General features: G+C 58.1%; 57 protein-coding genes, 3 tRNA genes and 1 pseudogene (1 of these 61 only partly in view). 17 read left to right on the forward strand and 44 right to left on the reverse strand.

All coding sequences use genetic code 11. The annotated features are described in order from the left end of the window. Positions 1 to 27: 27 nt before the first annotated feature. The 16 genes from BN1129_RS09830 to ruvA all read right to left on the reverse strand — a co-directional run bounded on the left by BN1129_RS09830 (position 28) and on the right by ruvA (position 11,853). Positions 28 to 103 (reverse strand) — tRNA-Lys (locus BN1129_RS09830). Between the two features lie 23 nt (positions 104 to 126). Beyond that, positions 127 to 202, reverse strand: a tRNA-Val gene (locus BN1129_RS09835). A 29-nt stretch (positions 203 to 231) separates the two neighbouring features. Continuing rightward, positions 232 to 307, reverse strand: a tRNA-Lys gene (locus tag BN1129_RS09840). 174 nt (positions 308 to 481) lie between these two features. After that, positions 482 to 1,270, reverse strand: coding sequence for a tol-pal system protein YbgF (ybgF, locus tag BN1129_RS09845; RefSeq protein WP_042036128.1), 789 nt, complete (start codon positions 1,268 to 1,270; stop codon positions 482 to 484). A gap of 86 nt (positions 1,271 to 1,356) precedes the next feature. Beyond that, the gene (pal, locus tag BN1129_RS09850; RefSeq protein WP_042036130.1) at positions 1,357 to 1,881 is read right to left on the reverse strand and encodes a peptidoglycan-associated lipoprotein Pal; all 525 of its coding nucleotides are present in this window, start codon (positions 1,879 to 1,881) and stop codon (positions 1,357 to 1,359) included. A 49-nt stretch (positions 1,882 to 1,930) separates the two neighbouring features. Beyond that, positions 1,931 to 3,256, reverse strand: coding sequence for a Tol-Pal system beta propeller repeat protein TolB (tolB, locus tag BN1129_RS09855; RefSeq protein ID WP_042036131.1), 1,326 nt, complete (start codon positions 3,254 to 3,256; stop codon positions 1,931 to 1,933). Positions 3,257 to 3,338: 82 nt separating this feature from the next. Beyond that, complete coding sequence (tolA, locus tag BN1129_RS09860; RefSeq protein WP_042036133.1) at positions 3,339 to 4,511, reverse strand: cell envelope integrity protein TolA; 1,173 nt, start codon at positions 4,509 to 4,511, stop codon at positions 3,339 to 3,341. A 5-nt stretch (positions 4,512 to 4,516) separates the two neighbouring features. Further along, positions 4,517 to 4,963 carry a protein TolR gene (gene tolR, locus BN1129_RS09865; RefSeq protein WP_042036135.1) on the reverse strand — a complete coding sequence of 149 codons (447 nt, stop codon included), beginning with the start codon at positions 4,961 to 4,963 and terminating at the stop codon, positions 4,517 to 4,519. Next, positions 4,963 to 5,652 (reverse strand): protein TolQ, encoded by a 690-nt coding sequence (gene tolQ / locus BN1129_RS09870; protein WP_042036136.1) that lies wholly within the window; start codon positions 5,650 to 5,652, stop codon positions 4,963 to 4,965. The genes tolR and tolQ overlap by 1 nt, the downstream gene beginning before the upstream one ends. Beyond that, positions 5,642 to 6,049 (reverse strand): tol-pal system-associated acyl-CoA thioesterase, encoded by a 408-nt coding sequence (ybgC, locus tag BN1129_RS09875; protein WP_042036138.1) that lies wholly within the window; start codon positions 6,047 to 6,049, stop codon positions 5,642 to 5,644. The genes tolQ and ybgC overlap by 11 nt, the downstream gene beginning before the upstream one ends. Before the next feature lie 105 nt (positions 6,050 to 6,154). Beyond that, positions 6,155 to 6,466, reverse strand: a complete 312-nt coding sequence (locus tag BN1129_RS09880) for a cyd operon YbgE family protein (protein ID WP_042036139.1) — start codon at positions 6,464 to 6,466, stop codon at positions 6,155 to 6,157. Next, the gene (gene cydX, locus BN1129_RS22430) at positions 6,453 to 6,569 is read right to left on the reverse strand and encodes a cytochrome bd-I oxidase subunit CydX (RefSeq protein ID WP_042036140.1); all 117 of its coding nucleotides are present in this window, start codon (positions 6,567 to 6,569) and stop codon (positions 6,453 to 6,455) included. Before cydX ends, BN1129_RS09880 begins: the two co-directional genes overlap by 14 nt. Positions 6,570 to 6,583: 14 nt before the next feature. Next, positions 6,584 to 7,720 (reverse strand): cytochrome d ubiquinol oxidase subunit II, encoded by a 1,137-nt coding sequence (cydB, locus tag BN1129_RS09890; protein WP_042036141.1) that lies wholly within the window; start codon positions 7,718 to 7,720, stop codon positions 6,584 to 6,586. Positions 7,721 to 7,731: 11 nt separating this feature from the next. Further along, positions 7,732 to 9,288, reverse strand: coding sequence for a cytochrome ubiquinol oxidase subunit I (locus BN1129_RS09895; protein WP_042036142.1), 1,557 nt, complete (start codon positions 9,286 to 9,288; stop codon positions 7,732 to 7,734). Positions 9,289 to 10,219: 931 nt separating this feature from the next. Further along, positions 10,220 to 11,230, reverse strand: a complete 1,011-nt coding sequence (gene ruvB / locus BN1129_RS09900) for a Holliday junction branch migration DNA helicase RuvB (RefSeq protein ID WP_042036143.1) — start codon at positions 11,228 to 11,230, stop codon at positions 10,220 to 10,222. 8 nt (positions 11,231 to 11,238) lie between these two features. Further along, the gene (gene ruvA, locus BN1129_RS09905; RefSeq protein ID WP_042036144.1) at positions 11,239 to 11,853 is read right to left on the reverse strand and encodes a Holliday junction branch migration protein RuvA; all 615 of its coding nucleotides are present in this window, start codon (positions 11,851 to 11,853) and stop codon (positions 11,239 to 11,241) included. A gap of 239 nt (positions 11,854 to 12,092) precedes the next feature. Between ruvA and BN1129_RS09910 the strand changes: the two genes are divergently transcribed. Further along, positions 12,093 to 14,102 carry a methyl-accepting chemotaxis protein gene (locus tag BN1129_RS09910; RefSeq protein WP_042036145.1) on the forward strand — a complete coding sequence of 670 codons (2,010 nt, stop codon included), beginning with the start codon at positions 12,093 to 12,095 and terminating at the stop codon, positions 14,100 to 14,102. Between the two features lie 136 nt (positions 14,103 to 14,238). Further along, positions 14,239 to 15,963: a proline--tRNA ligase gene (locus tag BN1129_RS09915; protein WP_042036146.1), complete on the forward strand. Its 1,725-nt coding sequence runs from the start codon at positions 14,239 to 14,241 to the stop codon at positions 15,961 to 15,963. A 95-nt stretch (positions 15,964 to 16,058) separates the two neighbouring features. Here BN1129_RS09915 and BN1129_RS09920 read toward each other — a convergent pair whose 3' ends face one another. From BN1129_RS09920 to BN1129_RS09930, 3 genes are all read right to left on the reverse strand, one after another. Then, positions 16,059 to 16,739, reverse strand: a complete 681-nt coding sequence (locus BN1129_RS09920) for an SDR family oxidoreductase (RefSeq protein ID WP_042036147.1) — start codon at positions 16,737 to 16,739, stop codon at positions 16,059 to 16,061. 31 nt (positions 16,740 to 16,770) lie between these two features. Continuing rightward, the gene (locus tag BN1129_RS09925; protein WP_042036216.1) at positions 16,771 to 17,400 is read right to left on the reverse strand and encodes a TIGR04219 family outer membrane beta-barrel protein; all 630 of its coding nucleotides are present in this window, start codon (positions 17,398 to 17,400) and stop codon (positions 16,771 to 16,773) included. A 92-nt stretch (positions 17,401 to 17,492) separates the two neighbouring features. Further along, on the reverse strand, positions 17,493 to 17,933 hold the full coding sequence (locus BN1129_RS09930) for a copper chaperone PCu(A)C (RefSeq protein WP_042036148.1): 441 nt from the start codon (positions 17,931 to 17,933) through the stop codon (positions 17,493 to 17,495). 89 nt (positions 17,934 to 18,022) lie between these two features. On the opposite strand from BN1129_RS09930, the gene BN1129_RS09935 reads away from it, so the two are divergent. Together BN1129_RS09935 and BN1129_RS22435 are read left to right on the forward strand one after the other, a co-directional pair. Beyond that, on the forward strand, positions 18,023 to 18,772 hold the full coding sequence (locus tag BN1129_RS09935) for an enoyl-CoA hydratase-related protein (RefSeq protein WP_042036150.1): 750 nt from the start codon (positions 18,023 to 18,025) through the stop codon (positions 18,770 to 18,772). A gap of 93 nt (positions 18,773 to 18,865) precedes the next feature. Continuing rightward, a pseudogene (locus BN1129_RS22435) lies at positions 18,866 to 19,218 on the forward strand (LbetaH domain-containing protein); the annotation flags it as partial. Positions 19,219 to 19,300: 82 nt separating this feature from the next. On the opposite strand, the gene BN1129_RS09940 reads toward BN1129_RS22435, so the two are convergent. Beyond that, on the reverse strand, positions 19,301 to 20,008 hold the full coding sequence (locus tag BN1129_RS09940) for a ParB-like protein (protein WP_042036152.1): 708 nt from the start codon (positions 20,006 to 20,008) through the stop codon (positions 19,301 to 19,303). Positions 20,009 to 20,181: 173 nt separating this feature from the next. Between BN1129_RS09940 and BN1129_RS09945 the strand changes: the two genes are divergently transcribed. Together BN1129_RS09945 and BN1129_RS09950 are read left to right on the forward strand one after the other, a co-directional pair. Further along, positions 20,182 to 21,786, forward strand: a complete 1,605-nt coding sequence (locus BN1129_RS09945; RefSeq protein WP_042036154.1) for a peptide ABC transporter substrate-binding protein — start codon at positions 20,182 to 20,184, stop codon at positions 21,784 to 21,786. Between the two features lie 113 nt (positions 21,787 to 21,899). Further along, positions 21,900 to 22,199 (forward strand): hypothetical protein, encoded by a 300-nt coding sequence (locus tag BN1129_RS09950; RefSeq protein ID WP_042036155.1) that lies wholly within the window; start codon positions 21,900 to 21,902, stop codon positions 22,197 to 22,199. 70 nt (positions 22,200 to 22,269) lie between these two features. Here BN1129_RS09950 and BN1129_RS09955 read toward each other — a convergent pair whose 3' ends face one another. The 5 genes from BN1129_RS09955 to BN1129_RS09975 all read right to left on the reverse strand — a co-directional run bounded on the left by BN1129_RS09955 (position 22,270) and on the right by BN1129_RS09975 (position 25,203). Then, positions 22,270 to 22,689 (reverse strand): DUF4426 domain-containing protein, encoded by a 420-nt coding sequence (locus tag BN1129_RS09955; RefSeq protein WP_042036157.1) that lies wholly within the window; start codon positions 22,687 to 22,689, stop codon positions 22,270 to 22,272. 18 nt (positions 22,690 to 22,707) lie between these two features. Next, on the reverse strand, positions 22,708 to 23,007 hold the full coding sequence (gene yggU, locus BN1129_RS09960; protein WP_042036158.1) for a DUF167 family protein YggU: 300 nt from the start codon (positions 23,005 to 23,007) through the stop codon (positions 22,708 to 22,710). Next, positions 23,007 to 23,558, reverse strand: a complete 552-nt coding sequence (locus tag BN1129_RS09965) for a YggT family protein (RefSeq protein ID WP_042036160.1) — start codon at positions 23,556 to 23,558, stop codon at positions 23,007 to 23,009. Before BN1129_RS09965 ends, yggU begins: the two co-directional genes overlap by 1 nt. Before the next feature lie 28 nt (positions 23,559 to 23,586). Further along, a complete protein-coding gene (gene proC / locus BN1129_RS09970; protein ID WP_042036162.1) occupies positions 23,587 to 24,411 on the reverse strand; it encodes a pyrroline-5-carboxylate reductase in 825 nt (274 codons plus the stop codon). Positions 24,412 to 24,501: 90 nt separating this feature from the next. Beyond that, positions 24,502 to 25,203 carry a YggS family pyridoxal phosphate-dependent enzyme gene (locus tag BN1129_RS09975; RefSeq protein WP_042036164.1) on the reverse strand — a complete coding sequence of 234 codons (702 nt, stop codon included), beginning with the start codon at positions 25,201 to 25,203 and terminating at the stop codon, positions 24,502 to 24,504. 39 nt (positions 25,204 to 25,242) lie between these two features. Here BN1129_RS09975 and tapT point away from each other — a divergent pair, with 39 nt between their 5' ends. From tapT to yaaA, 3 genes are read left to right on the forward strand one after another with little or no spacing between them, the layout of a single operon-like run. Next, positions 25,243 to 26,277: a type IVa pilus ATPase TapT gene (gene tapT / locus BN1129_RS09980; protein ID WP_005320466.1), complete on the forward strand. Its 1,035-nt coding sequence runs from the start codon at positions 25,243 to 25,245 to the stop codon at positions 26,275 to 26,277. Between the two features lie 28 nt (positions 26,278 to 26,305). Next, positions 26,306 to 27,415, forward strand: coding sequence for a type IVa pilus ATPase TapU (tapU, locus tag BN1129_RS09985; protein WP_042036218.1), 1,110 nt, complete (start codon positions 26,306 to 26,308; stop codon positions 27,413 to 27,415). A 31-nt stretch (positions 27,416 to 27,446) separates the two neighbouring features. Next, complete coding sequence (gene yaaA, locus BN1129_RS09990) at positions 27,447 to 28,220, forward strand: peroxide stress protein YaaA (protein WP_042036165.1); 774 nt, start codon at positions 27,447 to 27,449, stop codon at positions 28,218 to 28,220. Between the two features lie 189 nt (positions 28,221 to 28,409). On the opposite strand, the gene srmB is transcribed toward yaaA, so the two are convergent. Continuing rightward, positions 28,410 to 29,633: an ATP-dependent RNA helicase SrmB gene (gene srmB / locus BN1129_RS09995; protein WP_042036167.1), complete on the reverse strand. Its 1,224-nt coding sequence runs from the start codon at positions 29,631 to 29,633 to the stop codon at positions 28,410 to 28,412. A 128-nt stretch (positions 29,634 to 29,761) separates the two neighbouring features. On the opposite strand from srmB, the gene BN1129_RS10000 reads away from it, so the two are divergent. Then, entirely contained in the window at positions 29,762 to 30,472 is a 711-nt protein-coding gene (locus BN1129_RS10000; RefSeq protein WP_042036169.1) for a tRNA1(Val) (adenine(37)-N6)-methyltransferase, read from the forward strand. Positions 30,473 to 30,707: 235 nt separating this feature from the next. After that, a complete protein-coding gene (gene brnQ / locus BN1129_RS10005; protein WP_042036170.1) occupies positions 30,708 to 31,970 on the forward strand; it encodes a branched-chain amino acid transport system II carrier protein in 1,263 nt (420 codons plus the stop codon). A gap of 74 nt (positions 31,971 to 32,044) precedes the next feature. Here the strand turns inward: brnQ and BN1129_RS10010 are convergent, their stop codons facing one another. From BN1129_RS10010 to zur, 3 genes are read right to left on the reverse strand one after another with little or no spacing between them, the layout of a single operon-like run. Next, positions 32,045 to 32,275: a hypothetical protein gene (locus BN1129_RS10010; protein WP_042036171.1), complete on the reverse strand. Its 231-nt coding sequence runs from the start codon at positions 32,273 to 32,275 to the stop codon at positions 32,045 to 32,047. Positions 32,276 to 32,279: 4 nt separating this feature from the next. Next, a complete protein-coding gene (locus BN1129_RS10015; RefSeq protein WP_016351979.1) occupies positions 32,280 to 32,741 on the reverse strand; it encodes a chemotaxis protein CheX in 462 nt (153 codons plus the stop codon). Continuing rightward, positions 32,731 to 33,189, reverse strand: coding sequence for a zinc uptake transcriptional repressor Zur (gene zur, locus BN1129_RS22440; protein WP_084204620.1), 459 nt, complete (start codon positions 33,187 to 33,189; stop codon positions 32,731 to 32,733). The genes BN1129_RS10015 and zur overlap by 11 nt, the downstream gene beginning before the upstream one ends. A gap of 140 nt (positions 33,190 to 33,329) precedes the next feature. Here zur and dusA point away from each other — a divergent pair, with 140 nt between their 5' ends. Beyond that, positions 33,330 to 34,316, forward strand: a complete 987-nt coding sequence (dusA, locus tag BN1129_RS10025; RefSeq protein ID WP_042036176.1) for a tRNA dihydrouridine(20/20a) synthase DusA — start codon at positions 33,330 to 33,332, stop codon at positions 34,314 to 34,316. A gap of 138 nt (positions 34,317 to 34,454) precedes the next feature. Here dusA and BN1129_RS10030 read toward each other — a convergent pair whose 3' ends face one another. Further along, positions 34,455 to 34,880 (reverse strand): hypothetical protein, encoded by a 426-nt coding sequence (locus tag BN1129_RS10030; RefSeq protein WP_042036178.1) that lies wholly within the window; start codon positions 34,878 to 34,880, stop codon positions 34,455 to 34,457. A gap of 101 nt (positions 34,881 to 34,981) precedes the next feature. Then, complete coding sequence (hupA, locus tag BN1129_RS10035) at positions 34,982 to 35,254, reverse strand: nucleoid-associated protein HU-alpha (protein ID WP_005305063.1); 273 nt, start codon at positions 35,252 to 35,254, stop codon at positions 34,982 to 34,984. A 341-nt stretch (positions 35,255 to 35,595) separates the two neighbouring features. Here hupA and BN1129_RS10040 point away from each other — a divergent pair, with 341 nt between their 5' ends. Both BN1129_RS10040 and BN1129_RS10045 read left to right on the forward strand, forming a co-directional pair. Then, positions 35,596 to 36,078 (forward strand): Rsd/AlgQ family anti-sigma factor, encoded by a 483-nt coding sequence (locus BN1129_RS10040; RefSeq protein ID WP_042036180.1) that lies wholly within the window; start codon positions 35,596 to 35,598, stop codon positions 36,076 to 36,078. Between the two features lie 99 nt (positions 36,079 to 36,177). Next, entirely contained in the window at positions 36,178 to 36,558 is a 381-nt protein-coding gene (locus BN1129_RS10045) for a PilZ domain-containing protein (RefSeq protein ID WP_042036182.1), read from the forward strand. 326 nt (positions 36,559 to 36,884) lie between these two features. On the opposite strand, the gene radA is transcribed toward BN1129_RS10045, so the two are convergent. Then, the gene (gene radA, locus BN1129_RS10050; protein WP_042036184.1) at positions 36,885 to 38,249 is read right to left on the reverse strand and encodes a DNA repair protein RadA; all 1,365 of its coding nucleotides are present in this window, start codon (positions 38,247 to 38,249) and stop codon (positions 36,885 to 36,887) included. A gap of 100 nt (positions 38,250 to 38,349) precedes the next feature. On the opposite strand from radA, the gene BN1129_RS10055 reads away from it, so the two are divergent. Further along, on the forward strand, positions 38,350 to 40,728 hold the full coding sequence (locus tag BN1129_RS10055) for a PilZ domain-containing protein (RefSeq protein WP_042036185.1): 2,379 nt from the start codon (positions 38,350 to 38,352) through the stop codon (positions 40,726 to 40,728). Positions 40,729 to 40,797: 69 nt separating this feature from the next. Here BN1129_RS10055 and BN1129_RS10060 read toward each other — a convergent pair whose 3' ends face one another. Together BN1129_RS10060 and serB are read right to left on the reverse strand one after the other, a co-directional pair. After that, positions 40,798 to 41,703, reverse strand: a complete 906-nt coding sequence (locus tag BN1129_RS10060) for an alpha/beta fold hydrolase (RefSeq protein ID WP_042036187.1) — start codon at positions 41,701 to 41,703, stop codon at positions 40,798 to 40,800. Positions 41,704 to 41,740: 37 nt separating this feature from the next. Beyond that, the gene (gene serB / locus BN1129_RS10065) at positions 41,741 to 42,757 is read right to left on the reverse strand and encodes a phosphoserine phosphatase SerB (RefSeq protein ID WP_042036188.1); all 1,017 of its coding nucleotides are present in this window, start codon (positions 42,755 to 42,757) and stop codon (positions 41,741 to 41,743) included. 120 nt (positions 42,758 to 42,877) lie between these two features. On the opposite strand from serB, the gene BN1129_RS10070 reads away from it, so the two are divergent. Next, positions 42,878 to 43,489 (forward strand): AhpA/YtjB family protein, encoded by a 612-nt coding sequence (locus tag BN1129_RS10070; protein ID WP_042036189.1) that lies wholly within the window; start codon positions 42,878 to 42,880, stop codon positions 43,487 to 43,489. Positions 43,490 to 43,571: 82 nt separating this feature from the next. Here the strand turns inward: BN1129_RS10070 and deoD are convergent, their stop codons facing one another. The 7 genes from deoD to BN1129_RS10105 all read right to left on the reverse strand — a co-directional run bounded on the left by deoD (position 43,572) and on the right by BN1129_RS10105 (position 50,764). Then, the gene (gene deoD / locus BN1129_RS10075) at positions 43,572 to 44,285 is read right to left on the reverse strand and encodes a purine-nucleoside phosphorylase (protein ID WP_042036191.1); all 714 of its coding nucleotides are present in this window, start codon (positions 44,283 to 44,285) and stop codon (positions 43,572 to 43,574) included. Positions 44,286 to 44,362: 77 nt separating this feature from the next. Beyond that, a complete protein-coding gene (locus BN1129_RS10080) occupies positions 44,363 to 45,571 on the reverse strand; it encodes a phosphopentomutase (protein WP_042036193.1) in 1,209 nt (402 codons plus the stop codon). 14 nt (positions 45,572 to 45,585) lie between these two features. Further along, positions 45,586 to 46,917, reverse strand: coding sequence for a thymidine phosphorylase (gene deoA, locus BN1129_RS10085; protein ID WP_042036195.1), 1,332 nt, complete (start codon positions 46,915 to 46,917; stop codon positions 45,586 to 45,588). A gap of 109 nt (positions 46,918 to 47,026) precedes the next feature. After that, positions 47,027 to 47,800, reverse strand: coding sequence for a deoxyribose-phosphate aldolase (gene deoC / locus BN1129_RS10090; RefSeq protein WP_042036196.1), 774 nt, complete (start codon positions 47,798 to 47,800; stop codon positions 47,027 to 47,029). 391 nt (positions 47,801 to 48,191) lie between these two features. Beyond that, the gene (locus BN1129_RS10095; protein WP_042036197.1) at positions 48,192 to 48,362 is read right to left on the reverse strand and encodes a XapX domain-containing protein; all 171 of its coding nucleotides are present in this window, start codon (positions 48,360 to 48,362) and stop codon (positions 48,192 to 48,194) included. Positions 48,363 to 48,487: 125 nt separating this feature from the next. Continuing rightward, entirely contained in the window at positions 48,488 to 49,762 is a 1,275-nt protein-coding gene (locus BN1129_RS10100; RefSeq protein WP_042036199.1) for a NupC/NupG family nucleoside CNT transporter, read from the reverse strand. A gap of 225 nt (positions 49,763 to 49,987) precedes the next feature. Next, a complete protein-coding gene (locus BN1129_RS10105) occupies positions 49,988 to 50,764 on the reverse strand; it encodes a TatD family hydrolase (protein ID WP_042036201.1) in 777 nt (258 codons plus the stop codon). A 40-nt stretch (positions 50,765 to 50,804) separates the two neighbouring features. Between BN1129_RS10105 and tppF the strand changes: the two genes are divergently transcribed. Further along, positions 50,805 to 51,422, forward strand: a complete 618-nt coding sequence (gene tppF, locus BN1129_RS10110) for a type IVa pilus pseudopilin TppF (protein ID WP_084204616.1) — start codon at positions 50,805 to 50,807, stop codon at positions 51,420 to 51,422. 227 nt (positions 51,423 to 51,649) lie between these two features. On the opposite strand, the gene BN1129_RS10115 is transcribed toward tppF, so the two are convergent. The 3 genes from BN1129_RS10115 to amt all read right to left on the reverse strand — a co-directional run. Beyond that, a complete protein-coding gene (locus BN1129_RS10115) occupies positions 51,650 to 52,204 on the reverse strand; it encodes a GNAT family N-acetyltransferase (protein ID WP_084204617.1) in 555 nt (184 codons plus the stop codon). Between the two features lie 140 nt (positions 52,205 to 52,344). Continuing rightward, complete coding sequence (gene rlmD, locus BN1129_RS10120; RefSeq protein WP_042036206.1) at positions 52,345 to 53,697, reverse strand: 23S rRNA (uracil(1939)-C(5))-methyltransferase RlmD; 1,353 nt, start codon at positions 53,695 to 53,697, stop codon at positions 52,345 to 52,347. Between the two features lie 190 nt (positions 53,698 to 53,887). Then, positions 53,888 to 55,248 carry the 3' portion of an ammonium transporter gene (gene amt, locus BN1129_RS10125; protein ID WP_042036208.1) on the reverse strand. Its footprint extends 82 nt past the window's final position, so only the last 1,361 of its 1,443 coding nucleotides appear in the window; its start codon lies off the right edge, out of view; the stop codon is at positions 53,888 to 53,890.

The following is a 55,248-nucleotide window of genomic DNA, read 5'->3' on the forward strand; positions in this document are numbered from 1 at the left end:
CTAAACGACCTGGGATTCTTGAAATGATGGTGGGTCGTGCTGGATTCGAACCAGCGACCAATTGATTAAAAGTCAACTGCTCTACCGACTGAGCTAACGACCCATCTAAATCATTTTTTTACAAACTGGTGGTCGTTACTGGGATCGAACCAGTGACCCCCTCCTTGTAAGGGAGGTGCTCTCCCAGCTGAGCTAAACGACCTGGGATTCTGTCTCCACCTGGTGGAGAAATGGTGGGTCGTGCTGGATTCGAACCAGCGACCAATTGATTAAAAGTCAACTGCTCTACCGACTGAGCTAACGACCCTCACCACGACCAGAACCGGCTGCAATACTGCACCTGCCCTGACGGCGGCCTATATTACGGATTTATCATCCTGGCGCAATAGAAAATTCTTAAATTAAATCTGATTGTTCACTGCGCATACAAAGCGGGGCCGTATTTACAAGACTGTTACGAAAACAGTGACATACGGCAATGCTACAACTTGCTCAGACTCTGCTTGGCCAATTGGGCCGGCGAGGTGTTGGGATAGCCCTTGATCACCTGCTCATAGAAGGTCTTGGCTTCCGCTTTCTTGCCATCGAGCTGCGCCAGCATGCCCAGCTTCAGCAGAGCATCTGCCCGCTTGGGGGACTTGCTGAACTTGTTCGCCACGGTAGAGAACTGAGCCGCAGCACCGGTTCTGTCACCCTTGTTGAACAACAGCTGGCCGAGCCAGTAGTGGGCATTCGGTACATAGCCCGAGCTTGGGTACTGCTTGATGAACCCTTCAAAGGCGGGGATGGCCTTGTCGTAGTTCTTGTCCTTCAGCACCATGTTCACGGCCGCATCATAGGCCTGGTTCTCATCCAGATTGGCGGAGTAGTTGGCCACTGCCGCCGGGGCCGCACCGGCCGCCGGTGTGGCGGGGGCAGGCTGACTGTTGGCCACCTTGTCGAGCTCCTGGTAGAGCTGGCGCTGACGCTCTTGCGACTGCTCCATCTGGTAGGTTTGCTGTTCCAGCTGGCCGCGCAGCTCGGAGACCTCCCCTTGCAGGGAATCCACCTGTTGCTGCAACTCGGCCTGCAGGCGCAGGCGGGCATTCAGGGTGCGCTCCAGCAAGGCGACCCTGTCTTCCAGGCTGCCTGTGGGCATAATGGCGCCATTGTTGCCGCTAAGGGCCACGCCACCACCGCCACTGAGATCGCTCACGGGCGCAGCCGCCTGAGCGCTCAGTGCAAATAAAACGGCCATCACAATAGTCGCTTGCTTATACACGAGCTTCATTCGGAATAAACCTTAGTGTTTAGTGCAAATAAAACGGCCATCGAAATGGCCGCTTGCTTAGACACGAATGTCATTCAGATCAAACCTTAGTAAACCAGAACCGCACGGCGGTTTTTGGCAAAGGCTTCCTCGGTATGAGACAGATCCAGCGGCTTCTCTTCGCCATAGCTGACGATGGACAGCTGCTCAGCCTGCACACCCAGGGTTTGCAGATACTTGGCGACAGCCTTGGCACGACGCTCACCCAGCGCGATGTTGTATTCCGGAGTACCGCGCTCATCGGCGTGGCCTTCGATCAACACCTTGACGGACGGACGCTCACGCAGGTAGCTGGCGTGTGCATCCAGCAGATCAGCGTACTGACCCTGAATGTCATAACCATCAAACGGGAAGTGGATCACGTTGTCGCGTTGCAGTGCTTCGAACTTCTGACGCATCTGCTCTTCCGGGGACAACATGCCATTTGCGCCACCGGTTTGTACACCGCCCATGCCGTCGGTCATGCCTGACTCGGCGCCAGCTGCGTCGGAATCAGAAGAGGAACTACAAGCGGCCAGGGTGAACAGTGGCAGTGCGATGGCCAAACCCTTGAGCAGTTTATTGAGTTGCATGCTATTTCCTTAAACCTTTATAACAAAACAAAAAACAATCGAATTTTTATCAATTCAAGAAGGGCGACCAAGCTGGTGCACGAATTTCACCGCTACTGGTCGGAAGCACAGCCTTGAAGCGACCATCAGTCGACACCAACGCGAGACTCTTACGACCTTGATAGATGGTGGCATAGATGATCATGCTGCCATTGGGAGCCACACTTGGCGACTCATCCAGAGCACTCTGAGTCAATACCAACATTGCTCCGCTTTCCATATCTTGACGAGCGATGCGATATTGTCCCTGAACCCGGGTCACCATCACCATGGACTTGCCGTCCGGTGTGACAGAGGCACCCTGGTTGGATTCTCCTTCCCAGGTCATCCGGCGAGTGACGCCAGTCGCCAAATTTACGCTATAAATCTGGGGTTTGCCACCACGTTCAGAGGTGAAAATCAAAGTTTGCCCGTCCGGCATCCAGGCCGGTTCAGTGTCGATCACGCGGGTATTTGTCACTCTTGTCAGCTGCTTGCTTGCAACATCAATGACATAGATATCAGGCTGACCCTCTTTGGACAACACAATAGCCAATCGACGACCGTCAGGAGACCACTTTGGTGCCCCATTGATGCCGCGAAAACTGGAGATCAGGCTGCGCTGCTGGGTGTAGATATCCTGCACATAGATTTCAGACCTCTGGTTCTCAAAGCTCACATACGCCAGCTTGCTACCGTCCGGCGACCAGGATGGCGACATTAGCGGCTCGCGAGAACGCAACAGTGTCTTCTCGTTGTAACCGTCGTAATCGGCAATACGCAGCTGATACGGGAATTGAGTACCGCGCTCGATGGAGACATAGGCGATCCGGGTCAGGAAAGCACCCCGCTCCCCCGTCAGACGCTCATAGACGATGTCAGAGATACGGTGGGCAAACTGGCGCATCTGGGCACCTGGAATGGTCGCCATGCGGCTATCCAGGATGTAACCGTTGCTCTCGCCGCCCTGGGTCTTGGCCAGCTGTCCCTTCAGCACGTCGACCAGCTCGAAGTTGACCTTGTAGGTACCGTCACCCACAGCAGCAATGGAACCGACCACCACAGCCTCAACCCCTTGGGACGCCCAGGGCGCGAAGTTGATCTCGCCACTGGAGCTCGGGGTCTGCGGCATCTGGCTACGAGCCAGCGGTTTGAACTTGCCACTGCGCATCAGATCGTTGGAAACCACTTCCGCGATGTCCTGCGGCAGTTGCCCGTTCCCTTCCCACTTGAAGGGGGCGACGGCGATAGGACGTGCGCTATCTATACCGCCGGTGATGACGATGTCCAGGGCCGCCTGGGCACTCTGGCCCAGCAACAAACAGCCAACCAAAGCAAAAAATACTTTTCTGATCATGGCTTAAATACTCGGTTCCAATAAAAATGAGAGGTTAAATTCCTTTCTCAGCAAGACGCTGCCTGACCCCGTTTTATCATGCTTAGATGCTAGGTTCTAACTTGAGGTTGAACTCCTTCAACCTCTCGAATGCCGCAGGATCCTTTGGCACTGGCAGTTGACTGGCCTTCAATACCGCCGCTTTGCCGGAACGGCAGACCGCTGGGTCACCCTGGCCGTTATCTACCGATATGACAAAGCCGGTGCTGGCAAGACGTACGCCGATAGTACATGTTTTACCCCGCATGGTGGGATCCAAAATCATGTAACGCTCGACCGTTGCCTGGATCAAGGCGACATATTTATCAACCTCGCCCTGCGCCTGCGCCGATGCAGCCTGACTGCGGGCATTCGCCTCAGCCGACAGCTGCTGCTGCATCATGTCTTCCATCTCTTTTTGCAGTTTGGCCTCTTCAGCCGCCTTGCGCTTGCGCTCCGCCGCGATCTTGGCTTGCTTGTCAGCCTCGGCCTTGGCCTTCTTCTCTGCGTCAGCTTTTGCCTTCTTGGCGGCCTCTTCCTTGGCCTCCTTGGCTTTCTTGTCCGCTTCAGCCTTGGCCTGTTTCTCGGCCTCTGCCTTGGCTTTTTTGTCCGCCTCGGCTTTGGCTTTCTTCTCAGCCTCCTGCTTGGCCTTCTTGTCGGCTTCCGCTTTCTTGGCTGCCTCCGCCTTGGCCTGCTTCTGTTCGGCCTCTTGCTTCTCTTTCTCTTCCTGTTCCTTTTTCTTCTTCAGCGCCAGCGCCTTGCTCTCTGCTTCTGCCGCCTTGCGCTCAGATTCCGCCTTCTTGGTTTTCTGCTCTTCCAGCTTGCGGGCTTCCTCAGCTTTCTGGGCCTTCTCTTTCGCCTGCTTCTGCTCGGCGACCTGCTTCTGCTTTTCGGCCTCTGCCTTGCGGGTTGCCTCTTCGGCTTCCTTGCGCTTGGTTTCGGCGATGCGCTGCCGCTCCTGCTGCTGGGCCAGCTCGCGCTTGGCGATATCCGTGTCTTCCTTGTCCTTCTCTTTCTCTACCTTCTGAGGCTTGGGCTGAGATTTCTGCTGCTGGATCTGCTTGGCCTGCTCGTTGAGGAAGTTCTCGTCGAGCATGACGGCATTGACGATCTGTCCCTTCGACTCGGGCCGCTTCGGTTTGCTGAAGTCGACCCCGACCAGCAAAATGATGCCGATGATCAGGTGCAGCAGTAACGACGCGATGAGATAACCGGAAATACCACGCTTCACGTCCATCTCCGTCAGTTCACCGGATCTGTCATCAGGCCAACCTGAGGCACGCCCGCATTTTTGAGGGCGACCATCAGCAGGATCACTTCTTCGTAGCGCACGGACTTGTCACCGGCCACCACCACAGGGGCATTCTGGTTGATGGCCAGATACCCCATGGCTTTCTCGGTGATGTATTGCTGCATCGCCTCGGGCGTACCGCTCGGCACCGGCTCATCGTCGGCCTCACCGGCCTTGATGACGTACTCGCCTTCGGTATTGACGCTGACGATGAAGGGGGGCTTGGCATCTTCCGGCAACTGCTCGGATTCCGCCTGCGGCAGGTCAACCTTGACCCCTTGCGTGATCACAGGCGTCACCGCCATGAAGATGATAAGCAGCACCAGCATGACGTCGATATAGGGAACCACGTTGATCTCGCACACCTTCTTGCGCCGGATCCGCTGATAGGTTTGCATTACTGATCACCCTGCTGCTGTGCAATTTGACGGTTCAGTATGGTGGTGAACTCGTCCATGAAGTTGGCGTAGGCGTTCTCCAGCTTCTCTACTTTGTTGGTAAACCGGTTATAGAAAATAACCGCAGGAATGGCCGCGAACAGGCCCATGGCGGTGGCGATCAGCGCCTCTGCGATACCCGGGGCCACCATCTGCAGGGTAGCCTGCTGCACCTGTCCCAAGGCGATAAAGGCGTTCATGATGCCCCATACGGTACCAAACAGACCTATGTAAGGGCTGATGGAGCCGACGGTCGCCAGCACTGGCAAGTTGGACTCCAACTCGTCCACCGCGCGGGAAAGAGATACCCGCATAGCACGGTAGGTACCATCCATCACCGCATCCTGGCCACGAGCGCCGGCCTTGAGCAGGCGAGCATACTCCTTGAAGCCGGAATAGAAGATGTCCTCCATGCCTTCGATGTCATCGCGGCGAGAAGAGGACTCCTGATAGAGACGGTTAAGGTCGACCCCGGACCAGAATCTATCCTCAAACTGCTCCGATGCGATATTGGCCGCCTTGATGACCTTGGAGCGTTGGAAGATCAGCGCCCAAGAGACAACCGACATCCCCATTAGGGTCATCATGACCAGTTTTACCAACAGGCTGGCTTGCCAAAACAGGCCAATAAACGAAATTTCAGCGTGCACTTAACAGCACTCCCTTCACATTTTCAGGTATTGCAACAGGTTTCATATGCGGATGACTGACACAGGCTATCTGTACCATGGCCTGGGTGATCAGTCGTCCATCAGCCGCCAGTATCCGTTGTGAGAAGCGCAGGGATGCACGTTTCACTTCAGTCACTTGCGTTAACACAGTCAAAAGCTCATTAAAACGGGCCGCCGAGCGGAAATCGATCTCTGTTCGACTCACCACAAACGCGTGTCCGTCACGCAGCAGAACATCCTGTTCGATGCCACCGGCGCGCAGAAACTCGGTGCGAGCACGTTCCATAAACTTGAGATAATTGGCGTTGTAGACGATGCCTCCGGCATCGGTGTCTTCGTAGTAGACACGCACCGGAAACTCAGAGACTTCACCCATAGCAATCTGTGATCCATTCGACAGTCAGATGGGGGGCTATCATAGCGCAGGGCTGAATAGGAAAGAAGCAGGGGGAGGCAGGGAAATCCTGCCTCCCCCCGTTTTTTATGAAAGGAAATAGCCTTGAGTCAACCAGAGCCCATATAACAAACTGGGCCAGGCGAGCCAGGGGCAAAACAGTACACGGCCTATGAGGCTGTGGGGATGAAATCCCAGCCCGTGCATCACGCCGCAACAGACCGCCCACATCAGCCAGGGAGCAAGCCAGAGGCCGTGTTCACTGGTGTTGGCAGCGACCAAGTCAGGGGCCTGTAAAATGGCGACCGCCAACAGGGCTGCCGCAACCAGCATCAACCCCTGCCAGGGTTGGCGCTCTAGCGGAGCGGCCAACCGGGCGAGTCGATCACTTGTGTTCATCGATCTGACGATCCATGTTCTCGGTGTGTTCCAGCCAGAGCGCATTGATGATGCCAAACGCACAAGCCAGCAGCAGACCCAGGAACCAGGTGAAATACCACATATCAGGACTCCTTCTTAGTAGAGCGATTGTTGGTTGTCTTCGATGTGCTTGCTGGTCACCCGGCCAAACATCTTGATGTAAGTCCAGATGGTATAGGCCAGCACAATCGGTACCAAGATAACTGCCACTACGGTCATCACTTGCAAGGTGTTGAACGATGCAGTGGCATCCCACATGGTCAGGCTCAGTGAGGGCTCAAGACTGGAGGGCATCACGAACGGGAACATGGAGAAACCTGCGGTCAGGATCACACCGGTAACCGCCAGCGATGAACTGGTAAATGCTACCCAGCCTTTATTCAGCTTGGCAAACAATGCAGTCAACAGGCTCATGGAGAGACCCAGTACTGGCGCGACTATCATCCAAGGGTAAAGGGTGTAGTTGTTCATCCAGGCACCAGCCTCACGCACCACTTCCTTGTTCATGGGATTGGAAACTGCATCGGTTGCAGCAGCCTTGACCACCACATAGCCCTCCATGCCACTTACCCAGAAACCGGCCAGACCAAACAGGACCAGAGTCAGCAGGGAGCAGATCATGGCAGCGGTGCGGGAGCGGGCCAGCACTTCACCGTCGGTCTTCATCATCAACCAGGTAGCGCCCTGGGTAAGCAACATGAACAAGCTCACCAGACCGGCCAGAATGCCAAACGGATTAAGCAGGCCAAAGAAGTTGCCATGATAGGTCAACATCATGAACTGATTAAACTCGAACGGAACACCTTGCAGCAGATTGCCAAATGCCACACCAAAGATGATAGGCGGCACGGCGCTACCGACGAATAAGGCCCGATCCCAGTTGTCGCGCCATCTGGCATCAGCACGCAGAGAACGGTACTTCAAGCCGACCGGACGCAAAAACAACGCCATCAGGGTCAACATCATGGCGATGTAGAAGCCGGAGAAGGTCGCGGCATACACCATTGGCCAGGCTGCGAACAAGGCACCACCGGCAGTGACCAGCCAAACCTGATTGCCTTCCCAGTGCGGGCCCATGGTATTGAGCATCACGCGACGCTCTACATCCTTCTTGCCGACGAAGGGGAGCAGTGCGCCTACCCCCATGTCGAAGCCATCGGTGATGGCGAAACCAATCAGCAACACGCCGACCAGAGCCCACCAGATGACACGCAGTGTTTCGTAATCAAACATGGTCGCTCTCCTTATGCCTTGAGTTGTTCAAAGTGATACTTGCCAGTCTTCAGGCTGCTGGGGCCTAGGCGGGCATACTTGAACATCAAGTACATCTCGATAACCAGAAGTACGGTATAGAACAGGAAGATCCCGATCAGGGAGAACCAGATCTCGGACGCAGGCACGTTGGATGCGGAGAGGGACGTTGGCAGTATCTCAGCAATGGTCCACGGTTGACGACCATACTCGGCGACAAACCAGCCCGCCTCGCTGGCGATCCAGGGTAAAGGTATGCCCCACAACAGGGCTTTGAGCAGCCACTTGCGCTCACCGATACGGTGACGGGCACTGTCATAGAAGGCCAGACCGATCAACACCAGCAGCACCATGCCGCAGGCAACCATAATGCGGAAAGCGAAGAACAGCGGCAGCACCCGTGGGATGGAGTCATCCACGGCGGCCTGGATCTGTTCGTCAGTCGCATCGATCACATTACTGGTGTGGAGCTTGAGCAGCAGACCGTAGCCCAGATCCTGCTTCACTTCATCGAAGCGAGCGCGGGTGTCTTCAGACTTGTCACCTGATTGCAGCTTGGTCAACAGATCGTAAGCAGTCATACCATTGCGTATACGCAACTCATGCTCGTTTTTCAGATCTCTCAGACCCGTTACCTGACCATCCAGCGAACGAGTAGCAATAATACCCAGCGCAAAAGGGATCTTGATGGCGAAGTCGGTACGCATCTTTTCCTGATTCGGAATACCGAACAGGGTAAATGCGGCCGGAGCCGGCTCAGTATCCCACTCAGCTTCGATAGCAGCCAGTTTCACCCTCTGTACTTCACCGGTCTGGTAACCGGATTCGTCACCCAGGATCACCACTGACACGATGGAAGCCATGCCAAAGGCGGCTGCAATGGCAAAGGAGCGACGGGCAAACGCCACATCACGATTCTTGAGCAGGTAGTAGGAAGAGATACCCAGCACAAACATGGCGCCCGTGGTATAGCCCGCCGCGACCGTGTGGACAAACTTGACCTGAGCGACGGGGTTGAACACCACGTCGGCGAAGCTCACCATCTCCATCCGCATGGATTCGAAGTTGAACTCGGCACCGACCGGGTTCTGCATCCAGCCGTTGGCAACCAGGATCCAGAGAGCGGAGAGGTTGGTCCCCAGCGCCATCAACCAGGTTGCAGCCAGATGCTGATGCTTGCTCAGTCGATCCCAGCCAAAGAAGAACATACCGACGAAGGTGGACTCCAGGAAGAAGGCCATCAGCCCTTCGATAGCCAGCGGGGCCCCGAAGATATCGCCGACATAATGGGAGTAATAAGCCCAGTTAGTCCCGAACTGGAACTCCATGGCCAGGCCTGTGGTTACCCCCAAGGCAAAGTTGATACCAAACAACTTACCCCAGAATTTGGTCATATCCCGGTAGATGGTGTTGTTGGTCATCACATAGACAGATTCCATGATCGCCAGGATAAAGGCCAATCCCAGCGTCAGGGGTACAAACAAAAAGTGATAAAGGGCCGTCGCAGCGAACTGGAACCGCGATAGGTCTACCACATGCTCAGCAATCATGATGTTTCCTCACCGATTATTGGCACGGCTATTTTAAGTATAAGGACAAAGCTTCCGTTGACAGTCCCCGAATTATCGGTCGCGCTCCAGTTTGCACTGGCGACCGGATTCGAGCGCTACCCGCATTAACAATAAAGCAATAAACAGGAACAAAAAAAGCTAATGCTTAACAATTGAAAAACAATCAAGCTTGCTTTATTCCCGCTCACAATGACCGGTGTTTTATATCACCTTTATTTGATTGAAATCAATGTAAAACCATCATCAATACATGCCTTTCAAAGGAACTTTTACGTCACGCTTCATTTAATTTGGAGAGCTGCGTCACAAAAAACACCAAATCGCAAATCATTGATTTAAATCAAATTTAATATCAACATCAATAAGTGAAGCTTCTGTTAAAAAACAGCACTCAAGCAGATTTTCATAATGTTTACCTACTCTTGGATACTCGCCGCTAAACCCAATTAAAATTCAGTAAATCAATATGTTTATGCAAGCAAAACACTCCGGCAATTGATTAGTTAATCTAATCCATACTTGGTAATTTTTCTTGTTTGTCCGAGTCCGATATACCTCCTACAATGCGTCTCGCAGTGAGGGCATACCTTGGGCACAGGCCGGTCAATCTGGGTTTTTGGTACGTATACGACGCTCATTTCGAACCTGTCTATTGGAATGTAAGATGAAAAAGTTTGTTGCTACAACCATCCGTTACTACAAGCTTTCGTTCGTTCAGCTCTATCAAATGAATCGGCTTTGAGGCCTCGCGACGGCTCCTCTGTTTCTTCCGGTCTGTGTCCAGACGCACTCACTGTCTGTGAACATCCATCCTGAATTGTCTTTGCCCACCGCCTGTGCCGTGGGCTTTTTTATGCCCAGATAACAAAAAACCGCCCTTGATGGCGGTTTTTTGTTCAAACAGCTATTTTCACCTTTCATCTGGCCGTTGCAGGCCAAAATGTGCATAAGCTCTTGGTGTCGCCATCCGCCCTCTAGGTGTACGTTGCAGGTAACCCTGCTGGATCAAATAAGGCTCCAGCACATCCTCGATGGTATCTTTTTCTTCACCGATAGCCGCCGCCAGGTTATCGAGCCCCACAGGGCCCCCCATAAACTTGTCTATGAGAGCCAACAATAGCTTGCGGTCCATGAAGTCGAAGCCTTCATTGTCCACGTCCAACATATCCATGGCTCGGGCCGCTATGGGTCCGTCAATCCGGCCATCAGACTTAACCTGGGCAAAGTCGCGCACGCGACGCAACAGACGGTTGGCAATTCGCGGCGTACCGCGAGAGCGTCGAGCCAATTCCAGGGCGCCGTCATTGGTCATCTCCAGCCCCAGGCAACGGGCGCTGCGAGAAACGATATCGGTCAGATCCTTGACGTTATAGAACTCCAGCCGCTGCACTATGCCGAAACGATCCCGCAGCGGGCTGGTCAGGGAGCCGGCCCGGGTCGTGGCACCGATCAGGGTAAAGGGAGGCAAATCGAGCTTGATGGAGCGGGCGGCAGGGCCTTCCCCTATCATGATGTCGAGCTGGTAATCTTCCATCGCCGGATAGAGCACCTCCTCCACCACCGGACTCAGCCGGTGAATTTCATCGATAAACAAAACGTCGTTTGGTTCTAGGTTGGTTAGCAGCGCCGCCAGATCGCCTGCTTTTTCCAGCACTGGGCCTGAGGTGGTCTTGATGTTGACCCCCATCTCGTTGGCGACGATGTTCGCGAGCGTGGTCTTGCCCAGACCTGGCGGGCCGAAGATCAGCAGGTGATCAAGTGCCTCACCACGCTGGCGCGCCGCCTCGATGAAGATCTCCATCTGCTCACAGACGGGATCCTGACCGGTATAATCGGCCAGCATCTTTGGCCGTATGGCCCGATCAATGACCTCATCCTCACGCACACCAGTGGCAGAGATGAGACGGTCCGCTTCAATCATTGCCTACCTCACACCAGACTACGCAGGGATTCACGGATGATATCCTCAACCGACATCCCATCGATGGCTATCTTGCTGACGATCTGGCTGGCCTGCTGCGGCTTGTAGCCCAGAGCCACCAGCGCGCTGGCCGCCTCTTCGCTCGCATCGGGCGCCCGCAGCTGGCGCTCCTTGGCTGGCAGGCTGATCTCGGCCGGCGAGAAGAGATCGTGGCTAACCCAGCCCTTGAGCCTGTCCTTCATCTCCACCACCAGCCGCTCGGCAGTCTTCTTGCCCACACCAGGCAATTTGACCAGCGAGCTTATCTCCTCGCGCTCGACACTCAGCACGAACTGGGTGGCTGTCATGCCGGAGAGGATAGCCAACGCCAGCTTGGGGCCGACACCGTTGGTCTTGATCAGCTCGCGAAACAACGCCCGCTCCTGCTTGTGATTGAAGCCATACAGCAGCTGGGCATCTTCACGCACCACGAAGTGGATGTGAATGGTCGCTTCCTTGCCGATCTCGGGCAGATCATAGAAGCAGCTCATGGGCATCTGTACCTCATAGCCCACGCCCCCGACTTCCAGCAGCACCTCGGGGGGTTGTTTCTCAATGACTACGCCTCTCAAGCGACCAATCACGACTCTCTCCTCGCCAAACCATCTATCTGTAAATTGGGTCATAGCATAAAGAATAACTGGATAAGTATCCAGCATAGGGCAGCGATGGATGACAGAGGATTCTCGGTATTCTGACGCTTTCGGAGCCATGCTTGGATCGGATCTGGGCAGTAACTTTATTTTCCACCGGGAATGGCGAATCTTGGCCATTGATGGAACACTCAATTGGGTTTGTTCGGAACCAAGGAAGGTCTTGCATCATGAAAATTGTCACTACATCAAATCTGGGGCTGACTATCCTGCTCGGTTGCACACTGGGCATGGGAGCAATCGGCTGGTATGGCAGCCAACGGCTGGCTGATCTGCTCTCCTATGTATTGGGCGCCGCCTGGCAGACTGCCGATGGCGCCATGGAGGGATCCATAGATCTGGGCAACCAGTCCCTTTATATCCAGAAAATGCTCAGAGGCATGCCGCTCGACGAGCCCGAGCTGCAACGAGCCAGAGAGGCCGCCACAGATGCCCTGCGCCGGGTGGGTGAAGGCAGGCTCATTGATGAGACGGCGATCAGCACCATGAACCAGCGCCAGCAGGTTTATCAACAACAGCAGGACAAGCTGCTGACGTTCTATAGCACCTATACCAGCGTCGACAAGGCGCTGCGTGCCAGCTCGGAGCGCATGTCCCGCCTCTCCACCCAGCTGGAAGTGGTCGGCGATGGCGCAGTCGAGAGCCTCACTCAGGCGCCGGATCAGGCCATCAGCTGGAATGGTGGTCTCGCCACGCGCTGGCATGCGGCCGACGGCGGCATGGAGGCCAACATCGGCTTCCTGCGCCAGCTCTATGCGCTGGAGAAGATGCAAAGCGAAGGCCCGACCCCTGCCATCCAGGCCGAGTTGAAGGAGGCGACCAGCTTCTATCAGGAGGCGGTTGACGGCATGCTGGCCACAGGGCTGTTCGATATCCCCGGCGAGGGGGAATTTGCCGGCCAGTCGCTGGCGGTGCAATACCGGGCTCTGCAGGCCGACAATCAGCAGCTGATGAGCCAGTGGATTGCAGCCCTGAGCGATTACCAGCGCCAGCTGGTGCAATACGAGAGCAGTGCCGAACAGCTCAAGCAGGTGCTGGTCGAGGTCGAGGCCAAGGGGGATGCCACTGTCGAGGATCAAGTAAATCAGCTCAATACCATCATCGGCCATACCAGGACCCTTATCCTGGGGGGTATGGTACTGAGCCTGCTGATCGTCGCCCTTTGCGGTTTCTGGCTGGTTCGCGCCATAGTCAGGCCCCTGTTGCAAGTCAATCAGCGGATGCAAGACATAGCTGCTGGCGAAGGTGATCTCAACGCGCGGATCAATCTCAAGCGGGACGATGAGATAGGCTCGCTGGCAGGTAGTGTGGACCGCTTCATCGAGAAGCTGCAGAAGATGATCAGCTCCACTATGGACAACAACCAGCACATCAGCGACCACGTGCACACCTCGGTCAACCGGGTCGAGGCCATCAGCCAGAGCAGCCGCCAGACCGCCGAGCATGCTCAGGCGCTGCACCACGACAGCGAGCAGATGGTGCAGGTCGCCACCTCCATTTCGGATAATTGCAGAGTGGCGGCGCAAAACGCCAATGAAGTACGCCAGCTCACCGCCGAGAGCAGTCAATACGTCACCTCCGCCAGCAACGGCATGCAACGTGTCGTGGTGGAGGTGGGCGAGTGCGCCAACGCCATCAACGCCCTCAAAGAACAGGCGAGCCAGATTGGCCAGATCATCTCCACCATCAGCAGCATCTCGGAGCAGACCAACCTGCTGGCACTCAACGCCGCCATCGAGGCGGCCCGGGCCGGCGAGATGGGCCGGGGCTTTGCCGTGGTGGCCGACGAGGTGCGCACTCTGGCCAACCGTACCGCTTCCTCCAGTGCCGAAATCACCGAGGTGATCAACAGCATTCAACAGCAGACCGAGAAAGCCTACCTGATGATGCAACGCAACCTGAAAACCGTGAAGTCGGGCATGCAGGATTCTGACAACACCAAGCAGATCCTGTTCAAGGTGGAAGAGGCCATCGACCATCTGGCTGACATGGTCCAGCAGGTGGCAGATGCCACAGGTCAGCTCTCCCACACCCTGAGCAATACCTCGGGCAAGGTCTCCGGCATCAGCCTGCAAGCCCAGACAGGTGAGCAGGAGGCGCAGGAGTGCCTGCAACTTGCCTCCTCCCTGCATCAGGCCAGCCTGCTGCAACAGCGACTGCTGTCGCAATTTAGGGTCTGACACGGGCGGGGGCACGGCCCCCGCTTTCTCCCGCTGCGCTAAATTTAGCCCTTGGGCCGCAGGGCCCTCCCTGTTAAAATTCCGCTCTTGAATTTATCCAGGGCCCCGCGGCCCGTTTTATCTAAGGTCACGAGCGATGCGTACCAGCCAATATCTGCTTTCCACTCTCAAGGAAACCCCGTCCGACGCCGAAGTCGTCAGCCATCAGCTGATGCTGCGCGCTGGCATGATCCGCAAACTGGCCTCCGGCATGTATGCCTGGCTGCCGTCCGGCCTGCGGGTACTGAAAAAGATCGAGAACATTGTTCGCGAAGAGATGAACAATGCTGGTGCCATCGAAGTCTCTATGCCGGTGGTGCAGCCCGCCGAGCTGTGGCAGGAGTCCGGCCGCTGGGATGACTACGGTCCCGAGCTGTGTCGCCTGACCGACCGCCACAACCGCCGCTTCGTGCTGGGCCCGACCCACGAAGAGGTGATCACCTCCCTGATCCGCTACGAAGTGAACAGCTACAAGCAGCTGCCGCTCAACCTCTACCAGATCCAGACCAAGTTCCGCGACGAAGTGCGCCCCCGTTTCGGGGTGATGCGCGGTCGTGAATTCCTGATGAAGGATGCCTACTCCTTCCATATCGACAAGGAATCCCTGGTCGATACCTACGAGAAGATGCACGCCGCCTACTGCAAGGCCTTCACCCGCATGGGTCTGAACTTCCGTCCGGTGCAGGCCGATACCGGCTCCATCGGTGGCACCGGTTCCCACGAATTCCAGGTGCTGGCCGAGAGCGGTGAAGACTTGATCGCCTTCTCCGACACATCAGATTACGCCGCCAACATCGAGATGGCCGAAGCGCTGGCACCGGCTGGTGAGCGCGCTGCCGCCACCGCAGCCCTGACCAAGGTCGCCACCCCGGCCGTTCACACCATAGACGAAGTCGCCGCCTTCCTGAGCGTGGCGCCAACCACCATCGCCAAGACCCTGCTGGTACTGGCAGAGGAAGACGAGCACGGCAAGCAGGCGGTCATCGCGCTGGTATTGCGTGGCGACCACGAGCTGAACGAGCTCAAGGCCGAGAAGCTCTCTGGTGTCGCCAACCCGCTGACCTTCGCCAACGATGAGCAGATTAAAGCTGCCGCCGGTTGCGATGCGGGCTCCATCGGTCCGGTAGGCTTCAATGGTCGTGTTATTGCCGATCGCAGCGCCGCCCATCTGGCGGACTTCGTCTGCGGCGCCAACGACACCGGCTTCCACCTGACCGGTGCCAACTGGGATCGCGACATCGCTACCTATGAGGTTGCCGACCTGCGCAACGTGGTGGAAGGCGACCCGAGCCCGTGCGGCCAGGGCAAGCTGCTGCTCAAACGCGGTATCGAAGTGGGCCACATCTTCCAGCTGGGTACCAAATACTCAGAAGCGATGAAGGCGAGCGTGCTGAACGAAGGCGGCAAGTCCGTCACCATGGAGATGGGTTGCTACGGTATCGGGGTTTCCCGTCTGGTAGCCGCCGCCATCGAGCAGAACAACGACCAGTACGGCATCATCTGGCCGGACGCCATCGCTCCGTTCGAAGTGGCCATAGTGCCGATGAACATGCACAAATCCGAGCGCGTGGCCGAGCAGGCACAGCAGTTCTACGCCGAGCTGAAAGCCGCCGGTGTCGATGTGCTGTTCGACGACCGTAAAGAGCGCCCGGGCGTGATGTTCGCCGACATGGAGCTACTGGGTGTGCCGCACGCCATCGTCATCGGCGATCGCGGTCTGGACAACGGCGTGGTGGAGTACAAGTGCCGCCGCTCCGGCGAGAAGCAGGAAGTGGCCATTGGCGAGATTATCGCCATGCTCAAGGCCAAGCTGGGCCGTTAATTTCGCCCCCTTGCCACCATAAAAAAGCGCGCCATTTGGCGCGCTTTTTGTTTCTGCTTTCTCTGACGACGGCAACCGGATGACGGGACATCACCTCAGGGATTGCGACCGATAAAGAGGTCGGTCACGTGGCAGCTGCTTCTCGCCTCCAGCGCATCGAGCATATAGGCCGCCGCATCTTCCGGGGTCATGAAACCACTGGGATCCACGTGATCCGAGTTGTCCCAAAATTCGCTGCGGACCCCGCTCGGGTAGAGGTTGACCAGCCGCAGCGGTGAGCCTTTCAGCTCGGTGCGCAGCGACTCCAGAAAGCCGCGCATCCCCCATTTTGAGGCGCAATAGAGGCTCTCGTTGGCCTTGCCCACCTGCGCGGCGGAGGAGAGCACATTGGCCAGCACCCCGCCCTTGTCACCGATGAGCCGCACCGTCTGTTGTGCCACCAAAATGGTGGAGATGAGATTGCTCTCCACCACCCTACGGATCTGCTCGGCGGTGTAGACACCAACCGGGCCAAACTCGCCGACCCCGGCGCAGTGGATCACCATGTCGGGCAGGCCGCCCCACTCCACCGCAGCGGCGAAGGCGACGTCGACCTCTTCATGGTGCGCCAGATCGGCGACGATGCCGATCACCGCGCTGCCGAGCCGTTGCTCCTGCTCCTGCAGTCGCTGATAACGGCGCCCCATCATGGATACCTGATGGCCCCGCTCAACCAGCCCGATGGTCAGCGCCCGGCCGAGACCGGAACCGGCACCTGTCACTATGATGTGGCCCATTATCGTTCCTCGTCGTCAGCTGACGGCCAGATTAGAAAGTGAATTCGCAGCCCATGAACCAGCCATCAATCCGCTGATCAACGCGATCGAAGTCCATGCTCGCCTCACGCCAACCGGCCTGTACCTTAAGGGGAGCAGAAGCAAACTTGTAGGAGCCACCCAGACGGTAGTCATAGTTGTCGGCATCCTGCACACGGGCATCGCCGAAGGCGGCAAAGCCGGTACCTGGGATGCGCACTTCGGCACCCGTGTAAGCCATCAACACATCCTTGTCATAGGAGTAGTGCTGGGTGTTGAAATCGCCATCGTAACGACGACCGGTCAGACCCAGGTCGATCTGGAACAGGTCGTTGTTGAACAGGCGATAGTAGAGGCTCAGGTCATAGGCCATCAGATCGTTGTTGAGGGCGCCGCCGCTGGTACCGAAATCGGACATCTCGAACTTGGCGTTGGGCAGCAGAATGATGCCGTGCTCCAGTTGCAGGTAGCCGCTCCAGTTGTAGTTCTCGTCATAGCTGCCGTTGGCCCCGACACCGTTGATCTGGCCGCTGCCCTGCGCGTTCCATACATCGATACCGGCAGCAATACGCCAGTCATCAGCAGCCATGGCAGCCTGGCTGAACAGGGCCAGCACACAACCGGCAATCAAGGTCTTCTTCATCATGTCACTCTCTTATGGACTGGAAAGGCCATCATTTTACCCAGTGCGACGGGAATACACAGTGTAAAAAACTGAACACACGTCCATTAATGTCAGTGCTGCATGCCTGCCATGGGTTCAATCGGCTTCACTGGCAGGCTCAATTCCAGCTTCTGGCCGTCATCCATGGTCAGGGTCAACGGGAAGGGCGTGCCCTGAAACAGCTCGCGCACCTCGAACAGCATGATGTGAAAGCTGCCGGGTTTGAGTGCCACTTCCCCTTTTGCTGGCACCTCTATGCTCTCGACCTGACGCATCTTCATGACCCCGTTCTCGTGCAGATGGGTATGCAGCTCGGCTCGGCCCACCTCGGACGAAGTGGCGGCGACCAGCTTCACCGGCTTGTCAGCGTCATTTTTGAGCACCAGAAAGGCGGCGGTATTGGGAGATCCGGGTGGCAGCAGACGCACATAGCCATCGACGGCCTCGACCTTGGCCAGAGCAGGCGCAGCCAGACCCAGGGCGATCAGGGAATAAAACGCACGTTTAAACATGGTTGAAATCCTTTTATGATGTTGTTAAACGTCGTGAAGATTACCGCAGCAGTAAGCTTTTGACAGCCTGTGATAACAAGGATTTAGACATGGACCTCATTATCGTTGCCGAGCAGCAGGATGGCTTGCTCACCCTGACCCTCAATCGCCCCGCCAAGCGCAACGCCCTCAATACCGAGATGTATCTCGCCCTCACCGCGGCATTACGCCAAGCGACACAAAATGACACCGTGCATGTGCTACTGATACAAGGGCAGTGCGACTGCTTCACCGCCGGCAATGATCTGGCCGACTTTATGGGCAAATCCAGCCTGGATGCCGACGATCCCATTTTGCAGTTCCTGCACACCCTGGCGGATTTTCCCAAACCCGTCATAGCCGCGGTCGGTGGCCCTGCCGTCGGCATAGGCACCACCCTGCTGCTGCACTGCGATCTTGTCTATCTGGCGGACAACGCACGGTTGCAACTGCCGTTCGTCGAACTGGGGCTGGTGCCGGAGTTTGCCTCCAGCCTGCTCTTGCCACGTACCGTGGGCCATCTGAAGGCGGCCGAGCTATTACTGCTGGCCGAGGCTATTGATGCCGAAGAGGCGCAGCGGCTCGGGCTTGCCAACCGGGTGGTCGCCGCCGATACGTTGCTCACTTTTGCCCGCGAGCAGGGATTAAAGCTGGCAGCCAAACCGCCCAAGGCCCTGCAAAAGAGTAAGGCGCTGCTGAAACAGGAGCTCAAACAGGCGGTGCACTTCGTCATCGATCTGGAGGCGCGCGCCTTCTCCCTCGCCCTGCAGGGGGAAGAGGCGCAACAGCGGATCGCGCAGAGGCTCAAACCCAGAGGTTAACCCTCAGCTGAGGCGAAAACGGCCGCGCAGCGCGCAGCCCGGCAGCAATCCGGCTCACTGATGAGCGCTCTACATTCCAGGTTAGGGCGCTGGGGCAACCACACTCACAACCCGGCCTTCATCAGCACCTGTCCGTTTGCTGACCTGGATGCCCTCAAGCGCAGCTAACGCCCCGCCGGTGATCACCGAATCGGCCATGATGTCTGGATAGGAATGGAAGCCATGATAATGCCAGGCGTCACTATCTGGGTGGCACCATTATCGCCGCCCGTAGCCTGGTCGCGCGGGACGAACCGCCCTACCGCATGGTGACAGGCACGTCACGCCAGCGCTTTGGCTCGGACGGCATAGCCCGGCCACAGGCGCTGACCTGGTGGGACTGGCCCGATCAACAGGTACAAGCCCTGCTGCCGCAGATCCAGCAAAGAGAGGTGGCCTTGCTGGACGTTGGCAAACAACCGAGCAGACGTAACAACACCAGAACGGGGGATTTGCCCCCCCTGCTCTGGCTACTGGCTTGGCGCTTGCTCAGCTGCCACTGCGCGACTGATTGACCCGGCACTGCTTGCCGGGATAGCCGGGTAGATCCTCCGCCTTGCTGCTGCACGCCAGCCGCTTGGCCTGATGGAGACGATCCGCCAGATTGGCGTCATCGACCGGCAACCAGTCCATCTGCTGGCCGAGCCAGCTGGCCCAGGCGAACTCGACGAAATAGACCTGATCCCGCTTGTCGACATAGCCCGCATCCTGCAGCAAGCCCGCCACGGTCCGGTAGGGGTAATCCGGCAGATCGCCGATATGGGCGGGCAGCTGCTCGGGGGTCAGCGGCAACCCCTTCTCATCCTTGAGCCAGGCCCAGTGATTGCCCTGCATCTGGCTCCAGAAGCTGGACGTGTCCTGCAGGCGGGCGATCACCTTGACCCTGGCCTGCTTCACACCCGACTGCCACAACGCCTTGGTGAGGTGATGCCTGTCCACCAGCCAGTAGCCACCATCGGGGGCGATGACGATGGGGATCTCTTTCTTTTTCATCAACTTGTCGAGTTGCTTCGCGCTCTTGCCTGCAAGCTCTGCCTGGGTATTGTCGACCTGGATCTGGCCAACTCCGCCCTGGGTCGGGTGCAGCTGATCAATGCTTACCTCGCACCAGCTGCCGACCGGACTCTCACGCTCACAAGGCGCCAGCGCCCAGGCGCCCTGACTGATGGCCAGGGCCAGCAGGATCCATGTTCTCATCGTTCACTCCTCTCCCCCTGACAGCGGGTCAATTAAGGTTCCACACCGTCCCTGAAATAATGGGACTCATACTGGTAGTCTGACCAGCAAACGGGATATCATGATTTCCCATCTGTCGGCGATCATTTCTCGCCAAGTTTTCTCCCCGCTTCACACTATTTGAAGGATTAGCCATGAAAGGATGGAGTCCCTTGTTGGCCCTGCTGGGCTGTGCCTGTATCCAGGCAGCCGATGTTCCACCCGGCACTCAACTCGCAGCCGAGCAGGCCGTCGTGCGTCATCTGAAGGATGAACCGGCGAGCCTGAGCCCGCTCAAACTGGTCGGCCTGCCCGAACTGCAGGTATTGCGGGATCTCTACGAGGGGCTGTTGACCCAGGGGCCGGACGGCAAGGTGCTGCCTGGCGTAGCAGCGAGCTGGGACAACAAGGACAATCAGCAGTTTACCTTCCATCTGCGACCGGATGCACGCTGGTCCAACGGTGACAAGGTCAAGGCCGCCGACTTCGTCTACGGCTGGCGCAAACTGGTTGATCCGAAAGAGGCCGCGACCTTCGCCTGGTTTGCCCAGCTGGCCCGCTTCGACAAGGTGGACGAGATAGTGGCCGGCAAGCTGGCCCCCAGTGAGCTTGGGGTCAAGGCTCTCGATGAGCACACACTGCAGGTGACCCTCTCCCAGCCTGTGCCCTATTTCCTGAGCCTGCTGACCCACCCCAGTCTGTCGCCACTGCATCAGGCCAGCATGGAGCAATATGGCAACCAGTGGACCCAGCCAGGCAAGCTGGTCGGCAACGGCGCCTTCGTGCTGAGCCACCGGGTGGTGAACGAGAGGCTGGAGCTGACCCCCAATCCCCATTACTGGGACAGGGCCCATACAGTGCTGACCCGGGTTACCTTCGTGCCCATCAACCAGGAAACCGCCGCCACCAACCGCTACCTGGCCGGGGATCTGCACATCACGGAATCCTTCCCCAAGGAGCAATATCACAAGCTGATGCAGCAGATCCCGGGTGAGGTCTATACCCCGGATCAACTCGGCACCTACTACTACGCCTTCAACACCCAGCTGCCACCGCTGAACGATGTGAGGGTGCGCAAAGCGCTCTCCTACACCATTGACCGCGACCTCATCGCCGCCAAGGTGCTGGGCACCGGCGAGAAACCGGCCTATCACTTCACCCCGGACGTGGTGGCCGGTTTCGAGCCCAAGGCCAACCTGCTCTCCAGCAGCAACCAGCAGACGCTGGATGAGAAGGCCAAAGCGCTGCTCAAGGAGGCTGGCTATGGCCCAGACAAGCCGCTCAAGCTGACACTGCTCTACAACACGGCGGAAATTCACAAGAAGATGGCGCTGGCCATCGCCAACCTCTGGAAACAGAAACTGGGTGCCCAGGTCGAGCTCACCAATCAGGAGTGGAAAACTTATCTCGACAGCCGCCAGAGCGGCCAGTTCGAGGTGATCCGCTCTTCCTGGGTGGCCGATTATAACGACCCCTCCGCCTTCCTAGGTCTGTGGGGCTCCCACCACAGCGGCAACATGGCTCGCTTCGCCAACGCCGGCTACGATGCCCTGCTGACCAGGGCGGCAAGCAGCCAAGATCCCCGCGAGCGGGCCCAGCTGTTCGACCAGGCCGAAACCATATTGCAGGATGAAGCGCCGATCACGCCCATCTATCAGTACACCAATGCCCGGCTCATCAAGCCCTGGCTCAAGGGCTACCCCATTAACAACCCGGAGGACGTGGCCTACAGCCGCCAACTCTACCTCATCAAGCACTGATCCTGCCCGGGGCTGGCCACTCGTCGGCCCCGCTTCCCCTCTGTTCATGCTCACGTTTTCGGCATAAAATACCGCCCTTCACCCTCTCCCCACCCTCTTGTCGTCGGTTTGTTATGCGCTATGTATTGATGATCACCCTGTTGATGACACTGCCCGCCCAAGCGGCCAGCGAGTCACAATGCCGTCAGGCCTTCATCGACTGGATGCTGGCCCAGCAAAAACAGTTCAGTGATCGCAAGGCGAGCAAAATGGAGCGGCGCAGCGCCGAGCGGGCCATCGATCAGGTGCGTGACGAGCTTGCCAGGCAGGAGAGCTTCTGCCAGGCCATGGAGTGGGTGAAGCACAACCGGGATCAGGATCCTCGCTTCACCCCGCGAACGGGCGAGATCCACGACTTTGCACCAGCCAGCTGACGCCACATCATGAAAAAAGCCCCGAACCTGAGTTCGGGGCTTTTTCTATTCGGTAATCAGGGCAACAGCCTCAGTCGACGTAGAAGGTCTGCTGGAAGGTGAGCGTCTGTTGCTGCCCCTCCCCCATGATCTTCAGGGTGAACTGGTAGGTATCCTCATTGCGATAGGGCAGCACCGCCAGATAGTAGATGGCGTCCCCCTCCTTGACCTCCTGGAAGGTCAGAGTACGTAGGGTGCCGGTGAGGTTCTTGGCCTCACCCGTGATACCCACCGCCTGCGCCACGCCCTGCTTGTTCTGCACAGCGATATTGATGATGCCGTTGTAGCGACTGCGTTCCAGACCGTAGGCCTTGGCCACGTCCGGAGTGAGGAAGCTGGAGTTGAAGGCACTGTAGTGCACCTGCCAGGGGCCCAGTTCCTTCATCTGCTCCGCACGCAGCGGCAAGGTCATCAGCAGTGCCAGCAGGCAGCTTATCCAGGCTGTTTTCATGGTGTCATCCTTCTCGTGTTAACCCTGAGTCTCCAGCAGGGTACTGATCTCGGCGGGGATCTGCTTCGGCGCCTCGATGGCAACCGTCTTGTGCCGTCCCAACTCCCCGCGCACTATGCGAACCTGCCCCTTGGCCACCTTGAACTGCTTGGCCAGATACTTGATCAAGTGGCTGTTAGCCTGGCCATCCACCGGCGGCGCCGTGATGGCCACTTTCACCTCGTCGCCATGCAGTCCGACGATCTGATCCCGACTCGCCTTGGGCTGGATCATCAGATGCAATATCAGCTCGTCCCCTTCCCGCAGGACGGCTGGCATCAAATCATCCACCACAGCTGGCCGAACAGATCACCCAACACATAGTTTATGGCCTGCAGCCCGATAAAAGCGACCAGCACGGAGAGGTCCAACCCGCCCAGCGCCGGCAGGATGCGACGAATCGGGGCCAGGAAGGGCTCGGTCAGTTGGTGCATCACGTATTCGATGGGATTGCGACCCTGGCTGACCCAGCTCAGGATGGCACGGATCAGCAGTACCCAGAAGATCATGGAGCCCGCCTTCTTCAGCACGGTCAGGGCGGCAAACAGGCTGATGGTGAGCCAGTCGGCCACCAGCACGTTCATGCTCTTGAGCAGTGCCAACTTGGCGAAGGCGATGAGCAGCGCCAACAGCACCGAGGCCATATCCAGCCCACCGAAGCCCGGAATGACCCGGCGCAACGGTATCACCAGCGGATTGGTCACCTTGATCACCATCTGGCTCATGGGGTTATAGAAGTCGGCGCGGGCCCACTGCAACCAGATGCGCAGCAGCAGCACCATGAGGTAGATATCAAAAATCGTATTAATCAGAAAATAAGCTGTGTTCATCTGAGCTCCAGCGGTAAGAGAAAAGTGTTCAGAAAAGCGTTTCCATCTCGGCGGCACGTGCGACGGCCGCCTGCATGGCGTGAGCGGTCAGCGGCATCAGCCCCTGCGCCTGGAATGTCTTGATGGCCTCGGCGGTCGTGCCCCCCTTGCTGGTCACCTGCTCACGCAGGGTTTGCAGCGACAAATCGGGATTTTGCTCTACCATGGCAGCGGCGCCAAGCGCGGTCTGTTGCACCAGCAGGCGCGCCTGCTCGGGCGAAAAGCCCATGGCTTGCGCTTCCTCTGCTATCGCTTGCATGAACAGGAAGAAGTAAGCCGGGGCACTGCCCGCCGCCGCGATGACGCCGTTGATGCCAGACTCCTGCGCCACCCAGAGGGTCTTGCCCACGGCTTGCATCATCTGCTCGGCAACGTCGCGATCTGCCTGTTCAACCCTGGGGGGGGCATAGAGGCCTGTCATGCCCAATCCCAGCAAGGAGGGGGTATTGGGCATGGTGCGGATGATGCGAGCGTGACCGCCCGCCATCTCGCCAAGGCGTGCCACCTTGATGCCGGCGGCGATGGAAATGAGCAGCTTGCCCGCCAGTGACCCCAGCTCATCAACCAGCGCACTCAGCATGCCGGCCATCAGCTGGGGTTTGACCGCCAGCACTATGACATCAGCCTCGCGGGCCGCCTCGGCATTATGCTGGGTGACGCGGATGCCATAGTCGCTCGCCAGCGCATCCAGTTTGGGACGGCTGGGATTGGCGGCTATGATACGCTCGGCCGGATAACCCGCCTGGATCAGGCCGGCAATGATACTGCGGCTCATGTTGCCTGCACCGATAAAGGCGAGGATTCTTTGCTGCATCAAACACTCCTGTTGCTGAAATAGCTGCGGATACCTGCACTGCCTGCGCCGATAAAGGCGAGGGTTCCATATTGCATCAGGTGCTCTTGCTTAGGAATAGTCACGAGCACCGAAGATGGCTGTGCCGACCCGCACCATGGTGCTGCCATGGACGATCGCCAGCTCAAGATCCTCTGTCATGCCCATCGAGAGGGTATCGACGCTCGGGTATTGCCGCGCAAGCTCGGTGAACAGAGTCTGCATGCGTACCATCTGGGCAGCCAATACCACCTCGTCACTGGTATGCTCCGGGATGGCCATCAGCCCCCTTAATACCAGCCGCTCGCTGCGTGAGACCAGCTCGGCCAGCCGGAAAATCTCTTGCTCAGACGTTCCGGATTTGCTGCTCTCTCCGCTAATATTGATTTGCAGACAGACATTTAGCGGCGCCAACCCGTCAGGACGCTGGTTGTCGAGACGCTCGATCAGCTTGTCTCTGTCCACACTCTGTACCCAATCGAACCGTTCGGCCACCAGCCGGGACTTGTTCGATTGCAGCGGGCCGATAAAGTGCCACTCGATATCGCTATATTCCGGCTGCTGGCGCAAGGTATCTATCTTGGTGGCCGCCTCCTGGGCATAGGACTCACCGAAGCGGCGCTGGCCGGCGGTGTAGGCCTCGCAAATGGCCTCAAGTGGCTTGGTTTTACTGACCGCAAGCAGGTGGATGTGATCGACACAACGACCCGACTTGCTCGCGGCTTGTACAATACGCTCCTTTACCTGAAGCAGGTGCTGGGCAATTTGGCTCATATTTCGTTAGTGATCTTGTGATGGGAGAATGACAAATCTATGGATATCACAGAGTTATTGGCTTTCAGTGTAAAGCATAAAGCCTCGGATCTACACCTCTCGGCCGGGGTTCCCCCGATGATCCGGGTTGATGGTGAGGTTCGCAAGATCAATTTGCCCGCCCTGGAACACCGGGAAGTGCATGCCCTCATTTACGACATCATGAACGACCACCAGCGCAAGGAGCTGGAGGAGAACTTCGAGGTCGACTTCTCGTTCGAGGTGCCCAATCTGGCCCGCTTCCGGGTCAACGCCTTCCAGCAATCGCGCGGTTCGGGGGCCGTGTTTCGTACCATCCCCAGCACGGTACTGAGTCTGGAGGATCTCGATGCCCCCGAGATCTTTCGCAAGATCTCCGAATACCCCCGCGGCCTGGTGCTGGTGACAGGCCCGACCGGCTCGGGCAAGTCCACCACACTGGCGGCCATGGTCAACTACATCAACGAGAACTTCCACCACCACATACTCACTATCGAAGACCCCATCGAATTCGTACACGAGAACAAACGCTGTCTGGTGAACCAGCGGGAAGTACACCGCGATACCAAGAGCTTCAGCAACGCCCTGCGCTCGGCACTGCGGGAAGACCCGGACATCATACTGGTGGGCGAGATGCGCGATCTCGAGACCATACGTCTGGCCATGACGGCGGCCGAGACGGGCCACCTGGTATTTGGCACCCTGCACACCTCGTCAGCGGCCAAGACCATAGATCGTATCATCGACGTCTTCCCCGGCGCGGAAAAAGACATGGTGCGATCCATGCTCTCTGAATCCCTGCGCGCCGTCATCTCCCAGACCCTGCTCAAGCGGATCGGCGGTGGCCGGGTGGCGGCCCACGAGATCATGATGGGCATACCCGCGGTGCGCAACCTCATCCGGGAAGACAAGATCGCCCAGCTCTACTCGGTGATCCAGACCGGGATGACCCACGGCATGCAGACCATGGATCAGAGCCTCAAGCAACTGGTCAGTCGTGGCGTGGTGGCCTCCCTGGATGCCAAGGCCAAGGCGGTCGACCCCAACAGCGTTTAAGAGCCTCAAACCCAGGGAGGGATAAATGATGAATCTGGATGATCTGCTGACCGAGCTGGTCAAGCGAAAGGGGTCGGATCTGTTTGTGACGGTGGGCTCGCCGCCCACCCTCAAGGTGAATGGCCATCTGGTGTCGCTGGGGGGCGAGGCGCTCGACAAGAAGGGGGCGCTGGCGCTGGTCAGAGATACCCTCAGTAGCGATCACTTCGAGCGCTACATCCGCACCAAGGAAGCTAACTACGCCATCCACCGCGAAGATCTTGGCCGTTTTCGGGTCAGCGCCTTCTGGCAGCAGGAGTTGCCTGGCATGGTACTGCGCCGCATCGAGACCCGGATCCCGACCTTCGACGAGCTGACCCTGCCCCCCATCTTGCAGGAGGTGGCCATGGCCAAGCGCGGGCTGGTGCTGTTTGTCGGCGCCACCGGTGCGGGCAAGTCCACCACCCAGGCCGCCATGATAGGGTTTCGCAACCAGCATGCCGATGGCCATATACTGACAGTGGAAGACCCGGTGGAGTTCGTACACCAGCACGGCCGCAGCCTGATCACCCAGCGGGAGGTGGGGATAGACACAGAGTCGTTCGACGTGGCACTGAAGAGTTCGCTGCGCCAGGCGCCGGACGTGATCCTCATCGGCGAGATCCGAAGCTCTGAGACCATGGAGTTTGCGCTGCAATTTGCCGAGACGGGTCACCTCTGTCTCGCCACCCTGCACGCCAACAATGCCAATCAGGCACTGGATCGCATCCTCCACCTGGTGCCGCAGGAGAAACACCGACAGTTTCTGTTTGATCTCTCCTTCAACCTGCGCGCCATCGTGGCCCAGCAACTGCTACCGAGCGTGGACGGTCGCCGCCGTTTTGCGGCCTTCGAGGTACTGCTCAACACCCCGCTCATTACCGACATCATCCGCAAGGGGGAGATGCATCGCCTCAAGGAGGTGATGACCAAGTCCACCGAGCTCGGCATGCAGACCTTCGATCAGGCGCTGTTCACTCTGTTCTGTGCTGGCCAAATTGGCTACAGTGAGGCCCTTGCCCATGCCGACTCCGCCAACGACCTGCGACTGCTGATAAAGCTGTCCGGCCGTGAGCAGCTGGGTGCAGGCACACTCGACAACGTCACCCTGGATGAATGAGGGGCGTGTGTCACCGCTATAAAGGATCGTTATGCTGATTGTGGTTTCCCCAGCCAAAACGCTGGATTACGAGTCGCCTCTGGTGAGCTCCCGTTTCACCCAACCCGAATTGCTGGATCACTCAGCCGAGCTGATCACCCGGGCCCGCCAGCTAACGCCGGATCAGATCGCCAGTCTGATGAAGATCAGCGACAAGCTGGCCGGCCTCAACGCCGCCCGCTTCGCCCAATGGCAACCTGACTTCCACCCAGGCAATGCCCGCCAGGCACTGCTGGCGTTCAAGGGAGATGTCTACACGGGGCTGGCGGTGGAGGATTTCAGCGACGCGGATCTCGATTTTGCCCAAGGGCACCTGCGCATGCTGTCAGGTCTCTATGGCGTGCTGCGTCCGCTCGATCTCATGATGCCGTATCGGCTGGAGATGGGGACCCGGCTCGATAACAGTCGCGGCAAGGACCTCTACCAGTTTTGGGGGGATGTGATTACCCAGCACATCAATGCAGCGCTGGCGGCGCAAGGGGACGAGGTGCTGATCAACCTGGCCTCTGACGAGTATTTCAAGTCGGTACGAGCGAAAGCCCTGAAGGGCAGGATCGTCACCCCAGTTTTCAAGGACGAGAAGAACGGCCAGTTCAAGATCATCAGCTTTTACGCCAAGAAGGCGCGTGGCATGATGGCCCGTCACATCATCAAGCACCGGCTGACCGAGGTGGAACAATTGACCGGCTTCAACAGCGATGGTTACTACTTCGTGCCAGAAGAGTCTGACGCTCAGACCCTGATGTTTAAACGCGCCGAAAATTAATTACAGAAAGAGGGAACCAAATTCAGGATCCCCGGGTCTGAATACATGAATCCTCTGTTGTAAGCACTTTTTATCAGCCGACGTTTATACGTCGGCTTTTTTCTGCACGCTATCCGCGAATACAGGCACATTCACCACAGGCAACAAGCAAAACGGCCATCCGAGGATGACCGTTGCTGCAGGCATGGCTTACTTCTTTTTCTTCTTGGCACTCTTCTTCTTGCCATCCTTCGGCTTTTTCTTCTTCACCGGTACCCGCGCCTCTTTGTGCTTGGGACGCAGTTCATCGATCACCCGGCGCTTGAGGCGCTCTTCGGTGTAACGCTCTATCTTGGCGACCATGCCCATGTCGTGCGCCTCCACCAGGCTGATGGCACAGCCACGGTTGCCGGCACGGCCAGTCCGACCGATACGGTGCACATACACATCGGTGCCATAAGGCATGTCGTAGTTGATGACATGGCTGACGTTGGGCAGGTCGATGCCACGGGCAGCGACGTCGGTAGCGATGAGGAAAGGCACTTCGCCCGCATGGAACTTGCGGATCGATTCGATGCGCTTGCTCTGCTCCATCTCGCCACGGATCCAGGCGCAGGAGACGCCGGCAGCCTGCAACTGGCCGGAGAGCTCCGCCAGCCGTTCACGGGTTCTGACAAAGACGATGGCTTTCTGGGTTTCAGGATCCTTGAGGATATGCACCAGCAGGGCCAGCTTGTGGGCGGCATCATCGGCCAGATGCACCCACTGGGTGATGGGGCGACGCTCACTGCGGGGCGGCTCGGCGTGCAGCTCCACCGGCTCGTTGAGGATCTCGTTGGCAAACTTCTCAAGACCAGCCCCTTCCAGGGTGGCGGAGAACAGCATGGTGTGCTTGCGATAGCGCGCCTCGGCCACGATACGATTCACGTCTTTGATGAAGCCCATGTCCAGCATGCGATCCGCTTCATCCAGCACCAGCACCTCGATGTCGTGGCTCTCGAACTCCTCTTTCTCGATGTACTCAAGCAGACGACCCGGGGTCGCCACTACGATGTCGGTGGTCTTGGTCAGGGCTGGCAGCTGCTCGTCGTGGCTGACGCCACCGATGATGGTCTCGATGCTGAGGTTGGTGTGCACCGCCAACGCCTTGGCGTGGGCGGTGACCTGCAGGGCCAGCTCGCGGGTCGGGGTCAGGATCAGCATGCGGCACGGACCCGGCTTGCGGCGCGGGAAGTCCAGCAGATGCTGCAGGGCGGGCAGCAGGAAGGCGCCCGTCTTGCCGGTACCGGTCGGAGCGGATGCCAGAATATCGCGGCCGTCCAGGGCTGGCTCCAGCACCATCTGCTGGATGGTGGTGGGGCGGGTGAATCCCATCTCGGCCAAGGCCCGGTTGAGGGCTGGATTCAGGTCGAAATCATCAAAGGACTGGCTCATGGCAATACTCGGTCATTAAGGAAACGGCAGATTATAGGCGATTATGTCGTCGGCTCCTATGGGGACTGTGGCTTAGTCGCTATAATCGCCGACCATTTTCTGTGTAGCCGGCATATGGTGGGGGTCAGATGGGACGAAATAGTGGTTTTACCTTCAAACAGTTTCATATCGAGCACGACCGCTGCGCCATGAAGGTAGGCACGGATGGCATACTGCTAGGCGCCTGGGCACCGGTTGCCAACGCCCACCGGGTGCTTGACATTGGCACAGGCAGCGGCCTGATTGCACTGATGCTGGCCCAGCGCAGCCGATCCGACTGCCTCATCGACGGGGTGGAACTGGATAGGGATGCAGCGACACAGGCGCGCGCGAATGTGGCCGCCTCCCCCTGGACCTCACGGGTCAACATAGTGGAAAACGCCATTCAAGATTATCAGGCCACTCGCTACGATCTCATCGTCTCCAACCCGCCCTATTTCTCGGCAGGCCAGTCATTTAGCGATCAGGCCAGAGCGCTGGCCCGCCATACAGGGGCGCTCGGCAGCCGGGATCTACTGGCTGCGTGCCACCGTTTGCTGAGCGCTGCCGGGCAGGTGGCGCTGGTGCTACCGACCGCCATGGCCGATGAAATTTTATGCATCTCGGCGGATTATGATCTGTATGGTGTTTGTTATACAGCTGTTATCACCAGAGTAGGTAAAGAGGCAAATCGTGTTTTATTGCTACTTGGCAGAGGATTAAGCAGGTGTGAGCAGGGTGAGATTGTGATCCATTCTGCTGATGGAGCCTATTCCGACAGATACATCCAACTGACCCACCCCTTCTATTTGAAGATGTAAATTTCGTCTTGAACTATTTTTTCACGCCATTATGCTGACTCTCAAACGAGCGCCCGCTCCAGACCAGCTCAAACCACTGGTTGTGATGAAAAAACACGCGGGGCTCTTTTTTTTACCCCCGAACAACGCCGGTCACTGACCAATAAAAAACTATAACAAGCAATAGTTTACAAGACAGACGAGGTTGAACTTGACGAAATCACTCACATTATCCGATGTACTCGGATTGGGCTTCATGACCTTTGCCTTCTATCTGGGCGCCGGTAACATCATTTTCCCGCCGCTGGCTGGCTACATGGCAGGCGAACACCTCTCCCTGGCCATGCTGGGCTTTTTGGTGACCGCCGTGGGCCTGCCCCTCATCACCATCCTCGCCGTCGCCAAGGCGGGTAATGGCTGGGCTGGCATGACCAAGCTGCTGCCTGCCGGTGTTGCTACCGCGCTGGCCGTTGCCATCTATATCATTATCGGCCCCGCCTTTGCTGCGCCCCGTACCGGTCTGGTTGCCTACGAGATGGGAATCAAGCCTTTCATCGGTGATATGGGTCAAGCCGGTCTGGCAGTCTATACCGTGATCTTCTTCGGTATCGCCATGTTGGTCTCCATGAACCGGGGCAAGCTGATGGATGCCGTCGGCAAGTACCTGACCCCGCTGTTGATGCTGCTGCTGCTGACCCTGGCCGTGGGTGTGTTCATCGCGCCACAAGGTACAATGCCAGCTGCGTCCGGTGACTACCAGAACGGCCCCTTCGTGAAAGGGATCCTGGAAGGCTACAACACCATGGACACCCTGGCGTCCCTGATGTTTGGCGCCCTGATCGTTGATCTGCTGCGTCAGAAAGGCATCCACGACTACAAGAGCCAGTTCAAATATCTGGCCATCGCCGGCGTCATCTCAGCCATCGGTCTGTCCGTGGTCTATATCTCCCTGTTCCAGCTGGGTAACACAGCGGCCGGGGTAGCCACCGATGTCAGCAATGGCGGCGCCATCGTCAACGCCTATGTGTTGAGCCTGTTTGGCCAGCCGGGTCAGTTCATCCTGGCGGCCATCATCACTCTGGCCTGCTTCACCACAGCCGTGGGCCTCATCTCCGCCTGCTCCGACTTCTTCCATAACCTCACCGGTGTGGCTTACAAGAAGCTGGTCGTGCTGCTGGGCACCATCTGCGCCATCGTCGCCAACGTGGGCCTGAGCCAACTCATCAGCCTCTCCATTCCCGTGCTGGTTGCCATCTATCCGGTCGCCGTAGCCCTGGTGCTGGTCACCTTCCTGAAGGGTTACTTCGGTCGTCCTCGTCTGGTGTTCCGCTCCGTCTTGATGGTGGCATTCCTGTTCGGTTGCCTAGATGGTCTGGGCGCTGCCGGCATGAAGATGGATGCCTTCGCCTTCCTGCCGCTGTTTGACAAGGGGCTAGCCTGGTTGCTGCCAACCCTGCTTGCCTGTGGCCTTGGCATTGTGATGCGTTCCAATGAGAAGCTGGCTGCCGAAGCCGCCTGACCACCACTCTCAAACCAGTAAAAAAGAGGCCAGCATATGCTGGCCTCTTTCATTTCTCTGATTTGTCATCGATTTCAAAGCAGGGGCTCTACCGGTTTGGGCCTGCCTTCCAGGCCATACCAGTGGGTCTCAATCCGACCGGCATGCCATTGTAAGGTGCCCCAGGGACTCTCTGCCTGCCAGCGCGGAAAGCTCACCACCACCTTGTTGTCATCGTACTTGTACAGCGAGGTGTTGATCTGGATATCAGACAGGATGAGCAACAGTGCCCAGCCGATGAAGAACCACTTCAGCGCTTTCCACATAAGGTTACTCGAAGCAGATTTCGATGGTGGCCCGGCCGTAATCTGACTCGAACGGCATCATGATCTTGGTGCCATCGGCTCTATGGGTGATGGTGTGGTTGGGACCGGAGACTATGATAGGGGTCGCCATGTCGAACTCGTAACCTTTCTCTCCCAGCATGCGCTTGGCACCACCGGTAACCATGTTGGTGATCTCACCCACCATGTCGGTCACTTCTTCATTGATGGTGGCGGGGGCCTCCCCCAGCATGCGACGCATGATCTCCAACGCTAACCCCTTCTCGAAGCTGATGGAAAGCGAGCCACGGGTCTGCGGACCCACCATGCCGATGAGGCCGGAGACATCGCCTCGCGCCAGCTCATCCATCTTGCGCTTGGGCTTACCCGGTTTAAGCTCCAACTGCGCCATGGTGGAGAGCACATTGAGCAGGGAAAGCAGGAACGGGTTTACAAAATCAGCCTTCATGTTGATGTCCTACGGTGGTCGTACAGCGAGCACATTGGCCATGTGCCTCTATTGTCTTATTGGTAATAGTAAAACCATGCTGATGGGCCTGCTCGGAAAACGCGCTGTCGATCGCCGTGTCATGGAGTTCGACCACCTCGCCGCATCGGTCGCAGATCAGCAGTTGCATGGGATGAGCATGGTCAAAGTGACAACAGAATATGAAGGCGTTGAGCGACTCCACCTTGTGGGCAAAGCCCTGTTCGAGCAGAAAATCGAGTGCCCGATAGACTGTAGGCGGCTTGGCGTGAGCCTCTGTTTGCTGCAGCTGGGCTAACAAATCATAGGCGCTGATGGCATTGCCGTGGGCAGCCAGCAGAGTGAACACCTGACGCCGGGTAGGGGTGAAGCGGATCCCGCGTTGTTCGCAGAGTCGTTCGGCTCGTTGTAAAAGTTGGTCTTGATTCATGATCACGCAAATACCCTTTACTTATTAGCCGGATACTATCACAGGGCCCCCGGTGGCGCGGCGACAAAATTCATTTTCTGGGGCTGCCTCACGTTGTGATAAAATCCGCCCCCTTTGTTTAGCCAACCCGGATGATTTTTATGCAGGCGCAGCGTTTTTCCATCGCCCCCATGCTGGACTGGACCGATCGGCATTGCCGTTATTTTCACCGTCTGATGACCCGCCAGACCTTGCTCTATACCGAGATGGTGACCACGGGCGCTATCATCCATGGCAAAGGGGATTATCTGGGCTATAGCGAGCAGGAGCATCCCATCTCGCTGCAACTGGGTGGCAGCAACCCGGCGGATCTTGCCCACTGCGCCAGACTGGCACAGGAGCGCGGTTATGACGAGATCAACCTCAACGTGGGTTGCCCGTCGGATCGGGTCCAGAATGGCCGCTTCGGTGCCTGCCTGATGGGCGAACCCGCGCTGGTGGCCGACTGCGTCAAGGCGATGCGCGATGTGGTCGATATCCCGGTGACGGTCAAGACCCGCATCGGTATCGACGATCAGGACTCTTACGAATTTTTGCAGGCCTTTATCGAGCAAGTTCGCGACGCCGGTTGCGATACCTTTATCGTGCACGCCCGCAAGGCGTGGCTGAGCGGCCTGAGCCCGCGTGAGAACCGCGAGATCCCGCCACTCGATTACCCGCGCGTCTACCGGGTCAAACAGGATTACCCCGAGCTGACCATCGCCCTCAATGGTGGCGTCACCTCCATGGAGCAGACCCTCGAGCATCTGCAGCATGTCGATGGCGTGATGATGGGGCGCGAAGCCTATCAGAATCCCTATATCCTGGCGCAGGTGGACAGCCAGCTGTTCGGCCTGACGGGCGACGTTCCTAGCCGTCATGAGGTGGTACGGATGATGCTGCCCTACATGGAGCAGGAGCTGGCCAAGGGCAACTACCTCTCCCACATGACCCGCCACATGCTGGGACTGTTCCAGAACATGCAGGGTGCCCGTGCCTGGCGTCGCCACCTGAGCGAAAACGCCTGCAAACCGGGTGCCGGCATCCAGGTCGTACTGGATGCCATGGGCAAGGTGCCGGAATTCGCCAGCGCCGACTCGGTGGAATAATCCTGTATCGCTTCACAGGTTTATGGCTGCACAGGGAGCCGCAGCTGGGCTGACCCTTAACCCGTTCCCGCCCACCAATGAAAAAGCCGGTAACACCTGGTGTTACCGGCTTTTCTATGCGTGGCCATCGCGCTGACGCTACGACCCCTTGTCCACAAACTGCAGTTCGGGTGCAAATGACGTCAGCACATCGGCACAGTAGTCCCAAGTCGAGATGCGATAGTGCTGCAGATCCTCGTCCAGATGAAGCCCCTCCGATTCCTGATGGAACCAGCTGGCAAAACGGGACGGGGTGATGAGCTGGATCTGCTCCTCGATGGCATGGCTCTCCTTGCCTTCCGACAGATCGCAATCCTCCATGACCCGCACCGCGAAGATATGACGAAAGTAGACCCGGCACAGGATCTGGGGCGGCAGATCTATGCTGCGCGCCCGACCCAGCATGACGGTCAGAGAGTCACTCCAGATATCCTGATGAAGTTCGGCCACAACCAGGCCTGGGGGGAGTTGGCGGGACGGAGCCCAAGGTACGGCAACCTGCCGAATGGCATTTTTCTGTTCCATCATCCACCTCACTACGGCGCACGCCATATCTTGAGTGTATCTGAAACAAATTCCGCTGACGATGGCAATAAAAAACCCGGCTGGCGCCGGGTTTTACACGATTACTTGACGGCGTCTTTGAGCGCCTTGCCTGCCACAAAGGACGGCACATTCGCGGCTGCAATCTGGATTTCTTTACCAGTTTGCGGGTTACGGCCAGTACGGCCCGCGCGATGGTTCACCTTGAAGGTACCAAAACCCACCAACTGCACAGCATCGCCTTCTTTCAGGCTCTGGGTAATACCATTGATGATCTCTTCCAGAGCAACTTTGGCCTGAGCTTTGCTCAGATCGGCTTTGGCGGCAATTGCATCGACAAGTTGAGCTTTGTTCATAACATTTCCTTTATGATCGGGCATTTAGCACCGAGTCACTCTATTCAAAAAAAAACACTCAGGCAAAGGCTTTATCAGCTAGGTTGGCTTGAATGCTGGGGTTTTCATCAAGATCTGCGGAAATAGTCACAAATCTCACCCCTTCGTTATCGCGATGGATTGGAAGAGGAGAGCAAGTGATGGCGTCTTGTAGCCAAAACACCATCAGATGTAACAATATCCCCATACACCTATTGACGGTCAACAGGATTTTCCCTAGTTATAGGGAGTGTCGTCAGTCAATAAGAAAGGCCGGAGGCCTGTAGCGATAGCACTCCATGCCTATGCCCCACGGAGGGATTATGTTAACTGAACTGGAACAAACCAAACGCGCATTGGCAGGAAAGCATAGGGCTATCGATGACTGGCTGGATGCCAGGCAGGCTCTGCTGGTTGAATACATGCGGCTCGCCGGGCTGACGCCAGCCCGCGCCAAACAGCGCTCACTCCCCGGCCATGTCGAACTGCAGCGTTTCTGCGAGCAACTGGTCGATTACGTCAGCGCCGGCCACTTCGAGATCTACAACCATGTGGTCACCGCCTTCGAAAAAGCCAGCGGCGACAAACTAGAGCTGGCCAAGCGCATCTATCCCAATATTCGGGCATGCACCGAATTCGCACTGGAATTCAACGACAAGTACAGCAACGCAGATGAGGCTCAGTTGCTGCTGCTGGATGAAGATCTGAATCAACTCGGCCCGGTACTGGAGGATCGCTTCAAACAGGAGGATCGGCTGGTCAAGGCGTTGCAAGTGGTAGAATCACTCAGTACCCGACAGGTTTGATATCCAATTTCGGAGCCAGTTCAAGATCCTGATGCGCAAGGTACATTACACTCTGTTATGACCTTTAGCACCAAACCCTATTGCTGACAGGAGATGAGAATGTCCGAGCGTCGCCGTTTTTCACGAATCCTCTACTTGACCATGGCCGACCTCGTCCAGGGCGATAAGAAATGGCGTACCCAGCTGGTGGATATATCCCTCCAGGGGGCGCTCTTGATCCGGCCCGATGGCTGGGAGAGCAACGACAACAAAGAGTATGAACTGGGCTTCGTCCTGAGCGGCAGCGACATCGAGATCAAGATGCAGGTCGAACTGACCCATGAGGCCAGCAAGAAGCTGGGATTCTACTGCCACCATATCGACATCGACAGTGCGACCCACCTCAAGCGGATGGTAGAGCTCAACGTAGGAGATGAAGAGCTGCTCCATCGTGAACTGGAACAACTGCTAAACGAGCATCTGGAACACCCTCATCCCTGAGGAGCCCTCCAGATGCAATAGAAAGGAGCGCCGATGGCGTAATGCCAGTCAGTTAAGAGAATTTGAGTCCCAACCCGCAGGGGATAAGGGCTAAAGAGTGAGGGAGGCATGATGCCTCCCTCTTTTTATTGCATGCCAGTCAGGGCAAGGGTTGGAGCCAAATTGACTCTTTAACCATGGAACAGCTTTTGATATTCAATATCTCGAATTTTTAGTCATAAAAATGCTTAACTGACTGGCATTAGCGCCGATGGCGCTCTTTTTATTGCCTGGATTGATTGCCGAGATCGGCTAAATCTACGTTTAGAACGCGGCTGCATCAATGGTCACAAGGCTTCCAGCGCATCTGCCAGTTTTTTCACCGGCACCACTTCCATCCCCTCGATAGGGTGCTTGGGCGCATTGGCATAGGGCACTATGGCACGGCGGAAACCGTGCTTGGCGGCCTCCTGCAGCCGTTCCTGACCGGATGGTACTGGCCGGATCTCGCCGGACAGGCCCACCTCACCAAACACCACCAGATCCTTGGGCAAGGCCTGATCTCTAAAGCTGGAAACCATGGCCAGCAACAGGGCCAGATCCGCACTGGTCTCTTCAACCTTGACGCCCCCCACCACGTTGATAAAGACATCCTGATCCGCCATCTGCAGCCCGCCATGACGATGCAGTACAGCCAGCAGCATGGCGAGACGGTTGTGATCCATCCCCACGGCCACCCGGCGCGGGTTGGATAGCTGGGAGTAGTCCACCAGTGCCTGCAGCTCCACCAGCAGCGGTCGGGTACCCTCCCAGATCACCATGACGATGGAGCCGGGGGCCTGCTCCTCACCCCGGCTGAGGAAGATAGCGGAAGGGTTGCTCACCTCGCGCATGCCCTGCCCCGTCATGGCAAACACACCGAGTTCGTTGACGGCACCGAAGCGGTTCTTGTGGGAACGCAGAGTGCGAAAGCGCGAATCGTTGGCGCCATCCAGCAATACAGAACAGTCGACACAGTGCTCCAGCACCTTGGGACCCGCCAGGGTGCCATCCTTGGTCACATGGCCCACCATGAAGATGGCGACGTGATTCTGCTTGGCGTAACGGGTCAACAGGGCCGCGGCCTCCCGCACCTGGGAAACGGAACCGGGAGATGACTGAACATCGGCCACATGCATCACCTGGATGGAGTCGATGACCATGATCTGCGGCTGCTCCTGCTGAGCTATGATGCAAATCTGCTCGACACTGGTCTCGGACAGCATGCGCAGCTTGTCGGTAGGCAGCCCCAGCCGGCTGGCACGCATCGCCACCTGCTGCAGCGACTCTTCCCCAGTCACATAGAGAGTCTTCATCCGCTCAGCCAGACCGCACATGGTCTGCAACAGCAGGGTTGACTTGCCCGCCCCCGGATTGCCGCCAATCAGAATGGCCGAACCTGGCACAACGCCGCCACCGAGCACCCGATCCAGCTCCTTGAAACCGGAAGAAAAACGGGGGATCTCTGTGGTGGCGATCTCCGCCAGCGTCTGAACCTGACTGCCGATGGCGCCGGCGTAGCCTGTGTAGCGGGCATGTTTGCCCGGCGTCACTGAGCCAAGACGCACCTCAGTGATGGTGTTCCACTCCTTGCATTCGCCGCACTGGCCTTGCCAGCGTGTGAAGTCGGCACCACATTCGGTACAAACATAGGCAGTTTTATTTTTGGCCATGGATAACTCGGGGACAGGATGAATTCCTGCTTGATATACTTGTTTGCGACCGACAGATCAAACCCAGAATCGGAAAAGTGACTTTCCTTGGCAGGAACACATGGATTCAGAACAACAACAGCACCTGATTGAACAGCTCATTCCTCTGCTCAGAGAAAAAGATTTCGATGACATCTTCAATCGCCTGACGCAGGACGAAAACAGCAACCGCCGTTTCCTGCTCAAGATGGAGATAAAGCGCAAATGCACCCCCTGCCGGCGTGTCATCGACATGCGCGACGAGCTGGGCGAAGAGTGCCTGGTCCATGAGTTTGAAGGGATCACCCACTTCATGCCGGCCGAGGCCATAGGCCTGTTTCAGTCCCAGTGCTATCTCTACCGGGATACCTACACCCTGGGTGTCAACGAGGCGCTGCAACATTGGCAGAAACACCCCCAGAGCAAGGGTGACGGTTCCTTGCCCCCCCCTGCCAGCCCGTTTCGCCAATACGATGTCAATCCCATCCCCTTCGCCAGCTACTACGGCCGACGTCAGGAGCGGATGCACTTCAGCTCGCCGGTGCTGATCAAGTTTCAGGATGGGGAGAAGCTGTTCGCCAAGAGCTCCGATCTCTCGCTGGGTGGGATGCGGGTATCGGTGCCCTATCTGCCCAGCTATCACACCGGCGCGCAGGTCGAGGTCTTCTTCACCGGGCTGGAGCGGGATACCCCCAATCCGGTGCTGCACCAGCCGGTCGGCTACCAGATCCTCGGCGAAGAGAGCAAAGAGGGAAAATATTGGCTGCGGCTGGTGCGATCGGGTGAACAGCCAGCATTCGATGCCTTCCTCAGCGACTTTATCGACGCCAACAAGATCCGTTATCGAGTCAGCGTCGACTATCTGCTTTCCGCCGCCATCATCAAGGGATATGAGCAGTTTTACCTGCCACGGATGACTGGCATGCCGCTCTTCTTCGGCACTGGTGACAACCCCAACCTCGAGATTGCCCTGCGTACCGAGAACAACCAGCATCTACTAGAGTACTGGCGAGACGAGAAGAATCGTGACGCACTGGCGGGGCTCTTCAGTGCCGAGCGAATGAAACAGCTCTGCCCGGCCCCCGGCGCTACTGTAGAGACGCTCATCTACTGCTTTACCCATACGGTGCGCAGCCATATCTACTTCTTCTCGGCCACCGCCGAGGAGCTGCGCCAGAGCGGCCTCACTGCGCTCTTTTTCCAGGTAGGCTCCCGCCGCCCCAGCTGGCGTGTCTACAAATTCTCGCTGGAGGCGTGCGAGTTACGGGAAGCTGACGTCGGCCAGTTGCAAGGGCTCGAGAATCCACAGCTGCAAGACATCCTGCTGCTCGAACGGCTCAAGCAGATCGGCTACTGCGGCCTGCTGCAAGACATCAGTCAGGAATCCCTGCGCGATGAGTTCCGCCAGGAGGGGGAGTTCAGCAATAATGCCAACGAACTGCAGCGCTTCGGCCATGATCTTGGGGCCGCCCCCTTCGAGATCGAGACGCTGCATTATGTGCAGTTGCGCAAAGAGGCACGCTACATCCACAAGACAGCCGTCGCCATCAAACACAACGGGCGGGCCTGGCTTGGTTGGACCCGCGACATCTCGGCCCACGGCATGCAAATAGAGCTGGAAGAGGCGTTCGAGGGCGAAAAAGATGACATAGTCACCCTCGCCTTACCCCGCCTGCAGGAGCTCTCCAAGAGCATGGATTTGCAACGCCTCCCCTACCGACTGGTCAGTATCAACCTGACCCGGACCATGCTGCATCTGTGTATCGAGGGGGACCCTGAGCGCCACATCGGTCGCCAATTCTTCAGCTTGTTGATCGAGAGCAACCAGAACAAACTCAAGGCAGCGCAGGAGCAGCGTCGTTACCGCGGCATGGCCAGGGCGCTGCGCAACATCTACACCCATCATATCTTCAGCGCCCCCGTCTACATCAACAAACTGAAGGGCGCACCCAAGCCGGCCTCGGTAGGCCATGCCCCGCAGGATCGCAGCCTGTCACGTCTGTTGCGGGCCTGTGCCGAGAAGGGGGATCAGGACAACCTCTATCCCCTGTTCCACGGGGATCTGCTCAAGCAGCTGATCATGAACCCGCTGCGCGCCATCGAACGGGAAGACAAGCCACAGGAGGAAGAGGTCTACATCGCCAGTCTGCGCACGCCGGCCGGCTTGCCCGTCTTCTCCAGCCGGCTGGCCAGCAGTTTTCAGGACATGGCGGAAAAACGCAGCTTCATCGAGCTGGCACTGCGTCAGGGGGAGTTTTATTCGGTGCTGGTTGGCATTTCTCGCACCGGCCGACCCGATACCAACTTCATCGCCAACGAGCTGGATTACATCGCCAAGTTCGCCATCCACAAGGCCAGGAAGCTGGAGGAGGAGTTGTGGAGCGTGGTGGGTGTGGGTGAACTAACCGATACCAGCCAGGCCACCCTGTTCCGGCTCGGCATCACCCCGCCCATCAATTGAGCGGCAACTCATGCCAATGAACCGGCCCAAGCGCGGATATCGACCAGGCAAACCAGCCTGGTCTCGCCATCACGCCGTCTGCGGATTGAGCAGCCACGCGAGGATCTGCGGGAAGTGATCCTCTTGTGCCTGTGGCGCCGTCAGCATGTTGATGTGATCGTAATCGAGCCGGTTGCCGTTGTCCTTGCCAAGCCGGGTGTGGCGTGTGGCAGCCCCCATCTCGGCACTGAAGCGACGCACGTCGGTCGGGTGCCCCAATACCTTGTCAGCCTTGGCTGAAATCATCCAGAGCGGCGGCCAGTTGACCCTGGCCGCCGCTTCGTCATAGACAAAGCCGTCGTGCGGATCCTGCCAGGGGCCGCACTTGATCCAGGGGATAGTCTCCTGCAGGTAGCGCAGCGACTCGTCATCGGCCCCCATCTTCAGGCTGCGGGCAGCCAGAAAACCGCTGCGCCGCGCCAGCCAGGGCGCCAGCCGATTCCAGATGAGATCCACCTTCAACCAGCGTTCCGGGTTCTGCACCGAGATGCCACGCTTGGTACCAAAGAACACCAGGCTGGCGATCTGCCCGGCCAACTCAGGCAAACGCACCAGGGTCGAGGCCATGATGACGCCCCCCCAGGAGTGAGCCATCCAGTGCAGCCTGAAGCCGGCATGGCGCGCCGCAATCCAGCGGTGCAGGGCCGGCAGATCCTCGGTGATCAGCTCGTGCTGGCCATGCCCGGCTTGCACGGCAATAGCCGGGGTGCTCAGACCCCGGCCGCGCAGGTCGGCCACATAGACCTGATAACCGTGGCGCGCCAGGAAACAAGCAAGCCCCTTGCCCGATTCGGTATAGAAGATACGGCCATTCTCGATGGCACCATGCACCATCAGGATCGGCTCAGCATGCACGGCGACCCGTGGCTGAATGTGGCGCACGTGCAGCTGGTGCTCACCACAGGGAATAAACAGGGACTGCTGTAACAGTTCCATCACTATGCCAGGTCCTCCATGACATGGGGCAGGTAACTCAAGATCCGTGACGATCCCAACGGCGATCGCGACAGGCAAGAGCACCGAGCAAGCAGATGACCCCTTCCAAATCATGATGGTTGAGGGTGGCGGCCGCCTGGGCCCGTACCAGCGGCTTGGCGTGGATGGCAATGCCAAGAGCGGCCACCGCCATCATCTTGAGATCGTTAGCACCATCGCCGATGGCCACAGTCTGGGCGGCAACAATGCCGTACTCCTGCGCCAGCTGTTGCAGCACCTCGGCCTTGACGCTGGCGTCCACTATGCGCCCGCTCACCTTGCCGGTCAGTCGCCCCTCCTCAACCGCCAGCTCGTTGGCGAAGATGGCGTCCAGCCCCAGCACCTGCTGCAGCTCGCCAGCGAAGCGGGTGAAGCCCCCCGAGGCGATCGCCACCTTCCAGCCCGCCTGCTTGAGGGTATCGACCATCAGTTGCAAGCCCGGCATCCAGGGCATTTGGGCCGCCACCTCGTCGAGGATGGTGACCGGCGCCCCTGCCAGCAGGGCGACCCGATTGCGCAGGCTGTCGGAGAACTCCAGCTTGCCCTGCATGGCGGCGGCCGTCACGGCGGCCACCTGCTCGCCCACTCCCGCCAGACGGGCGATCTCGTCGATGCACTCGATCTGGATGGCGGTGGAGTCCATGTCCATCACCAGCAAGCCGGGCTCACTCAGAGTCGGCAGCACCGGCAAATGGCAGATGTCGATGTCCCACTCCCCGGTCTTGAGCAACTGCACCAGCTCGGGGGAAAACCTGTCCGTCCCCAACAGCAGCAAGGGCACCCCGGCCGGAGTGCTCGGCGGATAGAGCTGAGCCTGCATATCCTGCGCGGCCAGCAACTCGGCCAGGCGTGCCAGATGGCGGGCGGCAAGGTGCTTGCCAAACAGCACAAGCCAGGCGCCATCCAGCGGTTTGGCGACGGGCAGCAGCGCCTGCGGCGTCAATTGCCACCAGGGGGCACTGGGCAGGCACTCTGGCCACTCGGACAAGGCAGCAGGTAATTGGGACAACAGCATAGAGTTAGAGCCTTCCTTGATGATCATGGGGTTAACAACGCGGGCCCAGAGTAGCGTATTGCTTTTTATACAGGCAAGCGCCAAGATCCCGCCACCGCTCGTCGTCAGGAGGCTCAACGCTTGCGTCATCTTCCCATCAAACGTGTTCTCAGTCTGGGTGCCGGCATTTTGCTCGGCCTCTGGGTGCTCGGTGTGCTCATCCATATGCAGGGCGAGAGCCAGGCCTCGCTGCACAGCGAGGCGCGCAACCGTGCCCAGGCGCTGGTCGCCTATGCCGCCCGTGACATGAAGCGCTGGATCAAGGAAGACAAGAACAGCGAGCTGGAACGGCTGGCCCAGGATCTGGCCGCCGAGCCCGAGATCCTCGATGCCACCCTCTATGACGCCCGTGGCATCCCCCTCGCCCAATCGGACGCCGCCGTGCCACTGGACAGCCTGTTGCCCATCGGCGACAACAACAAATCGGTGCCGGAACAGGGAAAGGGCCGCATCCAGTTTGTGCAGGAGATCCTGGATGGGGAGCAGACCATAGGCTACCTGCGCATCACACTGGAAGAGCAGAAACTGCTGGCGGACAAGGACACCCGACTCAAGGTGGTGCAAGAAAAACAGCGGCTGATGCTGCTGGTAGCGCTGCTGGCCGGCCTGCTCATCTCCTACGGCGTGCGCCGCAACTACATGCGGGTACGCAAGCACAAGAAGAAGAGCCCGCCCCAGACGCCCGGTCCCTGAAAAAACGGGCACACCCCAAACTGCACATATAAAAACGGCGACCCTGAGGTCGCCGTTTTGCGTGGAGCCAAAGGCTGCGGGATCAGTCACCCAGCAGCACAGAGTCCAGTGCGATTTCGATCATGTCGTTGAAGGTCAGCTGACGCTCTTCGGAGGTGGTCTGCTCACCGGTACGGATATGGTCGGAGACGGTGCAGATGGTCAGTGCCTTGGCACCGTACTCTGCGGCCACGCCGTAGATACCGGCGGCTTCCATCTCGACACCCAGGATGCCGTACTTTTCCATGACATCGAACATAGAAGGGTCTGGGCTGTAGAACAGGTCGGCAGAGAAGATGTTACCAACGCGCACGGCAACGCCCTTGTTTTTGGCGGCTTGCACAGCATTGGCAACCAGGCCGAAGTCGGCGATGGCGGCGAAGTCGTGATCCTTGAAGCGCAGACGGTTGACCTTGGAATCGGTACATGCACCCATGCCGATCACTACGTCACGCAGCTTCACGTCTTCACGCACAGCGCCACAGGAGCCGACGCGGATCAGGGTCTTCACACCGTAGTCGGTGATCAGCTCTTTGGCGTAGATGGAGCAAGACGGAATGCCCATGCCGTGGCCCATGACGGAGATACGACGACCCTTGTAGGTGCCGGTGAAGCCGAGCATGCTGCGCACGTCGCACACCTGCTCGACGTTCTCCAGGAAGGTTTCGGCGATGTACTTGGCGCGCAGGGGGTCGCCCGGCATCAGTACGGTATCAGCAAAGGCGCCATCTTTCGCATTGATATGAGGAGTTGCCATTCTCTTGATTCCTTCACACTAGGTTGAGTTTTATTGTCTTTATTGGTTGCCCGCCACCGAGGTGACGGGCGGGTAAATTACAGGAAGCTGGTACCGTATTCCAATTTCGGCAAACCGTGGTAGGCCGCTATGCTCTGGCCGATATCGGCAAAGGTCTCACGACGACCGACTGAGCCCGCCTTGACCGGCTTGCCGAAGAAGAGCACGGGAATGTATTCACGGGTGTGATCCGTGCCGCCCCAGGTCGGATCACAGCCGTGATCAGCGGTCAGCACCACCACATCGCCATCTTGCAGCACCGCGAACAGCTCTGGCAGACGGGAGTCGAAATACTCCAGTGCATCGGCGTAGCCTTTCACGTCACGACGGTGACCATAGGAGGAGTCGAAATCGACGAAGTTGGTGAAGACGATGGTATTGTCACCGGCCGCTTTCACCTCTTCCAAAGTGCGATCCCACAGCTCGGTCAGACCGGTACCCTTCACCTGCTTGGTGATACCCTGGTTGGCATAGATGTCGGCGATCTTGCCGATGGAGACCACCTGGCCACCCGCGTCTTTCATGTAATCCAGCACAGTGGGTGCCGGTGGCAGCACCGAGTAGTCGTGACGGTTGCCGGTGCGCTTGAAGTTGCCCTTGCCGCTACCCACGAACGGACGTGCGATGACGCGACCTATGTTGTAGGGCTCCAGCAGCTCGCGCACTATGTGGCACAGCTCATAGAGCTTCTCAAGACCATAGGTCTCTTCATGACAGGCGATCTGGAACACAGAGTCGGCAGAGGTGTAGAGGATCGGCTTGCCGGTACGCATGTGCTCTTCGCCGAGATCGTCCAGCACCTGGGTACCAGAGGCGTGGCAGTTGCCCAGATATCCAGGCAGACCCGCCTTCTCGACGATGGCGTCCAGCAGCTCCTGCGGGAAGCTGTTGTGGTGATCCTTGAAGTAACCCCACTCGAACAGCACGGGCACGCCAGCGATCTCCCAGTGGCCGGAGGGCGTGTCCTTGCCGGAGGAGAGCTCCTGGGCAAAACCGTAGGCACCGACAACCTCGATATCCTTCTTCAAGCCTGCCGGGAAGTAGCCGGAGGCCAGCTCCCCGGCATGGCCCAGACCCAGCTTGTTCAGGTTCGGCAGATTGAGGGCGCCACGGCCTTCAATCTCACCGGCTGCACAGGCCTTGGCAATATGGCCAAGGGTGTTGGCGCCCACATCTCCGAACTTGTCGGCATCGGCGGCAGCGCCAATACCGAAAGAGTCCATCATCAGAATAAAGGTACGTTTCATGGGTTTTCCCCTTGTTACAAATCAGCCAGACCGATGCGACGGTAAACCTCAGGCAACGCCTGGGGCTGGGTATCAGCGATCTTGACAGCTGCCTGCACCATGCTGGCAGCCTGAGTAAATTGATCGTCAGTTTGAGCGTGGATCAGGGCAATCGGCTTGTCAGCATCGACGCTCTGGCCCAGGCGGATAACGTCGGTCAGACCGACGGCGTAATCGAGTTTGTCACCGGCAGCACGACGACCGCCGCCCATGGCGACCACGGCCAGACCCAGCTCCCGGGTATCCATGGCGGTCACGAAGCCGGCATTGGCGGCATACACAGGGCGCACAATGGCAGCCTTGGGCAGGTGACTGTCATAACGTTCCATGAAGTCGGACGGACCACCGAGCCCGGTCACCATGCGCCCGAAGATCTCGGCAGCCTTGCCGTTGTCGAGCACGGCCTGCAGCTTGCGGCGGGCATCGGCATCGTCGCTGGCCAGATGGGCGGAGATCAGCATCTCGGCGCACAGGCTCATGGTGACTTCGTGGATACGCGGGTTGCGGTATTCACCGGTCAGGTAACGCACCGCCTCGCGCACTTCAACCCCATTACCGGCGCTGGAAGCCAGCACCTGGTTCATGTCGGTCAGCAGGGCCGAGGTGCGACAACCGGCACCGTTGGCCACTGCCACTATGCTCTTGGCCAGCTCTTCGGAGGCTTCAAAGGTCGGCATAAAGGCGCCGGAGCCCACTTTCACATCCATCACCAGCGCTTCAAGCCCGGAGGCGAGCTTCTTGGAGAGGATGGAGCCGGTGATCATGGCGATGGATTCGACGGTGGCGGTGATGTCACGTACTGCATAGATACGCTTGTCAGCGGGGGCGAGATCGCCGGTCTGGCCTATGATGGCGACACCGGCCTCTTTCACCACGTTCAGGAAACGATCGTTATCGACCGAGGTCTGGTAGCCGGGGATCGCATCCAGCTTGTCCAGAGTACCGCCGGTATGACCCAGACCACGACCGGAGATCATGGGCACGAAGCCACCGCAGGCGGCGACCATGGGGCCCAGCATCAGGGAAACCACATCCCCCACACCACCGGTGGAGTGCTTGTCGACAATCGGGCCGCCCAGGTTCAGGTGATCCCAGTTCAATACCATGCCGGAGTCACGCATGGCGCAGGTCAGGGCAACCCGCTCATCCATGCTCATGTCTTTGAAGTAAACCGCCATGGCGAGCGCCGCAATCTGGCCCTCGCCGATGGTGTTGTTGGTAATGCCCTGCACGAAGAATTGAATCTCTTGGGTACTGAGCGCTTCACCGTTGCGCTTCTTTCGAATAATTTCTTGAGGCAAAAACATCCTTCATTCCCTCCGCCGTTGCTAGCGTCACATAAGCCGTTATCCCTGCCCGCGCACCATATGGCGTAGGCATAACAGGGCAAGCCACGCTCGCCCTCTCATCAACTTATTAGTAACCGCTGGTGTTGGCAGGCTTGTCGCCGTGCCCCAGCGTGGCCAGCAAGCTGGCGAGCAGGCTGGAGGCGCCGAAGCGGAAGGTACGGGCACAGACCCAATCTTTACCGAGGATCTCTTCGGCCATGGCCAGGTACTGATCGGCAACGGCTGCATCTTTCACACCACCAGCCGGCTTAAAGCCGACTTTCGGGTTCTTGGCCTTGATCACTTCCATCATGATGCGGGCCGCTTCCGGGGTTGCGTTGACGGGCACTTTGCCGGTGGAGGTTTTGATGAAATCGGCACCGGCATCGATACAAATTTCGGAAGCGCGACGGATCAGTGCTGCTTCTTTCAGTTCACCGGTCTCGATGATCACTTTCAACAGCACCTTGGTGCCACAGGCTTCCTTACATGCTTTGACCAGATCAGAACCGATCTGTTCATTGCCCGCCATGAAGGCACGGTACGGGAACACCACGTCCACTTCATCGGCACCGTAAGCCACGGCGGCGCGGGTCTCGGCCACGGCGATCTCGATGTCGTCGTTGCCATGGGGGAAGTTGGTCACGGTGGCGATGCGCACGTCGGCGGCACCGAGCTCACGCAAGGTCTTGCGAGCGATAGGAATAAAACGGGGGTAGATGCAGACGGCAGCAGTCAGGCCAGCCGGTGACTTGGCCTTGCGGCACAGGTCGATGACCTTCTGATCGGTGTCATCATCGTTCAGAGTGGTCAGGTCCATCAGGTTCAGGGCGCGTTGGGCGGCCAGTTTCAGATCAGTCATTCTGTTCTCCAAAGTCTCGATTTAATCCTGATTCCAGGGGCGAGCGCCTGCGTGTCGCAGCGCAACCAGCAAGACACGACTCCCAAGGATACGGGAATGGAATTACAGCGCGCCGCACAGGCAATGTGGCTGTAAATAAGGCAAGAGCCCTGTCACTTTCTTACAAAAGTGCGGACTTGGTTCCATGAAGACTTGAGAAGGGCCGACAACTGATGACCCGACTTCCCAATCAATTCCATTTGACCGCCAACACCCGATTTGATCGGATATTAGTCAATGCCAGCACCCTGCTGGCAATGCCTATTTCAGCCGAGATACCCCGTGTTTGCAAGCCAGATTTGCCAATTTCAGAGGTACCTCACATCTGGCAAATCCGTTACTGGAACGTGCGTTAAGAGAAGAAACGCGTGAGTATCCAGGAGTAAGCCATGCCCCCCAGATAGACTCCTACGATCCCCATCACCCCTGACAGGACGGGGGGTGCCGGGATCGGCAATTTGAGGAAAGAAAACAACAAGCCAACGATAAAGCCGGCCGCTATCGCCAGTAGCACTTCATGCATATAACCTCCGATTTGACTCAATTTTTATTATTAGTTTAGGAAGGAAAACGGTTGTCACCGCCCCAAACGCGAACGCCACAGCATTTCGCTGTGGCGTTCGTCTTTACCTGAATATCAGGCAAACATTACATGGCTGTCAGTGCCAGGAAGAAGCCTGCGATAGTGGCAGACATCAGGTTGGACAGTGACCCCGCCAATACGGCTTTCAGACCAAAGCGAGCAATGGTACCGCGACGATTCGGTGCCATTGAGCCCAGACCACCCAGCAGGATGGCAACAGAGGAGAGGTTGGCAAAACCGCACAGGGCGAAGGAGATGATGGCCTTGGTGTGGTCAGACATGGGCACGCCATTGATCAGCAGCTCATCCTTCAGATAGGGGGCAAAGTTCAGGTAAGCCACGAATTCGTTCACCACCAGCTTCTGGCCGATGAAGGAACCGGCAACCACGGCTTCGCTCCAGGGTACCCCGATCAAGAAGGCCAGCGGGGAGAACAACCAGCCCAGCAGCAGTTCCAGAGAAAGCTCAGGCATGCCGAACCACCCACCCACACCGGAGAAAATACCGTTGATCATGGCGATGAGGCCGATGAACGCCAGCAGCATGGCACCCACGTTCAGGGCCAGTTGCAGGCCGGCGGAGGCACCGGCGGCGGCGGCATCGATCACGTTGGCAGGCTTGTCTTCCAGATCGCCGTCGGCATTGCTTTCGTCATAGTTGGGAGTCTCGGTTTCCGGTACCAGCAACTTGGCGAACAGCAGACCACCCGGGGCAGCCATGAAGGAGGCTGCGATCAGGTATTCCATCTTGACGCCCATGGAGGCGTAACCAGCCAGCACGGAACCGGCAACGGAGGCCAGACCACCACACATGACGGCGAACAGCTCGGAGTCTGTCATCTTGGAGATGTAGGGACGAACCACCAGCGGCGCTTCAGTCTGACCGACGAAGATGTTAGCAGTGGCAGACAGGGACTCGGTACGGGAAGTGCCCAGTACTTTTTGCAGGGCACCGCCCAGCAGCTTGATCACCCACTGCATGATGCCCAGATAATAGAGAACCGCGATCAGCGAGGAGAAGAAGATGATGACGGGCAGAACGCGGAAGGCAAAGATAAAGCCGCCGCCACCGAACACTTCAAACATCTTGTTGCTGACCAGGCCACCGAACAGGAAGTCGATGCCACTCTGGCCATAACCGATGACGCTGGAAACGGCATTGGATACACCGACCAGAATATCTCGGCCAACCGGGACGTACAGCACGAATGCACCCAGGCCAGCTTGAATTGCAAAGGCACCGCCTACGGTGCGAATTTTTATTGCTTTGCGATTACTGGAGAACAGCACCGCGATAAGGATGAGCGTTGCCATCCCCACCAGACCCATAATCAAATTCATTATTAACACTTCCTCTTTAGTAGCACCTTCCAGCTTGTTAACAGCTTGTATCTCAACGCCATCAATCAAGGGTGCGCATTATACTAATTACGGTGCGACAAAGTAGAATGCTGGTCACATTTTATGAGCATGAAATACGCTAGAGGTCGCCAAATTAGACCGCAAACGATTTTTAGTCGCCCCGTTTTTTATCATGATGCTATCAAGAGTTAATCAGGTGTTAATTTAAGCGTGCCTGAGCGGGAAAGTGTGCAAAGTGGATTCATGTAACACCGCGACAACATGGCTCAAGGGCTGTTGCCGCAATTCGGCCAAGAGTTGTGCAATCTTAGGCAAGTTGGCGGGGGTATTAGGGAGACCCTGCTGACCCTGTAACGGCATATCGGGCGCATCCGTCTCCAGCAACAGGGCCTCCAGCGGCATGTCGCGGATCGCCTCCCGGGTCTTGTTGGCCCGCTCATAGCTGATGACGCCACCTATTCCAAGCCTGAACCCAAGCTGCCAGAACGCCTGTCCCTGTTGCAGGGAACCGCTGAAGGCGTGAATAACGCCACCCCGGGCCGGTTTGAAACGCCTGAGTATTTTTGCGACCGTATCGTTGGCCCGCACCGAGTGGACGATCAGCGGCAACTCATGATCCATGGCCAGCCTGATTTGTGCCTCAAACAACTCGACCTGCCCTTCCTGCGGCACATGGGATCGCAGATCCAGTCCACATTCGCCGACCGCCACCAATCCACGGGGTCTGGCAGCCAATAACGCTTGCAATCGCGTCAGTGCTCCCTGGGCCTGGGTGCCCACATACCAGGGGTGAATGCCCAGCCCGTAAGTGATCTCCGGGTACTGCTCCGCCAGCGCCATCACGCGAGCCCAGTTTTCCTCTCCCACAGCGGGGATGATATACTCGCCCACCCCCAACTGCAGACACTCTGCCAGCAACGCCGCCCTGTCTGGATCGAAGACGGGAAAATCGAGATGGCAATGGGTGTCGATCAGTTGCATGTCGTCCTCACCTGTTTGTCGTACTTGATGGCTCTACTCAATAATGAAACGCTCGAACCATGGCTTTACCCTGATAGAACTGGTGATGGTTATCATAGTGCTGGGGGTCCTGGCCGTAACGGCAATGCCCCGCTTTATCACTCTCAAGGATGATGCCCTCAAGAGCACGGTTGCCGCCACTGCCAGCAGCGTCGCCAGCGCGGTGCAGCTGGCCCATGCGGGCTGGGCGGTCCAGACGCAGGATCAGGCACTCTACAATCTGGGCAGCATGGGTCAACGTAACCTCGACATCAACCGTTATGGCTGGCCCGCTGGCACGGATGAGGATCAGGGCCGCAAGGGGATCAATGAGCCTTACGTCCCAGGTCAGGAAGACTACATCTCGGTCAGCAACCAGGCAGACTGCCGCCTGCTGTTTCAGGGGCTGCTGGACAGCAGCTATACCGTCGCCTCGGTCGATCAGGATCCCGAGATCCAGCTCAGGGCCGACTACCTTTCCAGCGAGCAACCCGGCAACCATATAGATGAAGACGGCGAGCCTCACAGCAACTGCCGCTATACCCTGCGCGACTCCATCGCCCGCTTCCCGGCTTACCCGGATGGATTGAGCTTTGACTACAACAGCATTAACGGGGCCGTGACACGCCATTTTGATTGAGTGACGAGGCGTCTGGCTCAGGCTCTTGCTGGTCATCTTCGTCATAACGCACCGGCGCGCAGCAACGCCGGTTCTCTGGGGTGAGTCCCCACTCCTGACACCACGCATCGTAGCGAGCCAACCAGCGTAGCAAGATACCTTTCATGTTCCTTTTCCTCTTTCCATCACGCCATCCGATACTCTGCCCGATTCCCTCTCGCCAACCCAGTGAGATCGGGCCAACGGCATCATGGCGTTCCGGACGGCAACAGCAGCCCCATGCTGATCTCGTCGACATAGCCCTCGTCCAGCCGATACGCCTGCCGCCGTAACCCCTCATCCATGAAACCGCACTTGCGGTAGAGTGAATGGGCCACTTCGTTATGCGCCATCACGCCCAGCTCCAGCCGGCTGACACCCAGCTCGCTGGCAGCCGTGATGAGTGTGCGCAGTAACCGCTCACCCCAACCCAGACCGCGCGCACCAGAACGCAACCCCATCACCACCAGTGCACAGTGGCGATTGCGATGCATATTCCCTCCCAGCAGGAGTGCAAAGCCCTGGACCTCACCGGCCAGACTCAGCAGCCACATCCGCTGATTGCGGCTGGCCTGCATGGCAGCCAGACGCTGGCGCTGCCCCTCGATGTCGGATGGTCTCTCCCCCGCTTCATACAGCATGAAGCGGGTCTCCCGATCCAGTTGCTGAAAGAAGTGATCCAGCGCTGCTGCATCCTCCACGCTGGCCAGACGAATCGTCATGCTTACCCTCCCTGTTTGGCTGCCGCGCCGGATCACGGGCATAAAAAAACGACTCCATTTGGAGTCGTTTTTTTATCAGAGCCATCTGGCCAATGCAATGGATGGCTGCCTGTAACATCAGACCAGTGACTGCGTCCACGCAGCTGGATAGATCCACTGGCCGCGCCCAGTCCAGCCTTCTGTCAGCCCTTGGCTGGCAGGCTCAGACGGGCAACCGCCTCCACATGCATGGAGTGCGGGAACATGTCCACCGGCTGCACTTCGTCCAGCACGAAGCCCTGCTTGACCAACCAGGCGAGATCGCGGGCCAGGGTCTGCGGGTTGCAGGAAACATAGACCAGACGGCGCGGTGCCATGGCAACCAGCGTCTGCAGCACCGCCTTGTCACAACCCTTGCGGGGCGGATCCAGCACCACCACATCGGCGGTCACGCCCTGAGCGTGCAGCTCGGGCATCAGCTGCTCGGCCTTGCCCACGTGGAATTCGGTATGCTCGATGCCGTTGAGGGCGGCGTTGCGACGGGCATCGCTAATGGCGCTCTCCACCGACTCTATTCCCACTACCTTGGCGGCCTTGCCTGCCAGGAACAGGGAGATGGTGCCGATACCACAATAGATGTCGAATACCGTCTCGTTGCCAGTCAGCTCGGCATACTCGAGGGCGCTGGAGTAGAGCACATCGGTCTGGGTCGGGTTGTTCTGGAAGAAAGAGAGCGGCGAGATCTCGAACTCGAGTTCATGGATCTTGTCGCGGATCACCCCTTCTCCCAGCAGCACCCGGTTGCTCGCGCCCAGAATGCGGTTGGTACGCTCATCGTTGATGTTCTGTACCAGGGTGGTAATGGGCAGATCGCTCAGGGCCGCCAGCAGCTCGGCTTCGAACGGCAGCGCTTCACCCAGGGTCACCAGCACCACCATCAGCTCGCCACTCTTGAAGCCCTTGCGGGTCATCAGGTTGCGCACGCAGCCGGTGTGGTTCACTTCGTCATAGGCGGCAATGTCGTGCTCGCGCATCCAGTTGCGCACCCGGGCATTGAGCGCCACGTGCAGCGGGTCCTGCACGGCGCAATCGTCCGCCGTGATGAGATCGTGGGAGTGCTTGCGATAGAAGCCAATCTCGGCACCGGCTTCACAGCCACGCACCGCATATTGCGCCTTGTTGCGATAGGCGAACGGACTCTCCATGCCGAGGATCGGGTTAACCTTGCTGTCACCCAGCCCGACCTGTTCCAGTGCGCTCTGCACCAGCGCCTGCTTGAGCTTGAGCTGAGCCGGGTAGGCCAGCGGGCGCACCTGACAGCCGCCGCACTCTGTGTTGGGGCAAAAATCGGCGACCCGATCGGCGGACGGCTGGAGCAGCTCGGTCACCTTGCCATGCAGATAGTTTGGCTTGACCTCGGTCAGCTCCACCAACGCCTGCTCACCGGGCAGCAGACCTTCGACAAACAGGGGGCGATCGAACAGGCGTCCCTTGCCATCCCCTTTGTCGGTCAGTTCCTGGATCTCGATCTGGTGTTGATGTCCCACTAACGGCATGAGCGGCTCCAAAGGCGTAGAAATAATGATGGGGAAAATGGGGCAAGCCCATTAAGGGTGGCAGAGTTTAGCGGAGATCCTGTCAAATTGCAGGCATAAAAGGTGGAGCAAGGCGCACTCCACTTTTGCAGACATAAAAAAACCGCCGGCATAACCGGCGGCGATCCTGTCAGCAAGTAACCCGACGCTGTTACAGGCTATAGGCTTTTTCACCGTGGGTGGTGACATCCAGCCCTTCGCGCTCTGCATCTTCCTTCACTCGCAGGCCGATGAGCAGATCCACCAGCTTGTAGGCCACGACCGAGACGGCCCCGGACCAGAGGATAGTGACCCCGACCCCGATGGCCTGGATCTTGACCTGGGCCAGGATGGAGTAGCCTTCCGCGACCTGGTTGGTGACATAGTCCCACACTCCGGTGCCGCCCAGATCCGGACTGGCAAAGACGCCGGTCAGCAGGGCACCGAGAATGCCGCATACCCCATGCACGCCAAACACATCCAGGCTATCATCGGCTCCCAGCAGACGCTTGAGTCCATGAACCCCCCACAAACCAGCCACGCCGCTGATGAGGCCCATCATCAGGCCACCGCCAACCCCGACGAAACCGGCCGCCGGCGTGATCACCACCAGACCGGAGACGGCGCCGGAGGCTGCACCCAGCAGGGAGGGACGACCCTTCATCATCCACTCGGCCAAGGTCCAGGAGAGCGCAGCCGCCGCCGGTGCCACCCAGGTATTGATGAAAGCCAGTGCAGCTATGCCATTGGCTTCCAGCGCGGAACCGGCGTTGAAACCGAACCAACCGAACCAGAGCAGGGAGGCCCCTATCATGGTCATGGTGAGGCTGTGCGGTGTCATGGGATCACGTCCGTAACCCAGACGCTTGCCCACCAGATAAGCCCCCACCAGACCCGCCACGGCGGCGTTGATGTGCACCACAGTGCCGCCCGCAAAATCCAGTGCACCATGCCGGAACAGATACCCGGCCGTCGCTGTCGCGGTTGCCGCTGCCTCGGCCGTGGTATAGGCATCCGGACCCGCCCAATACCACACCATGTGGGCCAGCGGTATGTAGGCGAAGGTGAACCAGATCACCGAAAACAGCAGCACGGCGGCAAACTTGATACGTTCGGCGAAGGCGCCCACTATCAGACCGCAGGTGATGGCCGCAAAAGCCCCCTGGAACACCACGTAGATGAACTCGCTGATACCGACCCCCTTGCTGAAGGTCGCTGCAATGGAGTCTGGCGTAACCCCCTTGAGCAGCACCTTGCTAAAGGATCCGTAGACACTGCTGCCCTCGGTAAAAGCCAGCGAATAACCGTAGAGGATCCACAGCACGCTGATGAGCGAGAACAAGGTGAACACCTGCATCAACACGCTCAGCATGTTCTTGCTGCGCACCAGGCCGCCATAGAACAGGGCCAGTCCCGGAATGGACATCAGGATCACCAGTGCCGCCGACAGCAGCATCCAGCTATTATCCCCCTTGTTGATGGTCACTCCGGCAGCAACTGGCACCGCAGCCAGCACGATGTCGGCCGACGCGG

It is taken from the genome of Aeromonas popoffii, from assembly GCF_000820025.1.
Taxonomy (GTDB): Bacteria; Pseudomonadota; Gammaproteobacteria; order Enterobacterales; family Aeromonadaceae; genus Aeromonas; species Aeromonas popoffii.

What these genes read in the sequence shown, in the direction of transcription:
- ybgF (WP_042036128.1), bottom strand. Translation starts at nt 1,270, where the DNA reads ATGAAGCTCGTGTATAAGCAAGCGACTATTGTGATGGCCGTTTTATTT.
- pal (WP_042036130.1), bottom strand. Translation starts at nt 1,881, where the DNA reads ATGCAACTCAATAAACTGCTCAAGGGTTTGGCCATCGCACTGCCACTG.
- tolB (WP_042036131.1), bottom strand. Translation starts at nt 3,256, where the DNA reads ATGATCAGAAAAGTATTTTTTGCTTTGGTTGGCTGTTTGTTGCTGGGC.
- tolA (WP_042036133.1), bottom strand. Translation starts at nt 4,511, where the DNA reads ATGGACGTGAAGCGTGGTATTTCCGGTTATCTCATCGCGTCGTTACTG.
- tolR (WP_042036135.1), bottom strand. Translation starts at nt 4,963, where the DNA reads ATGCAAACCTATCAGCGGATCCGGCGCAAGAAGGTGTGCGAGATCAAC.
- ybgC (WP_042036138.1), bottom strand. Translation starts at nt 6,049, where the DNA reads ATGGGTGAAGTCTCTGAGTTTCCGGTGCGTGTCTACTACGAAGACACC.
- BN1129_RS09880 (WP_042036139.1), bottom strand. Translation starts at nt 6,466, where the DNA reads ATGAACACAAGTGATCGACTCGCCCGGTTGGCCGCTCCGCTAGAGCGC.
- cydX (WP_042036140.1), bottom strand. Translation starts at nt 6,569, where the DNA reads ATGTGGTATTTCACCTGGTTCCTGGGTCTGCTGCTGGCTTGTGCGTTT.
- cydB (WP_042036141.1), bottom strand. Translation starts at nt 7,720, where the DNA reads ATGTTTGATTACGAAACACTGCGTGTCATCTGGTGGGCTCTGGTCGGC.
- BN1129_RS09895 (WP_042036142.1), bottom strand. Translation starts at nt 9,288, where the DNA reads ATGATTGCTGAGCATGTGGTAGACCTATCGCGGTTCCAGTTCGCTGCG.
- ruvB (WP_042036143.1), bottom strand. Translation starts at nt 11,230, where the DNA reads ATGATTGAAGCGGACCGTCTCATCTCTGCCACTGGTGTGCGTGAGGAT.
- BN1129_RS09910 (WP_042036145.1), top strand. Translation starts at nt 12,093, where the DNA reads ATGAAAATTGTCACTACATCAAATCTGGGGCTGACTATCCTGCTCGGT.
- BN1129_RS09915 (WP_042036146.1), top strand. Translation starts at nt 14,239, where the DNA reads ATGCGTACCAGCCAATATCTGCTTTCCACTCTCAAGGAAACCCCGTCC.
- BN1129_RS09920 (WP_042036147.1), bottom strand. Translation starts at nt 16,739, where the DNA reads ATGGGCCACATCATAGTGACAGGTGCCGGTTCCGGTCTCGGCCGGGCG.
- BN1129_RS09925 (WP_042036216.1), bottom strand. Translation starts at nt 17,400, where the DNA reads ATGAAGAAGACCTTGATTGCCGGTTGTGTGCTGGCCCTGTTCAGCCAG.
- BN1129_RS09930 (WP_042036148.1), bottom strand. Translation starts at nt 17,933, where the DNA reads ATGTTTAAACGTGCGTTTTATTCCCTGATCGCCCTGGGTCTGGCTGCG.
- BN1129_RS09935 (WP_042036150.1), top strand. Translation starts at nt 18,023, where the DNA reads ATGGACCTCATTATCGTTGCCGAGCAGCAGGATGGCTTGCTCACCCTG.
- BN1129_RS09940 (WP_042036152.1), bottom strand. Translation starts at nt 20,008, where the DNA reads ATGAGAACATGGATCCTGCTGGCCCTGGCCATCAGTCAGGGCGCCTGG.
- BN1129_RS09945 (WP_042036154.1), top strand. Translation starts at nt 20,182, where the DNA reads ATGAAAGGATGGAGTCCCTTGTTGGCCCTGCTGGGCTGTGCCTGTATC.
- BN1129_RS09950 (WP_042036155.1), top strand. Translation starts at nt 21,900, where the DNA reads ATGCGCTATGTATTGATGATCACCCTGTTGATGACACTGCCCGCCCAA.
- BN1129_RS09955 (WP_042036157.1), bottom strand. Translation starts at nt 22,689, where the DNA reads ATGAAAACAGCCTGGATAAGCTGCCTGCTGGCACTGCTGATGACCTTG.
- yggU (WP_042036158.1), bottom strand. Translation starts at nt 23,007, where the DNA reads ATGCCAGCCGTCCTGCGGGAAGGGGACGAGCTGATATTGCATCTGATG.
- BN1129_RS09965 (WP_042036160.1), bottom strand. Translation starts at nt 23,558, where the DNA reads ATGAACACAGCTTATTTTCTGATTAATACGATTTTTGATATCTACCTC.
- proC (WP_042036162.1), bottom strand. Translation starts at nt 24,411, where the DNA reads ATGCAGCAAAGAATCCTCGCCTTTATCGGTGCAGGCAACATGAGCCGC.
- BN1129_RS09975 (WP_042036164.1), bottom strand. Translation starts at nt 25,203, where the DNA reads ATGAGCCAAATTGCCCAGCACCTGCTTCAGGTAAAGGAGCGTATTGTA.
- tapT (WP_005320466.1), top strand. Translation starts at nt 25,243, where the DNA reads ATGGATATCACAGAGTTATTGGCTTTCAGTGTAAAGCATAAAGCCTCG.
- tapU (WP_042036218.1), top strand. Translation starts at nt 26,306, where the DNA reads ATGAATCTGGATGATCTGCTGACCGAGCTGGTCAAGCGAAAGGGGTCG.
- yaaA (WP_042036165.1), top strand. Translation starts at nt 27,447, where the DNA reads ATGCTGATTGTGGTTTCCCCAGCCAAAACGCTGGATTACGAGTCGCCT.
- srmB (WP_042036167.1), bottom strand. Translation starts at nt 29,633, where the DNA reads ATGAGCCAGTCCTTTGATGATTTCGACCTGAATCCAGCCCTCAACCGG.
- BN1129_RS10000 (WP_042036169.1), top strand. Translation starts at nt 29,762, where the DNA reads ATGGGACGAAATAGTGGTTTTACCTTCAAACAGTTTCATATCGAGCAC.
- brnQ (WP_042036170.1), top strand. Translation starts at nt 30,708, where the DNA reads ATGACCTTTGCCTTCTATCTGGGCGCCGGTAACATCATTTTCCCGCCG.
- BN1129_RS10010 (WP_042036171.1), bottom strand. Translation starts at nt 32,275, where the DNA reads ATGTGGAAAGCGCTGAAGTGGTTCTTCATCGGCTGGGCACTGTTGCTC.
- BN1129_RS10015 (WP_016351979.1), bottom strand. Translation starts at nt 32,741, where the DNA reads ATGAAGGCTGATTTTGTAAACCCGTTCCTGCTTTCCCTGCTCAATGTG.
- zur (WP_084204620.1), bottom strand. Translation starts at nt 33,189, where the DNA reads ATGAATCAAGACCAACTTTTACAACGAGCCGAACGACTCTGCGAACAA.
- dusA (WP_042036176.1), top strand. Translation starts at nt 33,330, where the DNA reads ATGCAGGCGCAGCGTTTTTCCATCGCCCCCATGCTGGACTGGACCGAT.
- BN1129_RS10030 (WP_042036178.1), bottom strand. Translation starts at nt 34,880, where the DNA reads ATGGAACAGAAAAATGCCATTCGGCAGGTTGCCGTACCTTGGGCTCCG.
- hupA (WP_005305063.1), bottom strand. Translation starts at nt 35,254, where the DNA reads ATGAACAAAGCTCAACTTGTCGATGCAATTGCCGCCAAAGCCGATCTG.
- BN1129_RS10040 (WP_042036180.1), top strand. Translation starts at nt 35,596, where the DNA reads ATGTTAACTGAACTGGAACAAACCAAACGCGCATTGGCAGGAAAGCAT.
- BN1129_RS10045 (WP_042036182.1), top strand. Translation starts at nt 36,178, where the DNA reads ATGTCCGAGCGTCGCCGTTTTTCACGAATCCTCTACTTGACCATGGCC.
- radA (WP_042036184.1), bottom strand. Translation starts at nt 38,249, where the DNA reads ATGGCCAAAAATAAAACTGCCTATGTTTGTACCGAATGTGGTGCCGAC.
- BN1129_RS10055 (WP_042036185.1), top strand. Translation starts at nt 38,350, where the DNA reads ATGGATTCAGAACAACAACAGCACCTGATTGAACAGCTCATTCCTCTG.
- BN1129_RS10060 (WP_042036187.1), bottom strand. Translation starts at nt 41,703, where the DNA reads ATGGAACTGTTACAGCAGTCCCTGTTTATTCCCTGTGGTGAGCACCAG.
- serB (WP_042036188.1), bottom strand. Translation starts at nt 42,757, where the DNA reads ATGCTGTTGTCCCAATTACCTGCTGCCTTGTCCGAGTGGCCAGAGTGC.
- deoD (WP_042036191.1), bottom strand. Translation starts at nt 44,285, where the DNA reads ATGGCAACTCCTCATATCAATGCGAAAGATGGCGCCTTTGCTGATACC.
- BN1129_RS10080 (WP_042036193.1), bottom strand. Translation starts at nt 45,571, where the DNA reads ATGAAACGTACCTTTATTCTGATGATGGACTCTTTCGGTATTGGCGCT.
- deoA (WP_042036195.1), bottom strand. Translation starts at nt 46,917, where the DNA reads ATGTTTTTGCCTCAAGAAATTATTCGAAAGAAGCGCAACGGTGAAGCG.
- deoC (WP_042036196.1), bottom strand. Translation starts at nt 47,800, where the DNA reads ATGACTGATCTGAAACTGGCCGCCCAACGCGCCCTGAACCTGATGGAC.
- BN1129_RS10095 (WP_042036197.1), bottom strand. Translation starts at nt 48,362, where the DNA reads ATGCATGAAGTGCTACTGGCGATAGCGGCCGGCTTTATCGTTGGCTTG.
- BN1129_RS10100 (WP_042036199.1), bottom strand. Translation starts at nt 49,762, where the DNA reads ATGAATTTGATTATGGGTCTGGTGGGGATGGCAACGCTCATCCTTATC.
- BN1129_RS10105 (WP_042036201.1), bottom strand. Translation starts at nt 50,764, where the DNA reads ATGCAACTGATCGACACCCATTGCCATCTCGATTTTCCCGTCTTCGAT.
- BN1129_RS10115 (WP_084204617.1), bottom strand. Translation starts at nt 52,204, where the DNA reads ATGCCCGTGATCCGGCGCGGCAGCCAAACAGGGAGGGTAAGCATGACG.
- rlmD (WP_042036206.1), bottom strand. Translation starts at nt 53,697, where the DNA reads ATGCCGTTAGTGGGACATCAACACCAGATCGAGATCCAGGAACTGACC.